This is a genomic window from Bradyrhizobium sp. RDI18 (assembly GCF_043203335.1).
GTDB lineage: Bacteria > Pseudomonadota > Alphaproteobacteria > Rhizobiales > Xanthobacteraceae > Bradyrhizobium > Bradyrhizobium retamae.
The window spans coordinates 964,149-1,019,644 of record NZ_JBICRN010000006.1 but is presented as its reverse complement, the minus strand read 5'-3'; the positions used below and the strand labels follow the sequence as shown (position 1 = coordinate 1,019,644).

The 55,496-nt window shown below is 61.4% G+C and carries 56 protein-coding genes and 2 pseudogenes (1 of these 58 only partly in view); 42 read left to right on the top strand and 16 right to left on the bottom strand.

What is annotated here, in order from left to right; all coding sequences use genetic code 11:
- Positions 1 to 79: 79 nt before the first annotated feature.
- The 14 genes from ACFXS9_RS05950 (at position 80) to ACFXS9_RS05885 (ending at position 8,218) form a co-directional block, all read left to right on the top strand.
- Complete coding sequence (locus ACFXS9_RS05950; protein WP_392686085.1) at positions 80 to 490, top strand: hypothetical protein; 411 nt, start codon at positions 80 to 82, stop codon at positions 488 to 490.
- A gap of 14 nt (positions 491 to 504) precedes the next feature.
- A complete protein-coding gene (locus ACFXS9_RS05945; RefSeq protein WP_392686082.1) occupies positions 505 to 1,371 on the top strand; it encodes a hypothetical protein in 867 nt (288 codons plus the stop codon).
- 282 nt (positions 1,372 to 1,653) lie between these two features.
- The gene (locus ACFXS9_RS05940) at positions 1,654 to 1,917 is read left to right on the top strand and encodes a hypothetical protein (RefSeq protein WP_392686080.1); all 264 of its coding nucleotides are present in this window, start codon (positions 1,654 to 1,656) and stop codon (positions 1,915 to 1,917) included.
- 8 nt (positions 1,918 to 1,925) lie between these two features.
- Complete coding sequence (locus ACFXS9_RS05935; protein ID WP_392686077.1) at positions 1,926 to 2,429, top strand: hypothetical protein; 504 nt, start codon at positions 1,926 to 1,928, stop codon at positions 2,427 to 2,429.
- The gene (locus ACFXS9_RS05930; RefSeq protein WP_392686074.1) at positions 2,401 to 2,601 is read left to right on the top strand and encodes a hypothetical protein; all 201 of its coding nucleotides are present in this window, start codon (positions 2,401 to 2,403) and stop codon (positions 2,599 to 2,601) included. The genes ACFXS9_RS05935 and ACFXS9_RS05930 overlap by 29 nt, the downstream gene beginning before the upstream one ends.
- Positions 2,602 to 2,722: 121 nt before the next feature.
- Positions 2,723 to 3,607, top strand: coding sequence for a tail fiber protein (locus ACFXS9_RS05925; protein WP_392686071.1), 885 nt, complete (start codon positions 2,723 to 2,725; stop codon positions 3,605 to 3,607).
- A 378-nt stretch (positions 3,608 to 3,985) separates the two neighbouring features.
- Complete coding sequence (locus tag ACFXS9_RS05920; protein ID WP_392686069.1) at positions 3,986 to 4,690, top strand: hypothetical protein; 705 nt, start codon at positions 3,986 to 3,988, stop codon at positions 4,688 to 4,690.
- Positions 4,687 to 4,917, top strand: a complete 231-nt coding sequence (locus tag ACFXS9_RS05915) for a hypothetical protein (RefSeq protein ID WP_213284891.1) — start codon at positions 4,687 to 4,689, stop codon at positions 4,915 to 4,917. Before ACFXS9_RS05920 ends, ACFXS9_RS05915 begins: the two co-directional genes overlap by 4 nt.
- A gap of 1 nt (position 4,918) precedes the next feature.
- Positions 4,919 to 5,086, top strand: a complete 168-nt coding sequence (locus tag ACFXS9_RS05910; protein ID WP_392686066.1) for a hypothetical protein — start codon at positions 4,919 to 4,921, stop codon at positions 5,084 to 5,086.
- Entirely contained in the window at positions 5,077 to 5,460 is a 384-nt protein-coding gene (locus ACFXS9_RS05905; RefSeq protein WP_392686063.1) for a hypothetical protein, read from the top strand. Before ACFXS9_RS05910 ends, ACFXS9_RS05905 begins: the two co-directional genes overlap by 10 nt.
- Entirely contained in the window at positions 5,457 to 5,759 is a 303-nt protein-coding gene (locus ACFXS9_RS05900) for a hypothetical protein (RefSeq protein WP_392686061.1), read from the top strand. The genes ACFXS9_RS05905 and ACFXS9_RS05900 overlap by 4 nt, the downstream gene beginning before the upstream one ends.
- Before the next feature lie 47 nt (positions 5,760 to 5,806).
- Positions 5,807 to 6,235 (top strand): GNAT family N-acetyltransferase, encoded by a 429-nt coding sequence (locus ACFXS9_RS05895; protein ID WP_213284888.1) that lies wholly within the window; start codon positions 5,807 to 5,809, stop codon positions 6,233 to 6,235.
- Between the two features lie 191 nt (positions 6,236 to 6,426).
- Positions 6,427 to 7,653 carry an acyl-CoA dehydrogenase family protein gene (locus ACFXS9_RS05890; RefSeq protein ID WP_392686057.1) on the top strand — a complete coding sequence of 409 codons (1,227 nt, stop codon included), beginning with the start codon at positions 6,427 to 6,429 and terminating at the stop codon, positions 7,651 to 7,653.
- A gap of 10 nt (positions 7,654 to 7,663) precedes the next feature.
- Positions 7,664 to 8,218, top strand: coding sequence for a flavin reductase family protein (locus tag ACFXS9_RS05885; RefSeq protein WP_392686054.1), 555 nt, complete (start codon positions 7,664 to 7,666; stop codon positions 8,216 to 8,218).
- A gap of 52 nt (positions 8,219 to 8,270) precedes the next feature.
- Here the strand turns inward: ACFXS9_RS05885 and ACFXS9_RS05880 are convergent, their stop codons facing one another.
- Positions 8,271 to 9,146 carry a polysaccharide deacetylase family protein gene (locus ACFXS9_RS05880; RefSeq protein WP_392686051.1) on the bottom strand — a complete coding sequence of 292 codons (876 nt, stop codon included), beginning with the start codon at positions 9,144 to 9,146 and terminating at the stop codon, positions 8,271 to 8,273.
- 18 nt (positions 9,147 to 9,164) lie between these two features.
- The gene (locus ACFXS9_RS05875; protein WP_392686049.1) at positions 9,165 to 10,271 is read right to left on the bottom strand and encodes an LLM class flavin-dependent oxidoreductase; all 1,107 of its coding nucleotides are present in this window, start codon (positions 10,269 to 10,271) and stop codon (positions 9,165 to 9,167) included.
- 171 nt (positions 10,272 to 10,442) lie between these two features.
- On the opposite strand from ACFXS9_RS05875, the pseudogene ACFXS9_RS05870 reads away from it, so the two are divergent.
- From ACFXS9_RS05870 to ACFXS9_RS05820, 11 genes and pseudogenes are all read left to right on the top strand, one after another.
- Positions 10,443 to 10,903: pseudogene (locus ACFXS9_RS05870) on the top strand (FAD binding domain-containing protein); the annotation flags it as partial.
- 57 nt (positions 10,904 to 10,960) lie between these two features.
- Positions 10,961 to 11,323, top strand: a complete 363-nt coding sequence (locus ACFXS9_RS05865; RefSeq protein WP_392687283.1) for a hypothetical protein — start codon at positions 10,961 to 10,963, stop codon at positions 11,321 to 11,323.
- Positions 11,320 to 11,805 carry a (2Fe-2S)-binding protein gene (locus ACFXS9_RS05860; RefSeq protein ID WP_392686046.1) on the top strand — a complete coding sequence of 162 codons (486 nt, stop codon included), beginning with the start codon at positions 11,320 to 11,322 and terminating at the stop codon, positions 11,803 to 11,805. The genes ACFXS9_RS05865 and ACFXS9_RS05860 overlap by 4 nt, the downstream gene beginning before the upstream one ends.
- Positions 11,802 to 14,195, top strand: a complete 2,394-nt coding sequence (locus ACFXS9_RS05855) for a xanthine dehydrogenase family protein molybdopterin-binding subunit (protein WP_392686043.1) — start codon at positions 11,802 to 11,804, stop codon at positions 14,193 to 14,195. Before ACFXS9_RS05860 ends, ACFXS9_RS05855 begins: the two co-directional genes overlap by 4 nt.
- A 169-nt stretch (positions 14,196 to 14,364) precedes the next feature.
- On the top strand, positions 14,365 to 15,372 hold the full coding sequence (locus tag ACFXS9_RS05850) for an ABC transporter substrate-binding protein (RefSeq protein WP_392686041.1): 1,008 nt from the start codon (positions 14,365 to 14,367) through the stop codon (positions 15,370 to 15,372).
- Between the two features lie 38 nt (positions 15,373 to 15,410).
- A complete protein-coding gene (locus ACFXS9_RS05845; protein WP_392686038.1) occupies positions 15,411 to 16,226 on the top strand; it encodes an ABC transporter permease in 816 nt (271 codons plus the stop codon).
- Between the two features lie 4 nt (positions 16,227 to 16,230).
- Entirely contained in the window at positions 16,231 to 17,016 is a 786-nt protein-coding gene (locus ACFXS9_RS05840) for an ABC transporter permease (protein WP_392686035.1), read from the top strand.
- A complete protein-coding gene (locus tag ACFXS9_RS05835; protein WP_392686032.1) occupies positions 17,013 to 18,074 on the top strand; it encodes an ABC transporter ATP-binding protein in 1,062 nt (353 codons plus the stop codon). The genes ACFXS9_RS05840 and ACFXS9_RS05835 overlap by 4 nt, the downstream gene beginning before the upstream one ends.
- Before the next feature lie 8 nt (positions 18,075 to 18,082).
- Positions 18,083 to 18,922, top strand: a complete 840-nt coding sequence (locus ACFXS9_RS05830) for a phosphodiesterase (protein ID WP_392686029.1) — start codon at positions 18,083 to 18,085, stop codon at positions 18,920 to 18,922.
- Between the two features lie 107 nt (positions 18,923 to 19,029).
- The gene (locus ACFXS9_RS05825; protein ID WP_392686027.1) at positions 19,030 to 20,001 is read left to right on the top strand and encodes a Bug family tripartite tricarboxylate transporter substrate binding protein; all 972 of its coding nucleotides are present in this window, start codon (positions 19,030 to 19,032) and stop codon (positions 19,999 to 20,001) included.
- A gap of 417 nt (positions 20,002 to 20,418) precedes the next feature.
- On the top strand, positions 20,419 to 21,153 hold the full coding sequence (locus tag ACFXS9_RS05820) for a Crp/Fnr family transcriptional regulator (RefSeq protein ID WP_392687281.1): 735 nt from the start codon (positions 20,419 to 20,421) through the stop codon (positions 21,151 to 21,153).
- Between the two features lie 15 nt (positions 21,154 to 21,168).
- On the opposite strand, the gene ACFXS9_RS05815 is transcribed toward ACFXS9_RS05820, so the two are convergent.
- From ACFXS9_RS05815 to ACFXS9_RS05775, 9 genes are all read right to left on the bottom strand, one after another.
- Positions 21,169 to 21,855, bottom strand: a complete 687-nt coding sequence (locus ACFXS9_RS05815) for a cyclase family protein (RefSeq protein ID WP_392686025.1) — start codon at positions 21,853 to 21,855, stop codon at positions 21,169 to 21,171.
- A 32-nt stretch (positions 21,856 to 21,887) separates the two neighbouring features.
- Positions 21,888 to 23,177: a TRAP transporter large permease gene (locus ACFXS9_RS05810; protein ID WP_392686023.1), complete on the bottom strand. Its 1,290-nt coding sequence runs from the start codon at positions 23,175 to 23,177 to the stop codon at positions 21,888 to 21,890.
- 5 nt (positions 23,178 to 23,182) lie between these two features.
- Positions 23,183 to 23,704 (bottom strand): TRAP transporter small permease, encoded by a 522-nt coding sequence (locus ACFXS9_RS05805; protein WP_392686020.1) that lies wholly within the window; start codon positions 23,702 to 23,704, stop codon positions 23,183 to 23,185.
- A gap of 100 nt (positions 23,705 to 23,804) precedes the next feature.
- Positions 23,805 to 24,806: a TRAP transporter substrate-binding protein DctP gene (dctP, locus tag ACFXS9_RS05800; protein WP_392686018.1), complete on the bottom strand. Its 1,002-nt coding sequence runs from the start codon at positions 24,804 to 24,806 to the stop codon at positions 23,805 to 23,807.
- Between the two features lie 47 nt (positions 24,807 to 24,853).
- Positions 24,854 to 25,597: a GntR family transcriptional regulator gene (locus tag ACFXS9_RS05795; RefSeq protein WP_392686015.1), complete on the bottom strand. Its 744-nt coding sequence runs from the start codon at positions 25,595 to 25,597 to the stop codon at positions 24,854 to 24,856.
- A 111-nt stretch (positions 25,598 to 25,708) separates the two neighbouring features.
- A complete protein-coding gene (locus ACFXS9_RS05790; protein ID WP_392686012.1) occupies positions 25,709 to 26,431 on the bottom strand; it encodes a molybdate ABC transporter substrate-binding protein in 723 nt (240 codons plus the stop codon).
- Positions 26,428 to 28,569 carry a molybdopterin cofactor-binding domain-containing protein gene (locus ACFXS9_RS05785; protein ID WP_392686009.1) on the bottom strand — a complete coding sequence of 714 codons (2,142 nt, stop codon included), beginning with the start codon at positions 28,567 to 28,569 and terminating at the stop codon, positions 26,428 to 26,430. The genes ACFXS9_RS05790 and ACFXS9_RS05785 overlap by 4 nt, the downstream gene beginning before the upstream one ends.
- Entirely contained in the window at positions 28,566 to 29,036 is a 471-nt protein-coding gene (locus tag ACFXS9_RS05780; RefSeq protein WP_392686008.1) for a (2Fe-2S)-binding protein, read from the bottom strand. Before ACFXS9_RS05780 ends, ACFXS9_RS05785 begins: the two co-directional genes overlap by 4 nt.
- Before the next feature lie 27 nt (positions 29,037 to 29,063).
- On the bottom strand, positions 29,064 to 30,041 hold the full coding sequence (locus ACFXS9_RS05775) for a Bug family tripartite tricarboxylate transporter substrate binding protein (RefSeq protein WP_392686005.1): 978 nt from the start codon (positions 30,039 to 30,041) through the stop codon (positions 29,064 to 29,066).
- Between the two features lie 193 nt (positions 30,042 to 30,234).
- Here ACFXS9_RS05775 and ACFXS9_RS05770 point away from each other — a divergent pair, with 193 nt between their 5' ends.
- The 6 genes from ACFXS9_RS05770 to ACFXS9_RS05745 all read left to right on the top strand — a co-directional run bounded on the left by ACFXS9_RS05770 (position 30,235) and on the right by ACFXS9_RS05745 (position 36,483).
- Positions 30,235 to 31,299, top strand: a complete 1,065-nt coding sequence (locus ACFXS9_RS05770) for an ABC transporter substrate-binding protein (protein WP_392686003.1) — start codon at positions 30,235 to 30,237, stop codon at positions 31,297 to 31,299.
- 5 nt (positions 31,300 to 31,304) lie between these two features.
- On the top strand, positions 31,305 to 31,628 hold the full coding sequence (locus ACFXS9_RS05765) for an MmgE/PrpD family protein (RefSeq protein WP_392686000.1): 324 nt from the start codon (positions 31,305 to 31,307) through the stop codon (positions 31,626 to 31,628).
- The gene (locus tag ACFXS9_RS05760) at positions 31,610 to 32,677 is read left to right on the top strand and encodes an MmgE/PrpD family protein (RefSeq protein ID WP_392685998.1); all 1,068 of its coding nucleotides are present in this window, start codon (positions 31,610 to 31,612) and stop codon (positions 32,675 to 32,677) included. Before ACFXS9_RS05765 ends, ACFXS9_RS05760 begins: the two co-directional genes overlap by 19 nt.
- Before the next feature lie 6 nt (positions 32,678 to 32,683).
- Positions 32,684 to 33,436: a 3-oxoacyl-ACP reductase family protein gene (locus tag ACFXS9_RS05755; RefSeq protein ID WP_392685996.1), complete on the top strand. Its 753-nt coding sequence runs from the start codon at positions 32,684 to 32,686 to the stop codon at positions 33,434 to 33,436.
- Positions 33,437 to 33,520: 84 nt separating this feature from the next.
- A complete protein-coding gene (locus ACFXS9_RS05750) occupies positions 33,521 to 35,629 on the top strand; it encodes a molybdopterin oxidoreductase family protein (RefSeq protein ID WP_392685993.1) in 2,109 nt (702 codons plus the stop codon).
- A 71-nt stretch (positions 35,630 to 35,700) separates the two neighbouring features.
- The gene (locus tag ACFXS9_RS05745) at positions 35,701 to 36,483 is read left to right on the top strand and encodes an enoyl-CoA hydratase/isomerase family protein (RefSeq protein WP_392685990.1); all 783 of its coding nucleotides are present in this window, start codon (positions 35,701 to 35,703) and stop codon (positions 36,481 to 36,483) included.
- Here ACFXS9_RS05745 and ACFXS9_RS05740 read toward each other — a convergent pair whose 3' ends face one another.
- From ACFXS9_RS05740 to ACFXS9_RS05730, 3 genes are all read right to left on the bottom strand, one after another.
- Positions 36,484 to 36,912 carry a heme-binding protein gene (locus ACFXS9_RS05740; RefSeq protein ID WP_392685987.1) on the bottom strand — a complete coding sequence of 143 codons (429 nt, stop codon included), beginning with the start codon at positions 36,910 to 36,912 and terminating at the stop codon, positions 36,484 to 36,486. It lies immediately after the preceding gene.
- A 28-nt stretch (positions 36,913 to 36,940) separates the two neighbouring features.
- The gene (locus tag ACFXS9_RS05735; protein WP_392685984.1) at positions 36,941 to 39,883 is read right to left on the bottom strand and encodes an FAD-binding and (Fe-S)-binding domain-containing protein; all 2,943 of its coding nucleotides are present in this window, start codon (positions 39,881 to 39,883) and stop codon (positions 36,941 to 36,943) included.
- 80 nt (positions 39,884 to 39,963) lie between these two features.
- Positions 39,964 to 40,728 (bottom strand): GntR family transcriptional regulator, encoded by a 765-nt coding sequence (locus ACFXS9_RS05730; RefSeq protein WP_392685982.1) that lies wholly within the window; start codon positions 40,726 to 40,728, stop codon positions 39,964 to 39,966.
- Positions 40,729 to 40,863: 135 nt separating this feature from the next.
- On the opposite strand from ACFXS9_RS05730, the gene ACFXS9_RS05725 reads away from it, so the two are divergent.
- The 3 genes from ACFXS9_RS05725 (at position 40,864) to ACFXS9_RS05715 (ending at position 44,241) form a co-directional block, all read left to right on the top strand.
- Positions 40,864 to 42,066 carry a pyridoxal-phosphate-dependent aminotransferase family protein gene (locus tag ACFXS9_RS05725; RefSeq protein WP_392685979.1) on the top strand — a complete coding sequence of 401 codons (1,203 nt, stop codon included), beginning with the start codon at positions 40,864 to 40,866 and terminating at the stop codon, positions 42,064 to 42,066.
- 141 nt (positions 42,067 to 42,207) lie between these two features.
- A complete protein-coding gene (locus ACFXS9_RS05720; RefSeq protein ID WP_392685976.1) occupies positions 42,208 to 43,407 on the top strand; it encodes a pyridoxal-phosphate-dependent aminotransferase family protein in 1,200 nt (399 codons plus the stop codon).
- Positions 43,408 to 43,443: 36 nt separating this feature from the next.
- Positions 43,444 to 44,241, top strand: a complete 798-nt coding sequence (locus ACFXS9_RS05715) for an enoyl-CoA hydratase/isomerase family protein (RefSeq protein WP_057844561.1) — start codon at positions 43,444 to 43,446, stop codon at positions 44,239 to 44,241.
- A 26-nt stretch (positions 44,242 to 44,267) separates the two neighbouring features.
- Here the strand turns inward: ACFXS9_RS05715 and ACFXS9_RS05710 are convergent, their stop codons facing one another.
- Positions 44,268 to 44,597 (bottom strand): hypothetical protein, encoded by a 330-nt coding sequence (locus ACFXS9_RS05710; RefSeq protein ID WP_392685974.1) that lies wholly within the window; start codon positions 44,595 to 44,597, stop codon positions 44,268 to 44,270.
- 690 nt (positions 44,598 to 45,287) lie between these two features.
- On the opposite strand from ACFXS9_RS05710, the gene ACFXS9_RS05705 reads away from it, so the two are divergent.
- Complete coding sequence (locus ACFXS9_RS05705; protein ID WP_392685971.1) at positions 45,288 to 46,274, top strand: Bug family tripartite tricarboxylate transporter substrate binding protein; 987 nt, start codon at positions 45,288 to 45,290, stop codon at positions 46,272 to 46,274.
- Positions 46,275 to 46,279: 5 nt separating this feature from the next.
- Here the strand turns inward: ACFXS9_RS05705 and ACFXS9_RS05700 are convergent, their stop codons facing one another.
- Entirely contained in the window at positions 46,280 to 46,930 is a 651-nt protein-coding gene (locus ACFXS9_RS05700; RefSeq protein ID WP_392685968.1) for a class II aldolase/adducin family protein, read from the bottom strand.
- 91 nt (positions 46,931 to 47,021) lie between these two features.
- Here ACFXS9_RS05700 and ACFXS9_RS05695 point away from each other — a divergent pair, with 91 nt between their 5' ends.
- The 7 genes and pseudogenes from ACFXS9_RS05695 to ACFXS9_RS05665 all read left to right on the top strand — a co-directional run.
- Complete coding sequence (locus tag ACFXS9_RS05695) at positions 47,022 to 47,897, top strand: S-methyl-5'-thioadenosine phosphorylase (RefSeq protein WP_392685965.1); 876 nt, start codon at positions 47,022 to 47,024, stop codon at positions 47,895 to 47,897.
- 41 nt (positions 47,898 to 47,938) lie between these two features.
- Complete coding sequence (mtnA, locus tag ACFXS9_RS05690) at positions 47,939 to 49,042, top strand: S-methyl-5-thioribose-1-phosphate isomerase (RefSeq protein ID WP_392685962.1); 1,104 nt, start codon at positions 47,939 to 47,941, stop codon at positions 49,040 to 49,042.
- Positions 49,043 to 49,102: 60 nt separating this feature from the next.
- Positions 49,103 to 49,645 carry a tripartite tricarboxylate transporter TctB family protein gene (locus tag ACFXS9_RS05685; RefSeq protein ID WP_392685960.1) on the top strand — a complete coding sequence of 181 codons (543 nt, stop codon included), beginning with the start codon at positions 49,103 to 49,105 and terminating at the stop codon, positions 49,643 to 49,645.
- Between the two features lie 36 nt (positions 49,646 to 49,681).
- A complete protein-coding gene (locus ACFXS9_RS05680) occupies positions 49,682 to 51,193 on the top strand; it encodes a tripartite tricarboxylate transporter permease (RefSeq protein WP_392685957.1) in 1,512 nt (503 codons plus the stop codon).
- A gap of 988 nt (positions 51,194 to 52,181) precedes the next feature.
- Positions 52,182 to 54,452 carry an Ig-like domain-containing protein gene (locus ACFXS9_RS05675; protein WP_392685955.1) on the top strand — a complete coding sequence of 757 codons (2,271 nt, stop codon included), beginning with the start codon at positions 52,182 to 52,184 and terminating at the stop codon, positions 54,450 to 54,452.
- Positions 54,445 to 55,179, top strand: coding sequence for an Ig-like domain-containing protein (locus ACFXS9_RS05670; RefSeq protein ID WP_392685952.1), 735 nt, complete (start codon positions 54,445 to 54,447; stop codon positions 55,177 to 55,179). Before ACFXS9_RS05675 ends, ACFXS9_RS05670 begins: the two co-directional genes overlap by 8 nt.
- Before the next feature lie 272 nt (positions 55,180 to 55,451).
- A pseudogene (locus ACFXS9_RS05665) lies at positions 55,452 to 55,496 on the top strand (tripartite tricarboxylate transporter permease) (its annotated part continues 228 nt past the right edge of the window); the annotation flags it as partial.

The window sequence follows — 55,496 nt, the reverse complement described above, 5'->3', positions numbered from 1 at the left end:
GTGGCAGCAATTTATCGACCATTATCGGAGCGCACAAATCTCTGGCACACCGACTCCTGTTGAGTAACGAAACTGAAGCATGAAGAAAATATTGCGCCCCAGAAATGTCTTTCTTGGTTTGATCGCACTGCTGCTGGCGCTGTGGATAGGGTTTGTAGCCGAGTTCTCGTATCGCATGAATAGTTGCGGGCCAGGGGATCGCGTCATCCAATCGGAGGTAGATGCCATTGAGGTGGCGAAAAAGAAGATCGTTAAGGATGCTCGCTTCAGTTCAAACAGATTTGGTAGCGCTCCCGACTTCGTGGATGATCTCAGTGAGATGGAAAATTGCTGCAGCGCAGTCAGAACTAGAAACTATTCCTTTGTCGTCGTCTGGGAGGTCAACCTGTTCGCTCGAACAGCCGCCAGGCCAAACCCACGTCATGCGACCGTGATGCTCTCAAACTGCGGCAGCTACATATTCGCTGAGTCAGGCATCTACGCCGATTAGGAGACAAGCAGGCTATGTCCGGAAATGAAGTCAAGCTAACGAATGGGCAGCGGTGGAGGGCGCAACAATTTCTTGATCATTACTTCGAGCCGTCCGGATCGGGAACTCCCGTCCCGGTTGCTGGACCGCCGTCACCTGTTTCGGTGGATATGTCGTGGTACATGAGCGAAGGGCCGGGAAGATTTTATCATCCTGGGATGTTTCCGATTATCGAGATGGTCGCCAACAATCGAAAGCTCGCCCCGGGGCGGTATAACTTGTTGGATTTCGTGCCACGTAGAGACCCAAGGGATCCTTCGCTGACAGCCAGAATATTGAACTACATAACGGGCTCATCTCCAGACTACAAAACGCGCGCGCTGGTGTTCGGAGACGAAAGTGCCAGGATCTCTGGTCACGTCGTCGTTAAGCCAGACCGCACCAAGACGTTCGAGAGAGTTGAAATCAAACCGTGGGATACCAATTTTGATTTCCATAACAATAATGCAGGATCTCACGTTGAACTGCCGCGCAGGATAGCAAGGGAAGTGCACGATCCCGAGAACCAAGGGGTTAGCTACAACATTGAACACCGCGGACACGGGCGGCTCGATGAGCCGGGTCCAGATCGCGGAATTGGGCGCATCTATCATCCTTTTACGGACGCGCAGTTGAGCGCGGCCGTCGAAAGGAATTTGCCTATCCCGGCAGCACGCCGCCGGGATTGTTACCGAGCTTTACCGCCGCTTCGCCACCGGCCATCAACGAACATCTTGAGTATCTGGATCGAGGGAACGGCAAGCAGCCGCAGCCTACCGTGCTGGGTGTTGGTGGTCCCGCCGCCGGCTCCGGGTCGTTTGGGAATCGAAATTCGCTTCCACGCGATGTTGGCAACTGGGTAGCTTCGCTGGCGGGCGTTGATCCTGCGGATCCGACCCGGCTGCGGCAGGGAGCGTCTATCGGCGACGATTCATCGAAACAAAGGCTTCTCCCACCCTGGGTCTTTTTCGGCTCGCCGTAGGCGCGCCGGTCACGTCTATTCCCGTCTGGCTTTCGTGATGTCTGCGAGCGTGGCTGTCGGCCGCGCCGCTTCCGTACGCGCAGCCCTCAGGCCGACGATGCTCTTTCAAATCTTCGAGCCACTGCCTGGAAATGGCGGCTTTTGTTCTAAGGGAAATTTACCGATGCAGGACAACCGCGACTTCGTCGAACGCGCCGAATCCGCCGCCGAAAAGCTCCATGGTGAGCCAATGACAACTGGAGAGATCGCGAGGAACTTCGCGCTCTACGGAGTGCAGAAACGCGCGGAAGTTCTCGAAAGATTTGACAGCGAGCTGGGAGGTGAGATCGACTCCAGTCCGCACAGTCTGCGTCGGCGCGTCCAGTTGATGGCCTTGCGCAAGAAGATGGGTACCGTTCACGAAGCGCTGCGCAAGGCCAGGCGCTAGAACGTCTGATGCGTCCTACCATCAACCCGGTGCTCGCCGCTCTGGCGCGAGCCCGGATGCAGGCTGCGCCGATGTTCGCGAAATGGTGCGAACTGCACGGCCTGTCGCCTTGTCCCGCAGCGCCGGCACATGTCGCACGCTTCGTCGTGGATTGCGCTCCGCTCGGCATCGAGCGGCTTTGGCCTGCGGTCCAGGACATATCGCGGCTGCATGTTTCGGCCGGCTTGGCCGACCCGACGCTCGGGGGCGCGGCAGCGGCGGCTATCAGCGATCTCGCCGGAATCGACCCGCCGCGCTCGTGGCCGAACGACCGCAAGCAGCGCTTCAAATCGCTGCCGTATGACCTGCAGGTCTACGTGGCAGTCCACGAAGCCCAACGCGAAAAGGCGTTACGGCGGGCGCAGAACGAGGCAGCCACCGCGAGGCACAAGCTGGCGGCATACCAGAAGAGCGAGACCCGCACGAATGAGGAAAGCAAATCCAATGAAAACGACAAGCACCCCAACGCTTGAAGAGCGCATCAAACAGATCAGGGCTGAAATTGAGGAAATCATAGACGCGCACGTAGACGCCGTGGCCAAGGAAAGCCCCGGCGTTCCGCCCGGAGTGATCCGCAATCTCGTGACGGCACGGGTGCCCGCGTGCCCCTGCGCGCAATATCTCGAGCTGGACAGCAAGGCTTGACCGGTCATTTGCTGGAAACGGAGGAATTAAGATGACTCTCTATAGATGGTCGCAGACGGCGGCAAACAACGCGACTGCCGATCCTTCGATCAACTGGCAGGAAGGGCAGTCGCCCTCCAGCGTGAACGATTCGGCGCGGGCGATGATGGCGTCGGTCGCCAAACATCGCGATGATACTGCCGGCGCGATTGTCACGGGCGGGACAGCGACGGCGTACACGGTTTCGAGCTATCAGGTTTTCGACACGCTGGCGCGACTCAACGGCCAGATGATCGCGTTCACGCCGCACATTACGAACGGCGACACGGTAACGCTGAACGTTGACGGGCTCGGAGCGAGGCCTCTGCGCAGCGCACCAAATGCCGAGCTAGTTGCCGGAACGCTGGTGCAGGGCACGCCTTACACGGCGCTCTATAGCAACGCGGATGGCGCGTTCTATCTGCGGGGCTACTTTACCAGCCCATTCAACGTGCCGTTCCTGGGGGGAATGGATTATTGGGACACGATAGCGCCCAACAGCGCGTTCATCTTCCCGGCAGGGCAGGCGATTTCGCGGACCGTTTACGCGCGGGCTTTCGCGCGGTGGGGGACTACTTACGGCGTCGGCGACGGCTCGACCACGTTCAATGTTCCGGACAAAACCGGCCGCGTCTCCGCGATGAAAGAGGCTGCGGCGTCGCGGCTGACGGCAACCTATTTCGGCGGGAATTCGGCGAATATGGGCGCGGTGGGAGGATTGGAATCCAACAACGTCATCCTGACGCACAATCATACAGGTACGACTGGAAATGATACTCCGGACCACACGCACTCGGAACAAGCACCTTTGGCATTTGGGGCGAGCGGATCGGGCGTGGGCCTCAACGGCTCGACCCAAAGTGTCCAGACCGGTGGGGCGAGTACGCGACACGTCCACCCGTTTACTACGAACAACGCAGGTTCTGCTTCAGCGCACAACATCGTGCAACCGACGATTATCTGCAACTACATCATAAGGATTTTGTAGATCGGGAACCACCATCGCTGCGCGTCGAAGTCGTGGTTGCGGTTCGCAATGCCGTCGTGAGCCGATTGGATCAAGCAAAAGAAAAGCGTGATCGCAAATAGAGCCCCGAAACCGTCAAGCCACGCCCGAACGTCGGGCCTGATCCAATATCGAACCTTGAGAAAGGCGGAAATCGCGTAACGCATTGCTCGTCAGTATCACAACCCCGCCGGGAACAGCAATCCGGGGAATCACTTTCCGCCGCCCCTCATTGTCGGGCGGCTTTTTCATGGGGAATCGACAATTGGCGGACGGAATTGGCCGCGATCTGGGGGAAACAAGCCAAAGCTCGCGCCCGCCAAACAAGTTCACAACCGACGCGTCGTCAACCTGAGCATCATGACAAATCTGATCCTTCTTACCGAATCGAACGCCAAGCGCTGGGCCGCCGCCAGGCTGACCCGCAATTTCACGACTGTTGCCCGGCGGCTGGTCGCGCCGGCTGCCAAGGCGAGATACCAGGCCGTATCCGCCAGAACCGGCGTTCCTTGGCCGGCTATTGCCGTCATCCACGAGCGCGAGTGCTCACAGGATTGGACCGGATCGCTGGCGCAGGGCGATCCCTGGAACAGGGTTTCGGTCCATGTGCCTGCCGGCCGCGGCCCCTTCAGGTCGTGGGAAGAGGCAGCTATGGATGCACTGGTCAATTGCGCGCCTTACGCGGCGCGCAACACGGACTGGAGCGCCGGGGGCACGCTGACGCTGCTCGAGCGATACAATGGGCTCGGCTACGCGGCGCGAGGGCGGCCTTCGCCCTATGTCTGGTCCGGCACCGATCAATATTCCTGCGGAAAATATGTCCGCGACGGGGTCTATGACCCGAACGTCGTCGATCGCCAGCTCGGCTGCGCCGGCATGCTCAAGGCCATGATGGCGCTTGATCCCACCATCACGTTCACGGGTGCGCCGATTACGCCCGCGGCTTCCGTCAAGCCGATCCCGGCTGAAAAGCCCGCCACGCCATCCATCACCAACCCGTCGCAAGGTTCGATCGGGGCGTTCATCGCCAACATTTTCAACGTGGTTTTCAGGAGGAAAGCATGATCAGCACATGGAACGAGGTCAAGGCATGGTTCAAGGATTCCGTGACGATCCTCTGGGCGCGTATCCAATACGTCGTCGGCATCGTTGGCGCAGGCCTCATCGCGGCCTTCTCGGGATACGACTTCACGCAGCTATCGAGCCTGGACGCCAGGTCGGCGTTCAAGATGCTGGCCTTTGCAGCGCTGGCCGGCGTGATCACCGAAGCCTGCCGCCGCCGGACGCTCTGACATGAAAATCGTGCTCGCCCTGCTGGCTTGGACGGCCGTGCTGGCCGGCGGATGGGTGATCTGGATGGCGAGCCAGCTCTATCAGGTCCGGCCGGGCGTGTTCGGCGCTGAAGGGTTGGCGGTCGTGTTCGCGGTATGGATGACGCTGGAGACGCGCAAATGTGGATGACCATCATCAGTTTCATCGGCGGCCCGGTCGTCAAGGGTCTGATCGAAGGTTACAAAGCGAAGCTTGCTGCCGGTAACACCTCGGAGAAAATCGCGAGTGAGACGGCATCAGCCGAGATCGCCGCACAGGTCTCCGAAACCGACGCCATCATGCGATATCGCATGGCCGAGATCGGGCGCTGGTACGAGCCCGACAAGCTGATGGGATATTTCGTCGCGGTCTATTTCGGAAAACTCTTGATCTGGGACAAGGTCCTCGGCCTTGGCAGGACCGATCCGCTCGCGGGCTTTGCGGCGATCACCTCGAATCTCGTGGTGTCGTTCTATTTCGCCAAGCGAGGTTTCGAGAACGTGGCGCGGATTATCAAGCGATGACAGGGATGCAGGCGGCGGATGTCAGGGCCATCGTCATCGAGACGCTGGCTGAACAGCAAAGGATTTGTCAAGACGACATCGACGCAGTGGTTCTCAAAGCCGTCGCAACGACACTGACTTCGTTTGGGATCGACGAAGACGATCGACGGGAGCTTCGTGCTGATTTTCAGCACCTGCGGCGCTGGCGAAGAAGCGTCGAGCAGGCACAGAGTTATACCTTCAAAGCAGTCGTCACGATGATCGTAACGGGGTTCGTCGGTGCCGTGTGGCTCGGCATCAAGGCGACGCTCGGCAAATGATCGGTTGACTTGCCGCACACGTAGACGAACTCGGATGCAGGTGCGACATGTATCAAATTCGCGAGGTTGACGGGAGCGAGGACGATATTGCGGACACACTTGCAGAACTTCATCAGTTGACGTTTCTTGACACCGCACCCGTTCCGCAATTCGATCAGGGGCACTGGTGGCTTGCGCTCTGCGGAACCAGGCCTGTCGCTTTCGCCGGCGTCATTTCGTCGACGCACGTTTTCAAAGCGGGCTATTTTTGCCGCGTGGGCGTGCTGGGCAAGCATTGCGGACGTCGGCTTCAGTTGCGCCTGATGCGAGCCATGGAGGCGCGCGCGCGTCTGAATGGATGGTGTGCGATCGTATCTGACACTACGGATAATATTTCGTCAGCCAATAACTTCATTCGCGCGGGTTACCGCCTGTTCAGCCCAACGCATCCCTGGGCCTGGCCGAACACGCTTTACTGGCGCAAGGACATGAAATAGCTGCTTGGCATTTCCATGCCTCAAAATGCCTCTACTCGCCCGGTGGCCATCGGCCGCCGGGCTTTTTTGCGTTTTTGAGCAGCCTCTTGCGGCGGAGTAGCCATGTTCCGTCCGCCTTGATCATTGGCCATCAGCCGGTAGACTGGCAAAGCGCGGGCGGCGTAAAGGCAACGAAGCAGGCGAGGAAACACATGGCGGAGTACGGCCGCAAGCCGGATGCAGGTTCACCCGCGGGGCCGGGCTCGGACAGCTATGACGCCATGGTTGCACGTGCCCAGGCCCTGATTCCGGAATTGCGCGATCGCGCGTCAAAGACGGAGGAGCTCCGACGCCTGCCGCCCGAGACCGAACGTGATTTGCATGACGCCGGCTTGTTCCGGGTCGTGCAGCCCAGGCGCGTCGGAGGTGCCGAGCTTGACTATGTGGCTCTGGTCGATTGCTCCGACGCATTGGCGCAGGCGGATGCTTCCGTAGCATGGAACTTCGCCAACCTTGCCAGCCACCACTGGATGCTGGGCATGTTCGACAAGCATGCGCAGGACGCGGTTTGGAGCAGGAATGCCGATGCGTTGATTGCCTCGTCCTTCATCTTTCCAGCCGGGCGCGCGAGAAAGGCGGAAGGGGGATACGTCTTGCGCGGTCATTGGCCGTTCTCCTCGGGTGTGGAATCCTGCGACTGGAACATGCTTGCAGGCGTGGTGTCCTCGGACGATGAGGCCGAGGGTATCGAATACCGGATATTCCTGCTCAACCGGAACGAATACAGGATCAACGACACCTGGAATGCGACGGGCCTGTGCGGTACCGGGTCGAACGATGTATGGGTCGAGGATTGCCTCGTTGCGGAGAACATGACCATCGCAGTCAGCGATCTGACCGGCGGACCGACGCCCGGAAGCGCCGTCAATCCAAACGCGCTCTATGCGCTACCGGTATTCTCGCTGTTTCCTTACGTCTTGTCGGGCGTCGGTTTGGGCAATGCGCAAGCCTGTCTCGATGATTACGTCGAGCTCGCGCGGCATCGGGCCTCGACCTACAATCGGGCCAAACTCAGCGATCTGCAGACGACCCAAATCAAGATCGCGGAAGCGTCCGCCAAGATCGATGCGGCTCGCCTCGTGATGCGTACGAACTGCATCGATGCGATGGCCGAGGCGAGGCGGGGCCATATTCCAGACCTCGCGGTCAAGACGAGGTTGCGGCGGGATGGCGCCTTCGCAGTGAACCTCTGCACCGAAGCGGTCTCGCTGTTGTTCGCGGCAAGTGGCGCACGCAGCCTGTTCACGTCAGGCGCGCTGCAGCGGCAGTTCCGCGACGCTCACGCCGTGAATTCGCACCTCGCATTCAATTTTGATGCGGCAGGAACCAACTATGGACGCGTGGCGCTTGGCCTGCCGTCCGAAAATCTGACGCTCTGAGGCCCGGCGGATGTCTGATGCACCCAAACATCCGGCCGATCCGGCCAATGAACTTGCCAGCGGCAACTCGGCGATTGACCCGCGGGATTTTCGCAATGCGCTCGGCACATTCGCCACTGGCGTCACCATTGTCACGGCAATGACCGCGGACGGGAGGCCGTATGGCGTTACCTGCAACTCCTTTGCATCGGTATCGCTCAATCCGCCGCTGGTGTTGTGGAGTCTCGGGATGTTTTCGCAGGGGCTTACGATCTTCCAGAACGCCAGCCATTTTGCGGTCAACGTTCTCGGAGCTTCCCAGCAGGCGCTGGCGTCGCAGTTCGCAAAGTCGTCGGATGACAAGTTCGCCGGCGTGAACTGGACGCCGGGGCTTGGCAACGCGCCGGTGTTGACCGATTGCGTCGCCAATTTCCAATGCCGCGCGGCCAATCGGTATTACGGCGGCGACCACATCATCTTCCTCGGCGCCGTCGAGGCCTATGCCTATAATCGGCGGGAACCCTTGCTGTTTGCGCGCGGTAGTTTCGGAAGGTTCATTGCTGGAGATGACAGTAAGTCCTCGTGAGCAAGCGCCGAATCTCGTTGGGCCGCCGACAAGCCTGCGGTAGACCGCAAATCTAGATCTCTGCCATCTCCGCGCGATACCAGTCGCCAATCTCGCTGGCTGTCATCAGGGCCACGCCGTCGTGACCCAGAACATAGTCGAGCAACGCCTCCAGATACTTGATACGATGCGGCACGCCCGTGATGTACGGGTGAACTGAGATTGCCATGATCCGCGCGTTCGATGCGCCTTCGAGATATAGACGATCGAACTGATCGGTGCAGCGTTTCAGGAATTGCTCGGAAGAAAGATGCTGAAGTGCGTGGATGACGATGTCGTTGGCTTCGATCGAATAGGGGATCGTCGTGATGGTGCCGTGGGGCGTGGCGATGTCCTGCGGCAGATCGTCGATCACCCAATCCGCGACGTACTCGATGCCGTTGAGGCGCAGCAGATCGAGGGTTTCCTCGGTCTCGGTGAGGCCCGGGCTTTCCCATGATCGCGGCGGCTTGCCTGCAAATTTCGAAATTGTCTCGACCGATCGTTTGATGGCATCCGCCTGATTCTCGACCTTGTGCATCGGCCCCTGCACGAAACCGTGGCCCATGAATTCAAAGCCGGCGTCGAGCGCAGCGGAGGCGACACGCGGGTAGGCGTTGCAGACATTGGCATTGAGCGCCAACGTCACGGGTATTTCGCGATCCGTCAGTGCCTTGAGCTGTCGCCAGAAGCCGGCGCGCATCCCGTATTCATGCCAGGACCAGTTCGGCACGTCGGGCAATAGCGGCTGGCCCATCGGCGGGCTCAGCACGGTGCGAGGCATCGCGTTCTCGATCCGCCACTCCTCGACATTGAGGATGACCCATACCGCGAGTTTCTTGCCGCCGGGAAGGGTGAGCTTCGGCCTGTCGACTTGTGCTTGATAGGGAATGCGATCGCTCAGCGCCACGGCAAGCTCCCCCGCGGATTACTCGGCGGCTTTGGAATCGCCGGATGCGCCGGCATTGATCCTCGGCATGACCTGTTCGGCCATCAGGACCATCGACTGTCGCCCCAGTTCGCGGTCTTTCCAGTCTTTGCCGGCATACAGCAACGTGCCGAAGGGTCCGGTCTCTTCCTGAAAGGCCAGCAGTTGATCCGCCACGCTGTCCGGCGTGCCATGAATGATCAGCTTGTCGCAGATCGACTCCAGCGTCACCTCGTCGTCCGGCTGATCGCGGCGGGTCTTGAACAGTTCGATGCGACCGCTTCGCTTCAGCTTGGTAAGCAACGAGCGATAATAGTAGACATAAGGTCCGTTTGGATCTGTGGCATAAGCCTTTGCGGTAGCTGCGTCCTTGGCTACGAACACGCTCTTGGCAACGCGCCAGTTCGCTGGATCCGCAGGACGGCCAGCGCGTTCGCATCCCTCTACGTATTTCGGCCAATGGCTCTTCACCCAGACCGGCATCAGGAAATTTGCCGAGATTGGTTCCCAACCGCGCGCGGCCGCTTCGGTCACACCCTTTGAGAACGGCGCCACCGCAGTGACCACGATCGGCGGGTGCGGCCGCTGCAGTGGGCGCGCAATGAAGCCCTGGCCGATGTCCTCGATCAGAGTCTTCTGCACCGATATACTCCAGAATTGACCTTGCAGATTATAGGGCGGCTCGCTGGCCCAGATCTGAAGCACCTGATTGATCGCCTCCAGGAACATGGCATTCCTGTCCGCCTCGAGATTGCCGAACACTTCCGCGTCCGACAGCAGACCACCCGGGCTGATACCGAAGATCAGTCGCCCGTCGAGCATGTGATCGAGCATCGCTATCGAGGCTGCAATCGCCGCCGGATGGGCGTTCGGCATGTTGACGGTGCCGGTGCCAAGTTTGATCTTGCTAGTTGCCGCGGCGAGCCATGCAATGAATGCGATGCAGGACGTGATGTTCTCGGCTCTGTCCGTGGTGTGCTCGCCGACATAGCCTTCGGTGAACCCAAGCTCATCAGCAAGCAGGAAAGCCTCTCGATCTTCCTTGAGCGAAAGCCGCCAATCCTTGTCGACAGGATGGATCGGCATCGTAAAGAACCCAAGCCTCATGGTTCGCTCTTCCCTAACGGCAGGCTTTTTATTTGCACAGAACGTGCGTCGTTCGTCGCTCGAAAACAAGCTCAAAGTCGAAATAATCATCTAACAAACTTGACCTTTGGCGGTCTCAGCCGTCTAATCTCGCGAAAATGTCGATAGTTGGCCGGGGAGGTCACGCCAAAAATGAAAGCCTCGGCTTTCGCCTACGCTCGCGCAACCAGCGTCGAAAATGCGCTGGAATTGTTGAGCGTGCATGGCGAAGCTGCCAAGCTATTGTCGGGCGGCCAGAGCCTGGTGCCGGCGATGAATCTGCGCCTGGTCGCGCCGGAACTCATTGTCGATATTGGCGAGCTGACCGAGTTGCGCGGGGTAGCGGTGAAGGGAGAGGTCCTCACCATCGGTGCGCTGACACGTCACGCTGATCTGTTGAAGTCGCGGGAAATAGCAGCCCATGCTCCCTTGCTAAAGGATGCGGTCGCCCATGTCGCCCATCCCGCGATCCGCAATCGCGGCACGATTGGGGGAGCCTTGCGCACGCTGATCCAGCTTCGGAACTGCCGGCCTGCATGCTCACGCTTGGCGCTACCATCATTGCCCGCGGACCGGGCGGCGAGCGGCGGATTGCGGCAAACGAGTTCTTCGTCGGGATCTACGAAACCGCGCTTACTCCGCAGGAACTGCTGGTTGCCGTCGAGCTGCCGGTGACTCCAAAGAACTCGACGCATTTCTTTCATGAGTTCGCCCGTCGGCATGGCGATTACGCCATTGTTGGCCTCGCAGCGCAGGCTTCCATCAAGGATGGGCGCTTTGCCGATCTTCGGCTTGGCTTCTTTGCCGTCGGCGATCGCCCGTTGCTGGCCAAGTCTGCCAGCAAGCTGGTCGATGTCGCCATCACGCCTGCGGTGTTGTCTGAGGCAGCTTCTGCATTGGACGATGAACTCGATCCGCTGGAGGATCACCAAGCGACACCCGCCATGCGTCGGCATCTGGCGAAGGTTCTGTTGACGCGCTGCGTGTCGTTACTGCTTGCCCGTCCTGATCTCCGTGCGGGAGCGTCAGCGTGACGGCTACGGTTGCGATTGCGTTGAGTGTCAATGGCGAGCTCGTCGAAGCGAATGTATTGCCGCGCCTGAATCTGGCAGATTTTCTTCGCGAGCATCTCAAGCTGACCGGCACGCATGTCGGATGCGAACATGGCGTGTGTGGGGCCTGCACGGTCCGCGTCAACGGCGACATCGTCCGCTCCTGCCTGATGCTCGCGGTTCAGACGCGCAATGCAGCGATCGAGACGATCGAGGGACTGTCCGATAGCGGCGAAATTGCCGATTTGCAGTCAGCATTCCGGGAGCGTAACGCACTTCAGTGCGGCTTCTGCACGCCGGGAATGCTGATGGCGGCGCAGGATCTGCTGAAGCAATCGCCGTGTCCGGATCGAGAGCGGATACGCGAGCATCTTTCCGGCAATTATTGTCGCTGTACCGGTTACCAGGCCATCGTCGACGCCATCGAGAGCACAGCGTGGGCGCGCACGGGACGCCGGCCATGACATCGGAGCGGGAAAATCCGCAAACACTTTCTGCGCTGGACCGCCCGAATTCCTATATCGGCAAGACAGTGTCGCGGCCGAACCTCGATCGGCTGATGCAGGGACGCGGGCTCTATGTCAGCGACATCGAGCTGCCGCGTATGGCGCATGCCGTGTTCCTACGCTCGCCGCACGCGCACGCGAGGATCGTTGGCATCGAGACTTCAGCGGCCAAGCAGATGCCCGGAGTTATCGCCGTCGTTTCAGGCAGGGAGCTATCGACCGTCATCACGCCGTGGGTTGGCGTGCTTTCGCATCTGAAGGGACTCAAATCCGCCCCGCAAAGTGCGATCGCCATCGACCGAGTGTGCTGGCAGGGTGAAGCGGTCGCTGCCGTGGTAGCGGCCAGCCGCGCACAGGCCGAGGACGCCGCAGAGCATGTCTTGGTTAAATATGAGGATCTGCACGCCGTAACGGATATGCGTACCGCGCTCGATCCGGCAACGCCTGTGATCCACGCCTCCCTCGGGGACAATCTGGCGTTTGAGCGCATTCACGACGCGGGCGCCGTCGACCAGGCCTTTGCCGAGTCCGACGAGGTGGTCGAAGCAGAGTTCGTTTTCGGACGGCACACCGGCGTGACGCTGGAGCCGCGCGCGGTGGTGGCAGACTGGAACGCCGCGGAAGCCAGGCTGACCATCTATCAAGGCACGCAGGCGCCGCATATGGTGCAGAATATCGCGGCGCTCCATCTTGGCTTGAAGGAATCGCAGGTCCGCGTCGTCTGCAAGGACGTCGGCGGCTCCTTCGGTATCAAGGTCCATATCTATGCCGACGAGATGGCGACCTACGCACTATCCAAACTCCTGCGGCGTCCGGTCAAGTTCGTCGCCGACCGGGTCGAGAGCTTCAACACCGATATTCATGCCCGCGACCATCGCTGCAAGGGAAAGATCGGCGTCAAGCGCGATGGTACGATCATGGCATTCGAGATCGACGATCTTACGGGCATCGGGCCTTATTCGATGTACCCGCGCACCAGCGCGATCGAGGCCAATCAGGTCGTCAATCTGGTCGGCGGGCCCTATGTGACCGGAAATTACCGGGCCCACGCCCGCGTCGTATTCCAGAACAAGAACGTGATGTGCCAGTACCGTGCCGTTGGCCATCCGATCGCCTGTTCGGTGACGGAGGGCCTGGTCGATCTGGCGGCGATGAAGATTGCCATGGATCCGGTTGAAATCCGTCGGCGCAATCTGATTGCCGACGACGCCTACCCCTGCGCCTCGCCATCAGGTCTGCGCTTCGAGCAGCTGTCGCACCATGCGGCGCTCGCCAAGCTCGTCCAAATGATGGACTACGATGCGTTGCGCGCTGAGCAGGCTGCCTTGCGAGTGAAGAACATCCATCGTGGCATCGGCATCGCTAGCTTCATCGAGGTTACCAACCCGAGCGCGGCATTTTATGGCGTAGGCGGTGCGAAGATATCCTCGCAGGACGGTGTCGCGGTGCGGCTTGATGCGCAGGGGTCAGTGATCTGCCAAACGAGTATCACCGAGCAAGGACAGGGATCGGAATCGCTTACCGCGCAGATCGTTGGAAGCGTGCTTGGCGTCTCGATGGATCGCGTCCGCGTGATCCTGGGCGATACGGATAACACGCCGTATGGCGGGGGCACTTGGGCCTCGCGTGGTGCCGGCATTGGCGGCGAGGCCGCACTGCAGGCCACCAAGGTTCTGCGGAAAAACATACTCGACGTCGCATCCGCCATCCTCCAGTCTATGCCGGGCGAACTCGACATCGTCAACAACGCGGTAGTGAATGTCGTCGATGGCGCGCCGCGGATCGATCTGAGCGAGCTCGCGCGAATTGTCTATTTCCGCCCCGACACGCTGCCGCCGGGTATTCAGCCCGAATTGATGGCGACCAGGCACTTTGTGCCGCGCGAATATCCCTTCGCCTTCACCAATGGCGTTCAGGCCTCATGGCTGGAGCTTGATCCCGATACGGGTTTTGTGAAGCTGCTGAAGCACTGGGTGGTCGAGGATTGCGGCACGATCATCAACCCGCAACTGGTTGATGAGCAGATCAGAGGCGGCGTGGTGCAGGGGCTTGGCGCCGCGCTATTCGAGAAATGCGTATATGACGAACGTGGCCAACTCACCAACGCAAATATGGCCGACTATCTGGTTCCGATGTCCGGTGAAATGCCGGACATCGACGTCGGACATGTGGTTACACCGACCCTCGAATCGGAATTGGGCGCGAAGGGCGCAGGGGAAGCCGGCACGGCAGGTGCGGCGGCCGCCGTGACCAATGCGGTCAATGACGCGCTCAGGCCGTTTGGGACAATCATCACGGAAATCCCCCTGACGCCTCAAGTTATTCTGACCGCCTTGGGACGCATCTAATGCGACCGCGATAAGTTTGAACAGGAGGGGCAGGACGGACGTTGATGGCGCGCCGGGCGGTGCTGCGGCCTTCCCCGCAACGCGCTGTCGCAAAACCTTCATACGCGGCTATACGTCACACCGATTGGTGATTAGATCGTCGATTGCTGCCCTAACCTGGAGTGCCCCCATGAAGACCGCCCGTTTTGTTCTTGCCTTGCTGGCGCTGTTGCTAATCGCGCCCTGGCAATCCGCCAAAGCGGCCGACGTCATCTGCTACAATTGCCCGCCGGAATGGGCGGACTGGGCTTCCATGCTCAAGGCCCTCAAAGCCGACCTCAACTACGATATCCCGCATGACAACAAGAATTCCGGCCAAGCGCTTGCTCAGATACTTGCCGAGAAGAATAACCCGGTGGGCGATATCGGCTATTTTGGTGTCACCTTTGGTATGAAGGCCAAGACGCAGGATGCGCTTGAGCCTTACAAGCCGGCGAAATGGGACCAGGTCCCCGCCGGCCCGAAGGATGCCGACGGTTACTGGATCACGCTTCATTCCGGCACGCTTGGCCTGTTCGTGAACAAGGACGCGCTTGGCGGCAAGCCGGTGCCGGCCTGCTGGAAGGATCTCCTGAAGCCCGACTATAAAGGGATGGTCGGTTATCTCGATCCGTCGTCGGCCGCCGTCGGGTATGTCGGTGCGGTCGCGATCAATCTGGCGCTCGGTGGCTCCGAAGCGAACTTCGATCCCGCGATCAACTTCTTCAAGGACCTGCGGAAGAACGACCCGATCGTCCCCAAGCAGACTTCCTATGCCCGCGTCGTTTCTGGCGAGATGCCGATCCTGTTCGATTATGATTTCAACGCCTATCGCGCGAAATACTCCGAGAAGGGCAATTTTGAATTCGTGATCCCCTGCGAGGGGTCGGTGGTGTTTCCCTATGTCGCCGGCCTCGTCAAGAACGCGCCCAACAAGGACAAGGCCAGGAAGGTGCTGGACTATCTTTTGTCGGACAAGGGACAGGCGATCTGGACCAACGCCTACCTTCGGCCGGCGCGGCCGATCGATCTGCCCGAGGCGGTGAAGAAGAAATTCCTGCCTGACAGCGAATATGCGCGTGCGAAGAACGTCGACTGGGGCCAGATGGAAAACATGCAAAAAGGCTTTGTCGATCGCTATCTCGCCGAGGTTCGCTGAGGCAATATGGCGCCTCTCGCCGGGGCACCGCTTTTCTGATGTCGCATAGGTCTTTTGTCTGGTCATGCCTGCTGCCGCTTGCTGTAGTGACGGCGGCATTTTTCCTGTTGCCGATGGCGCGGCTTGTTGTAACGGGAGCAGCAGGACCGCAGGGGCTCGCGGGGTATCTCGCGATCCTGACCGAGCCGCGTTACCGTGCGACCCTCCTCAACACGGTCTTGCTAGCCACCGCGACCACCATTGTGACCCTGATCGTGGCGACGGTCACCGGGATGTTCCTGCAGCGGCATCGTTTCCCCGGCCGCGCCATTCTGATTGCGATGCTGACCTTTCCTCTGGCGTTTCCTGGTGTGGTGGTCGGCTTCATGATCATTCTTCTCGCCGGTCGACAGGGCCTGATCGGCGATTTCTCGAACCGCGTGTTTGGCGAGAAGCTTGTCTTTGCCTATTCGATCTACGGGTTGTTTCTTGGATATCTGTATTTCTCCATCCCGCGCGTCATCCTCACCATCATGGCCGCGGTGCAGAAGCTTGATACAGGCCTGGAAGAAGCCGCGCGCTCGCTTGGCGCGAGCCCTTGGGCAGTGCAGCGTGATGTCGTCCTGCCGGCCCTGGCGCCGGCCTTCGCCGCCTCCGGCGCAATTGCGTTTGCGACCGCGATGGGGGCGTTCGGAACGGCGTTTACGCTGGCGACGAACATCGATGTGCTGCCGATGCTGATCTATACCGAATTCACGCTGGCTGCGAATTTCTCGATCTCGGCCGCGCTATCGGTCGGGCTCGGCATCATTACCTGGCTTATTCTTGCGCTCGCCCGCTCCTTCAGCGGAAGTGCCGTTGCGGCGGCCGGATGAGACCATGCGTGATCGCCTGATCTTCATCGGCCAGTTCATCTTCACCCTGCTGGTAGCCGGCTTCCTGGTGGTGCCCGCGATTCTGTCGATCTCGGCCGGCGTCACCGTGAATTACTTCCGCGGCATCCAATCCGGCGTAACCTTGCAATGGGTTGTGCAGGTATGGGAGCTTTATGCGGGCACCATCCTGCTTTCATTCGTGGTTGCATTTGCAACTCTTGCAGTGACGCTCGTCGCAGGCGTTCCAGCCGCCTATGCCCTGCATGTGCGGGGAGGCCGGCTGTCGCGGATCGTCGAGGAGATCATCACCCTGCCGTTGGCGATCCCTGGCCTGGCCATCGCACTGGCATTGCTCTTGACCTATGGAGGTTTCGGCGACTTTCGCCGCTCCTGGCTGTTCATTCTCGCAGGCCATGTCATCTTCACGATGCCCTTCATGGTGCGATCGGTGATGGCTGTGTTCGCGACCGTCGACATTAAAACGCTGGATGAGGGTGCGGCTTCGCTCGGCGCATCGCCGTGGCGGCGGTTCCGCGACGTGATCGTCCCCAATGCTCTGCCCGGTATATTGGCGGTCAGCCTGATGGTCGTGACGCTGTCGCTCGGTGAATTCAACCTGACCTGGATGCTGCACACGCCATTGACCAAGACATTGCCGATCGGGCTCGCCGACAGCTATGCCTCGATGCGGCTGGAAGTGGCCTCGGCCTATACGCTGATCTTCTTCGTGATGATCATTCCGCTGCTGGTCGCCATGCAATTGTTTGCCGAGAAGGAACAGAAGAGATGAGTGCGCAGGCCGGACACGGCGCCTCGGCGCGCATCGAGGCCTGCGGCAAGACCTTCGCCGACGGAACGCGCGCGCTTGAGCCTGCAACTCTCGAGATCGCCCGTGGTGAAACGCTGGTGCTGCTCGGTCCCTCCGGCTGCGGCAAGACCACCATGCTGCGCATTATCGCCGGCCTCGAACTGCCCGATGCTGGCGGCAGGGTGCTGTTCAACGGCAAAGACATGACGGCGGTGCCGATCGAACGGCGCAACGTCGGCATGGTATTTCAGTCCTATGCGCTTTTCCCCAATATGACCGTATCCGATAATATCGGTTATGGATTGAAGATCCGCGGCGTATCGAAAAAGGAGCGGGCGGCTCGCGTTGCCGAACTGGTGGCGCTGACCAATATCTCCGGGCTGGAGAACCGCCGGATCGACCAGCTTTCAGGAGGCCAGCGGCAGCGGGTGGCGCTGGCGCGCGCGGTAGCGATCCGGCCGGGCATCCTGTTGCTCGACGAACCGCTGACGGCGCTCGATGCCGCCCTGCGTGACCGGCTGCGCGGCGAGCTGAACCGCCTGCTGCGTGCGCTCGGCATCACCACGATTTACGTGACACACGATCAGTCCGAGGCCATGGAGCTCGGCGACCGTGTCGTGGTCATGCAGAAGGGAAAGATTGCCCAGATCGGCACGCCGCGCGAGATCTACTTCACGCCGAACAGTCGCTTTGTCGCCGAATTCATCGGCGCGGCGAATATCGTCGAGGCGGCCATCGAGAATGGTCACTTGGTCTTGCCGGGCGGATGTCAGCCGATTGACGGCGATGCAAATATGCCGGCCGCAGTGGCGATGATTCGCCCCGAGACCATACGCGTGATGGCGGCTGAAAGCGCGCCGCTTTCAGGTATAATCGACAGCGTCAGCTTCATTGGTGACAGGCAACGGCTGGTGGTCAGCGGCGTGTCTAACAGGTCGCTCACCGTCGATGCGCCGAATACGGTCCGGGCCAAGTCCGGCGAACGGATCGGATTATCGATTTCGCCGGACGCAGTCCGTCTGTTGCCGCCCGAAAGCTGAGAAAGTCGATGTCGCCAATGCCGGTCCATATTGCCCAGATTTCTGATCTGCACATCAAGCCGCCGGGAGCGCTTGCCTATGGCAAGGTGGATACTGCAAAGGCGCTCGAACGTTGCATTGCCGCCCTGAACGAATTCAGGCCTGCGCCCGATTTTGTAGTGGTCTCCGGCGATCTGGCGGACACGCCGACGGCCGAGGAGTATCAATATCTCAATCGGCTGCTGGCGCCGCTCAAGCTTCCGTTCGCCGGCATTCCCGGCAATCACGATTCGCGCGAATTGATGCGTGCCGCGTTTCCTTCCGCGTCCTATGCCTTCGTATCAGGGCCGCTCAATCAGAGGATCGAGGTTGCCGGGCTCGATCTGCTGTTGCTGGATTCAAGCGTACATCGGAAGCCGCATGGCGAACTCGATGAACCCACCTTACAATGGCTTGACGGGATGCTGGCTTCGTCGCTCGACCGGCCCGCGCTGCTGTTTCTGCACCATCCGCCGTTCAAGGCCGGCATTTGGCACATGGACCGTCAGAATCTCCTCAATGCAAGCGAACTCGCGCCCATCGTGCGTCGTCATCCCCGCGTGCAATTGATCGCAACTGGACATGTGCACCGCGCGGCACTGGCCACGTTTGCGGGCGTGCCGACCACGATCTGTCCCGCCCCCAACCATGCCGTCGATCTCGATCTGGCCGAACTGCGCGAACCTTCGTTCAAGGTGGAGCCGCCGGCCTTCCATCTCCATAGCTGGTTTCCGAGTGAGGGATTCGGCACGGTCGTTACCCATCAAGTCCCGATAGGCACGTTCGACGGCCCACATCCGTTTTTTGGGCCAGATGGGAAGCTGCTGTAGCCGTGCGGCATTTCCCGGCCGGACCGATTGCATAAGCCGAACATCGGGCGCAATCTTTCCCAAATAGCGGCCGCATTCCTAAGGTTTGTGCCGCTCATATTGGGGGAATGATGCGGCCGCTTCATCTGGTGATTCCAGCGCTTGCCTTGCTCCTAAGCCATCACGCGATAGCGCAGGGGAGCTATCCGGACCGGCCTATCAAGATGATCGTGCCGCTGGCCGCGGCAAGTGCGGTCGACGTCGCGGCGCGGATCGTCACCCAGAAGATGGCCGACAATATGGGCCAGCAAATCTTGATCCTGAACCAGCCGGGCGCTTCAGGCCTGATCGGGGCGGAGGCCGTCGCCCGCGCCGAACCGGATGGCTACACGATTGGCGGGTTCAACGACAGCATCATGACGATGGTGCCGAACCTGCAGTCCAAGATGCGCTGGGACATCCTGAAGGACTTCGAGCCGGTGTCGCTGGTCGCGACGGTGGAGTGGGGGCTGGTTGCCAACAATCAGGCCAGCTTCAAGAACGCAGCAGATCTGATTGCGGCCGCGAAGGCGACGCCCGGCAAGATCGACTATGGTTCGGGCGGGCCGGGCAGTCCGCAGCATCTGGCGATGGCGATGTTCGCGTCGGCCGCCGGCATATCGCTCACGCATGTGCCTTACAAGGGCGCCACCCAGGCCGCAACCGACATCGCCGCCGGCCAGATCCCCGTCGGCTTCCAGGGCCTGGGCACGGTCGCAACGCTCGTGCGCGGCGGCCGACTCAAGCTGATCGGGGTAACCACCGAGAGGAGATTGTCGCAATTTCCCGATGTGCCGACCGTCTCGGAATCCGGTCTGCCCGGCTTCTTCTTCAATTCATGGTTCGCAATTCTTGCTCCCGCCCGTACCCCGAAGCATATTGTTGCTCGCCTGAACGCCGAGGTGCTGAAGGCGGTTGGCGATCCTGACGTGCACCGCAAGCTTGAAGAGCTGGGTTTCGCCGTGCGCGGCAGTTCAGCGGAAGAGCTCCGCGCCATGACGCACGATCAGCTCGCGAAGTATGAGCGCGTGATCAGGGAAACGGGAATCGCCAAGGAATAGTTGCCGACCGATGCGCCACAGCGCCAGGGTCGGCAGCTTAGTTCGTAATCAACAGCAGGCGTAATGGCGGCCGTTGCCACCGACATAGTAGTCGGCCCATAGCACAGGGACCTGGCGCAACATCGAGCGCGCCGCAGGAGACGCGAAGGCCAAGGTCCTCATGAGAAAGGCCAGCACAACCTCTGAGGTTGTGCTGGCCTTATCTTTGCCTACGCGTAAGTGGGATAGTTCTATTTAAGCCAGCGCCTTTTCGCGCTATCTTGTAGCAAGTTCCACGGTTATTGGAGCGGTAACGCTGGGCACCGTTTTCGCCTTCCGGCCGCCAAATCGATGCGTTTTGGCGCTTTCCGGTTGAAAAGCCGGCCCACGTTGATTACGGAAGGGCTGCAATCCCGTGTTCCCTGGAGTTTGACTGTCGTGCCTCAACGAAGGACGGGTGAAGCTCACGAATTTTCGAACGGCAAACTGTCGGTGCTGCGCAAGCACCCGTTTTTTGCCGACCTCGAGCCCACGGCGTTCGAGCAACTCTGCCGCTATGCCAAACATTCCACGTTGAAGCGGGGAGCCACGCTGTTCTCGAAGGGGGACCCCGGCAACAGCCTGTACGCGGTGATTTCGGGTACGGTGAAGATGAGTATTTCCTCGCCCGATGGCCGCAGCGCGATCCTGAACATCATCGAGCCTGGAGAAATCTTCGGCGAAATCGCACTGCTCGACGGCGGGGCTCGCTCGGCTGACGCCATCGCAAACTCCAATTGCGAGCTATTCGTGATCGATAGGCGGGAGTTCATCCCCTTCGTGAAGGAGCAGCCGGGGCTGGCGATGAAGTTCATCGAATTGCTCTGCGGGCGGTTGCGGTGGACCAGCGATCAGGTCGAGCAGATTATCCTGCAGAATTTGCCCGCGCGACTGGCGAGCGCGCTGCTGCGCCTGTCCGAAAAACACAAACCTGCACAGCAGGGTCGAACCATCGCGATCACCCAGCAGGAGATCAGCGAGATGGTTGGCATGACCCGGGAGAGCATCAACAAGCAGTTGCGCGCCTGGGCGGCCCGCGACTGGGTACGCCTCGAGCATGGCGCCATTGTTGTGTTGAATGCCGAGATGCTTCGTGATCTGGCCGACGCCGGATCCGGAAGCGAAGGCGAATAGGCCTCTCGTTTTCCTTCACAGGTCGAACACCGCAACCGCGCGGATCGGCGACGCTGTCCCGCCGCGCCACTTCATCGGCAGGCCGATAAACGTGAACTGGCCGCATCCCAACAGCGCTTCGAGATTGCACAGGCTCTCGATGTGGGTGATGTCGAGGTCGAGGCAGGCCTTGTGGACGAGGGCATTAACCTTGCCCTCCGGCCCCGGCCGCATCGAATCGATGCCGAAATGCACGACGCCCTGCTGCGCCAGCCATTCGGTGGCGGCGACGTTCACGCCGGAATTGTCAGTCGAATATTCCTTGCGGGGGAATGTCCGTTCGTGGTGACCGGTGCAGAGCAGGACGGTGCCGCCCCTCGGCACCGGCACGCCGGCCTTCGCCACCGCCGCCTCGAGATCGGCAGGCGTAATTTCGGCGCGCGGCGCAATGTGGCGCAGGTCGACGCAGATACCCGGCACGATACACTTCTCCAGCGGATATTCATCGATTGATACGCCGCTCTTGCCGAAATGTCGGGGCGCGTCGATGTGGGTGCCGGCGTGGTCCACCATGGAGATAAACATCGACGCCAGCCCGTGCACATTGCCCGATTCGGTGAAGGATTCTTCGTGGGTTTTCCAGACGCCATGAATGACGGGAGGATGGCCGGGATAGCTCGGCGTGCGGTGATAGAGCTCTCGGCTGAGGTCGACGATCTTCACGCGGAGCCTCCGTGACGCGAACTGCGTCTGTTCTAGAACCCGAACGCCCTCGGCAGCGCCAGCGACAGCCAGGGCACATAGGTCACGATCATCAGCACCGTAAACATCACGTAGTAGAACGGCCAGATGCCGCGCATCACCTCGTCGACCGAAACCTTGCCGATGGCACACCCGACGAACAGCGTCGTCCCTACCGGCGGCGTCAGCAGGCCGATGCCGAGATTGAGCAGCATGACGATTCCGAAATGTACGGGATCGATGCCGAAGCTCTTCACTACCGGCAGCAGGATCGGAGTGCAGATCAGCAGCAGGGGCGCGAGATCGAGCGCCGTCCCCAGAACCAGCAGCATGATGTTCAACCACATCAGCAGCACGTATTTGTTGCTCGATATGGCGACGAAGAATTCGGTCATCTTGGCCGGCATCTGCATCAGCGCGGCGACATAGCCGAAGCATGAGGCGGTTGCTACCAGCGTCAGCACCATGGCCACGGTTTGCAGCGTCTTGTAGACCAATAGCGGCAGCTCGGACCATTTGTAGTCCCGGTAGATGAACATGGTGACGAAGAACGCCCAGACGCAGGCAACCGCGCCTGCCTCGATCGGTGTGAAGACGCCGGTGAGGATGCCACCCAGCACGATGGCCAACGTTACGATCCCCCACATGGCGTCGCCGAGCATCTTGGCGGCTTGGCGGATCGGTACGGGCTCACCCTTCGGGTGTTTGTCGCGATAAGCGTAGAACAGACAGAGCACCATCAGCGAGAAGCCGAGCAGTAGGCCCGGGAGCACGCCGGCCAGGAACAGGCTGGTGATCGACACCACGCCGCCGGTCGCCAGCGAATAAATCACCGAATTGTGGCTCGGCGGGACGATAATGGCTTGCAGCGAGGCGCTGATCGTCACGTTGGTTGCGAAGACTCGCGGATAGCCTTTGTCGGCCATCTGGGGAATCATCACCGAGCCGATCGCGGAGGTGTCGGCGACCGACGATCCCGAGATGCCGCTCATGATCGTGGTCGCAAGGATATTGACCTGCGAGAGGCCGCCTCGAATTCGCGTGAATCCGACGAGCACGGCTGCAAAGTCGACCAGCCGCCTGGCCATGCCGCCCTCGGCCATGATGGCGCCGGCCAGCACGAAGAAGGGGATGGTCAGCATCGAGACCTTTCCGACGCCGCTGGCAAATTGCTGCATGACCGCGCCGACCGGCAAATCGATCCAGAGCGCACCGACGAGCGAAGACAGTGCCAGCGCGTAGGCGATCGGCATGCCGATCGCGAAGAACAAGCACATGCTGAGAAGCAGAACCGCAATATCCATGGCAATTACTCGACCGGTACGTGGGCGTCAGCGCCGTCGCGCGGCGGCGGGCCAATTGTCAGGCGTTCGATGACGAACAGGAGCATCATGGCGCCGCTGACCACGATCGGAAGATAGGTGATTCCGACCGAGAGCCATGGAAACTCATCCACCGAATTGTCCCAGGTGGTCCGGACCAGCCGCAGTCCCCAAATGACCATGAAGATTGCGATCACGCCCATCAATATTTCGCTGAGGAACAGTGAGGCGCGCCGCAGCAGTGGCGGCAGCAGATCGGTACCGACAGTCATGTTCATGTGGATGCGCTGGCGATAGCAGTTCGCCGAGCCGATGAAGGTGATGCCGACGGTGAGCAGCACGGCCATCGGCTCGGGCCATGACGAGGCGCTGTTGAGGACATATCGGGTATAGACGGCCCATGGGATGACAGCCGAGACCAGCACGAGCGCCACGCACGCGATCGCGGCGCCGGTCCAGTAAACCGTATCGTTCACACGTCGGAAAATTCCGGCCGCAGAATTGGACATTTTGACCTCGGAGAGTAGCGGCGCTTCAAATCGCTTGTAGTAGCTCGCAGAAGTGGCCGGAGCGGACGTCGCCCGGCCACCCGCCGTTCGCGAGCCGTACCTATTGGACCGCTTCGATACGTTTGACCATCGCGGCGTACTTCGCGCCGTACTTGTCCCAGACCGGCTTGACCGCATCCTGGAACGGTTTCTTGTCGATATCGGTGATGATCTCGGTGCCGGCCGCTTTCATTTTTTCGATGGCGGCATTCTCCGCTTCATACCAGAGCACGCGCTGCTCTTGCTGAGCTTCCTTCGCAAACTTCTTGATCAGCGCCTGATCTTCGGGCGAAAGCTTCTGCCAGGAGATGCGCGAGAACACCAGAAGCTCCGGAATGATCAGGTGCTCGGTCATCGTGAAGTACTTGGCCACCTGATAATGGTTCTGCGCTATGAACGAAGGCGGATTGTTCTCCGCGCCGTCTACGACGCCTGTCTGCATCGAGCTGAAAACCTGATCGAAGCCCAGCGCGACGCCGTTGCCGCCCAGCGCATTCATGGTGTCGACGAACAGTGGGTTGCCCATCATGCGGACCTTGAGGCCCTTGAGGTCGGCCATGGTCCGGATCGGCCGCTTGTTGTTATAGACGTTGCGCGAGCCGGCGTTCATCCAGCACAGAGCGATCAGGCCGGTCTTTTCGTTCGCGGAAATTTTCGCCAGCAATTCGTCGCCGATCTCGCCATCGATCACTTTCTCCATGTGCTTGGAGTTACGGAAGACGAACGGCATGTTAAAGACGTTGACGTCGTCCACGACAGGGCCTACGGCGCCGACCGAAATACGGGCGAACTGCAGCGCGCCGAGTTGGGCCTGCTCGATCATTTCCTTTTCGCCACCGAGCTGCATCGACGGGAACATCTGGACTGTCAGCCGGCCATTGGTGGCGGCTTCCAGCTTCTTGCCCATCCGGACCACGGCTTCGACCGTCGGATAGCCCAGCGGATGAACGTCCGATGCTTTCAGCACCATTTTCGTTTGCGCGAATGCCGATGAAAGCGGCGTCGCGGTCGCCATGGTAGCCCCGAGACCTGCGCTCAACTTGATGAAGTCGCGTCGTTTCATGTTGTTCCTCCTGATGTTTGTTTATCGTTTTATGGACTTTTCGAACTCTAAGGTCGCTCGTCGAAGTACTCCGGATTGATAAGTTGAGTAGCCGAGATGTTCTCGAGAAGGCTTTCGAGGTGGATCTCCATTGCCCGCCTTGCGCCCTCCGCGTCATGCGCCTCGATCGCGGTCAGGATGGCCTGGTGTTCGACGATGACCTTTGCGATCCTCCCGCGCTGGGGCAGGGTTAGCCGACGATAGCGATCGACGTGAACCTTCACCTGCTGGATATACTTCCAGATTCCTGGATAGCCGGCGACATCGGCGACTGTAGCATGAAACGTTTCATCGGCCTGATGAAACGTCTCGCTGTCTCCGGCCGCGCTGGCCTCGCGCTGTCGCTCCAGGATCGACCGCAGCGCCAGTTTCTGGCTCGACGTCGCACGTTCCGCCGCGAGCCGGGCGGTCGTCTCCTCCAGCGCCTTGCGGATGATGATGGCCTCGGGGAGCGCTGCGACCGGAATGCGCGAAACGAAGATGCCGGACTGGGGATAGATCTCCAGCAGGCCTTCATCCGATAATTTGAGGATCGCCTCGCGAACGGGCGTGCGGCTCACCCCGTAGGAGAGCGCGATCTGCGCCTCCGAGACCGCTTCGCCGGGCCGCCGCTGCAGCGACACCAGTTCGCCTCGAAGATCGGAATAGATCCTGGATGCTGCCGTCGCCGCGCGCGGTCTGCCGCTGCGGCGCGTGCCGGCAGCAATTCGGCGAACCTTTGGATCGGTCTTTTTCGAGGTGCGGGCGGACATGGCTGCTTTCTCGATTGATATATTAGTATATGAATTGGCTTTGACAAACCAAAAATCGCGCCGCGCACCTATTTCGCGTTGAGGTGTGATCTGCAGAGGCTCATCTGGAGGTCAGAGCAGTGGCGGCCTAATGGGCCCGCTGATGAAGCCCGCACGTTTCCGCAGTTCACGTTGTCCGTCGCCAATCAACAAGTCGATCAGGTGCTGGGCCTGTTGCGGGTGGGCGGCGGCAGTGGTGATGCCTGCCGTGTACATCGTTGCAAGTTCGCAACCCTCCGGCAGCGAGCCGCACAAGGTTACGCCTTCGGTGCTGATGATCTCGGTCGATTGCGTGCATCCGATCGGGCGCCGTGCCTTGGACGCCGCCAGTTCGCGCATCGCCGTAGCGCCATTCGGGAAAATCCTGAGTCGGGCGGCGAGCTCATCGGCGACGGCGAGCTGCCGAAGGACATTTGCAACATGAATTCCGGCCGTCGAGGCTTTGGTATCCGGTACGAAGATCGCATCGGAGGCGAGCAAAACCTCGCGCAAGCTGGCGGCATCCTTGGCTACGGCCGGGGAATCGCCGGCGCGGACGGCGAGCGCGGTTTCGACTAGACCGACATCGGCTATCGACGTGACAACAACCAGCTTTTCATGCGCCAGTTTAGCGAGGAGTGCTGCGGTCAGGATGACGATGTCAGCCGGTGTGCCCTTGCGCAATTTGTCGGCCATGACGCCGACCGCGCCGAACTCGCCCGCGATATCGAATCCGGTGTCAGCCTTGAAGGTTGGCGCCAGGCTTCCGACCAGGCCCTGTGCGGCGCCGCCGCTCAGGAGGTTCAAGCTGCTCATAAGCTCAATTCCATCGCGGCGATGATTCTGTCGCGCGTGATGGGCAAATCACGCACGCGCACGCCGAGTGCGTCGAACACGGCGTTGGCAATGGCCGCTGTAACCGGGCCGTGGGCGGCCTCGCCGGCACCGACCGGATCCATATCGGGCCGCTGGATGACCTCCACCTCGACATCGGGCACTTCGCTGAAGCGCAGGATCGGATATTCCGTCCAGCTCGTGCTGGTGATGCGTTCTCGGTCAAAGCGCACGCGCTCTTTCAACACCCAGCTCGTAGCTTGAATGGCGCCGCCTTCGATCTGGTTGATGACGCCATCCGGATTGATCGCTTCGCCGACATCGACCGCCAGCGTCAGCTTCCTGACATTGATTTCCTCGGCGCCCTCGATCTCGGCGATCGCAGCGCAATAGGCGCCGGTGTTTTTGTAGCGGCCAAAGCCTATGCCGTGCCCAATGCCGGGCTGCTTCTCGGGCTTCCACCCCGCGCGCGCGGCCGCGGCGCGGATGACGTCCTTGGCCCGCTCATCCCGCAAGTGGCGCAGCCGGAATGCGACCGGGTCCTCGCCGCACTCGGCTGCGATTTCATCGAGGATGGATTCAATCGCAAACACATTGCCCTGCCCACCAAGCGTCCGGAGTGCGGAGGTGCGTATCGGCATGATTGTCAGGCGGTGGCTTTCGATGTGCCAGGATGGAAAATCATAGAGCGGGACCGAATTGCGATCGCCACCGCCGCCGTTGGCCTGCGGCGGATTGGTCGAGACCATGCGTGGAAACGGGTTCTCTAGTTCGAACGCTGCCAGTAAGGCGGGCTGAGCCGCGCGCCCCGGCCGCGCCGCATGCCCGTTGCTCCAGATGGAATGTCGCCAGTCGATAATTTCACCCTGCGCATCAAGATCGGCCTCGATCTCGATCGCCATCGCTGCGCCAAACGGCGCATCCGACATTTCGCCCTGGCGCGACCATTGGACCCGGACCGGCCGGCCGCCGGCGGATTTGGCGAGCAGTACGGCATCGAGCGCGACGTCGTCGGCGGCGTTGTGGCCGTAGCAGCCCGCGCCTTCCAGATGCTCAACGGTAATATTTTGGACGGGCAGCTTGAGAACCAGCGCCAGATCGGCACGCAAGAGATAAACGCCCTGGCTGTGCGTCCAGACATGAACGCGATCACCGTCCCACTGCGCGATCGCACAGGAGGGGGCGATCGACGCGTGAGCAATATAAGGGCGGGTATAGTGCCGCCGGATGGTCCGCGTCACCGTGCCGGGTGATGCGGCAGTTTTCTTCCCGATTACGGTGGATTCGGACGGTTGCGCCTTGAGGAAGCTTGCGAGATCGTTTTCGTCTGGCAGCAGCTCGCCATCGGACCAGGTCGCGCCCTTGCGCAACGCATTGAGGGCTGCCTCCGCGCCATGCTCGGTTTCGCTGACGACGCCTGCAAAGCTGCCGTCGCGCACGATGGCAACGAGACCGGCAACCGCACGGGCGCCATCCTCGTTCAACTCCCTGAGTTTCGCTCGGGCATGCTCCGGACGCAGCACGCGTCCGTGCAGCATTCCGGCCAACGCAAGGTCGTGGATGAAGCGCGGCCGGCCAAGAACCTTGTCCGGAATGTCGATCCGTTGGACCGAATGCCCGGCCAGCGTCCGGCTCGTTGCGATCTTGGGCGTTACGCCGGGTGTGGCGTTGCGATCGAGCGAGATCTCGTCGGCAAGTTCCCAATAGCTGGTCCTGACATTGCCGGGGCCCGAAATGATGCCATCCTCGATATGGAGGGTGTCGATGCCGACGCCCAACCGTTCGGCTGCCTGCTGAAGAAAGATTTGGCGAACCTCGGCGCAGGCATGACGCAGCGCACGGCCCGATTGCTGGATGGAAAGGCTCCCCGATGTGACGCCCTCGTTGGGGCTGACGGCGGTCGACGCGCGGATCATCTGCACGCGAGACAGATCGATATCGAGTTCGTCGGCGGCGATCTGCGCCAGCGCCGTCACGATGCCTTGCCCGATCTCCACCTTGCCCGGCGAGACCGTCACCTCTCCGCTGCTCGAGAACCTCAGCCACGACGATAATTTCGGGTTCGCCGCAAGGCTTACCGGCAAGGTGGGTGCGGAGGGAGCGGGCGCTGGCTGGTTCATCCTGCCGCCATTTCTTCGGCCGCGCGCAGCACCGCCCGTACCATGCGATTATGCGAGCCGCAGCGGCAGAGATTGCGGTCGAGCGCTTCCTTTACCTCCCGGCTGGTCGGCGACGGATTTCGCTTTAGCAGCGCCGCCGCGCTCATCAGGATTCCGGAAACGCAATAGCCGCATTGCAGCGCCTGCTCAGCGATGAAGGCACGCTGCAGCGGATGCGGCCGCTCGCTCGTTCCCAGCCCTTCGATTGTCGTGACATCCTTGTCCGCCACCGACCAGAGCGGCGTATCGCAGGCCGATATCGCGCGATCGCCGACGATGACGTTGCAGGCGCCGCATTCGCCGGCGCCGCAGCCAAAATGCGGTCCGGTCATACCGAGCTGTCCGCGCAGAATATCCAGCAGTGAGCGGTCGGGATCGGCGTCAATTTGCAGCTCGACGCCATTGAGGCGAAATCGAACGCTTGGCATCGAGGGCAGGCCTTCTCTGGTGGCATCTTACTGCGGCGGCTTGTCGAACTTCTTGACCACCTCCGCCCATTTCACGATATCGTCGCGGAGGAATCTGTCGAATTCGGCTGCAGTCATGGAGATAGGGACGACGCCCTGCTGCACCCATAATTTTATGATGTCAGGTCGCTTCACAATGTCGTTCACGGCCGCATTGAGTTTGTCGATGATCGGCTTTGGCGTGCCTGCGGGCGCCATCAAGCCGAGCCAGATGGTGGCCTCGTAGCCGGGAATGCCGGCTTCGATCACCGTCGGCGCATTGGGAAGGACAGTCGATCGCGTCTTGCCGGTCGTCGCCAGCGCGCGGACCTGGTTTTCCGCGACGTTCGGGGCCATCGCCGGAACTGCGTCGATCATCATCTGAACTTGGCCGCCAATCACGCCGCTGCGCGCCTCGCCGCTGTTACGGTAAGGCACGTGCACGAGGTCAATGCCGGCCATGGCTTTGAACAACTCGCCTGCCATATGGTACGGCGTGCCCTGGCCGGAGGAAGCGTAGTTCAGTTTACCGGGCTGCGATTTGGCGAGCGCGATGAATTCCTGCAGCGTCTTCGCCTGCACGGAAGGGTGAACCACGAGGACGAGGTCTGAATAGTTGACCGGTGCGATTGGCGCGAGGTCGCGCATCAGTTCGTATTTGCGTTGCGGCACCAGTGATTCATTCGCCGTTTGGGTGTTCGACATCATCAGCAGCGTGTAGCCGTCCGGCGGCGACTTGACGACGTCCTGCGTGCCGATCACGCCGCCGGCGCCGGTGCGGTTCTCGATCACGAAGGCCTGCCCAAAGCTTTCCTGCAGGATGCTGCCGATCTGCCGGGCGGTAACGTCGGCAGGCCCTCCGGCGCCGAAGGGCACAATCACCTTCACCGGCCGCGACGGATAATCCTGCGATTGCGCTGGCGCGCTTGGGGACGATATTGCGAGCAGAGTTGCAGCCAGCGCCAATGTAATCCTTGGGCTCGTCATCTCTCCATCCCCTGAATTCAGTGTTTGTTGCTTGCCGCAAGTCTAGCTGCAACGCGAATGGGCTGTCGACGAAAGAGTCGCTGCGTGCCTTCGGAATAAAGGGTAATGTCCGGGGTACCGACCCAGCAAGCACGAAGCCATCGGGAGAAGGCCCCGCAGAATGGGCCTGACAAGAACGCAAGTGGAAACGCCAATGAGGAATTCGATTTCGCGGCGCAAACTGCTCGCCGGCACTGGCGCGGTTCTCGCAAATGCAGCATTTTCCACGCGCGTCATGGCCGCTGCGCCGCCGCCGGAAGCGGTCACACCCACGCTGATCGAGGCGGCGAAGAAGGAAGGCAAGGTCATCTATTACACCTCGACCGACTTGCCGGTCGCGGAGAAGCTGGCCAAGGCGTTCGAGGCGAAATATCCTGATATTGCGGTACGTGTCGAGCGCACCGGCGCGGAGCGCTTGTTCCAGCGTATCGGCCAGGAATATTCCAGCAACATCCACGCCGTCGACATCGTAAACTCATCCGACGCCGCGCATTTCATCGTCTGGAAGCGTGACGGCATTCTGGCGCCTTACGTGCCGGAAGACGTCGCAAAATTTTATCCGGCCGAGCACAAGGATCCGGACGGCCAGTTTGCGAGCTTCCGCGTCTGGCTCAGCATCATTGCCTACAACACAAATCTGGTGAAAGCGGAGGACGCGCCGAAGAGCTTTGCCGATCTGCTCGATCCCAAATGGAAGGGCAAGATCGTCAAGGCGCACCCGGGCTATAGCGGCACCATCATGACCGCGACCCACCAGATGCAGCGCGATCTCGGCTGGAGCTTTTTCGAGAAGCTCGCCAGGCAGAACATCATGCAGGTGCAGTCGTCGGCCGATCCGCCGAAAAAACTCGATCTCGGCGAGCGCGCGGTGATGGCCGACGGCAACGAATACAACATCTTCCAGATGAAGGAGTCGGGCCGTCCAGTCGAACCGGTCTACGCCACGGAAGGGTCGCCGCTGATTATCGGGCCGAACGGGGTCTTCAAGGACGCCCCCAATCCCAACGCGGCAAGACTGTTCCAGTCGTTCAGTCTCAGCCGGGAGGCCCAGCAATTGATCATCGATGTCGGTGGCCTGCGCTCGGTGCATTCTCAAACCGTGGAGAAGGCAGGGCGCAAGTCACTCAAGGACGTCAAGACCATGAAGGACGACGCCGCGGCAGTCGAGAAGGAAAGCGAGGCCATCAAGGCGCGCTATACCAAAATCTTCCGCATTTGACCGGGATGCCCTCCGGACTACCCAGGACTTCGGTCGCCGAAACGCTTGCCGAAAGGATCGCCGCACTGAAGCCCGGCGCGTTACCGGCTGAAACCGTCCGCAAATGCGAGGACCTGCTGATCGACGTGGTTGGCCTGTGCGTCACCGCGCGCAACGAGGACTACGTCGGAAGCGCGCTGACCGGTTGCGACGATGACGGCTCCTGCACGGCGATCGGGCACAAGCGCACGCTGAGCGCGGCCGGTGCCGCCTTTGTCAACGGCACTGCCGCGCATGGCGAGGACTTCGACGACACTTTTGAGGGGGTCCGGTGCATGCCGGCGCCGTGATTGTCCCGGCGGTGCTCGCCGCCTGTGAGCGGCATAACCCGGATGGGCGCATGGCGCTGATCGGGATTGCAGTGGGCACCGAAGTGCTGTGCCGGCTGAGTCTCGTGGTGCCCAAAGCGGTTCACGAGGCGGGCTTTCATCCGACTGCGGTCTTCGGCGCGATGGGCGCTGCCGCCGGCGTCGGCGCAGCGCTCGGCCTCAACGCCAGGCAGATCGTCGATGCGCTCGGTATTGCCGGCAGCATGGCCGGCGGCATCATCGAATACCTCGCCGAAGGCGCCTGGACCAAGCGGCTGCACGCCGGATGGGCGGCGCAATCCGGCATCCGCGCGGCGCTGTTGGCGCGGGGAGGGTTCGTCGGGCCGCGTACGGTATTCGAGGGTGTGCACGGCTTGTTTCATGCCTTCGCACACACCACCGATGGCGACTATGGCGCGCTGACCGGCGATTTCGGTACGCGCTGGGTCACGGACACACTGGCGTTCAAGCCCTATCCATGCGGAACGATGGCGCAGCCCTATATCGATTGCGCGCGCCGATTGGCCGCACGTGGCGTAACGCCTGAAGATGTCGCCGAGGTCGTCTGTGAGGTGGCGGAGGGCACGGTGCACCGGCTGTGGGAGCCGCTGGCCGACAAGCAGCGTCCGCGCAACGGCTATGCGGCAAAATTCGCCGTGCCCTATCTGCTGGCCACTGGCTTCGTGCATGGCGGGGTCGGGCTTGCCGCGTTCACCGAAAGCGCGGTCCGCGATCCGCAAGTGCTGGCGCTCGCCGCCAAGGTGAAATTTGTGATCGACCCGGACAATCCCTATCCGAATAATTACACCGGCCACATCCGCGCCACGCTCCGCGACGGCAGCGTGGTGGAAGAGCGGCAGCAGCATCTGCGCGGCGGTGCGCAGGAGCCGTTGACGCGGCAGGACGTGACCGACAAGTTCCTGCTCAACGCCGAGCATGGCGGCTGGAGCGCCGCGCAAAGCGACGCGGCGTTGAAGCTGGTGGCGGGGCTGTATGATGGCCACATCGATCTTTCCTCATTGCGGGGGTAGCGGCTCATGACCAACGAGCTTACCAGCAAAGTCGCCATCGTCACCGGCGCAGGCCGCAATATCGGCCGCGCGATCGCGCTGACGCTGGCGGAAGGCGGCGCGTTCGTGGTGGTGAACGCGCGCAGCAACCGCGCCGAAGCGGAGGCAGTCGCGCAGGAGATCGAGGCCACCGGCAGCAAGGCACTGGTTCATATCGGCGACGTCGCTGATGCTAACTCAGTGCAGGCCATGGCGGATGCCGCTGTGCAGCAATTCGGCCGTATCGATATCCTCATCAACAGCGCCGCGCTGCGGCGCGAAAAGCCGTTCGCCGAGATGGACTATGCGGCGTGGCGCGAAATCCTCGACGTGACACTCGATGGCGCGTTCCACTGCGTGAAAGCCTGCCTGCCGGCGCTGCGAAAGTCCGGCGCGGGGACCATCGTCAATATCGGTGGCCTCAGCGCGCACACGGGGGCAAAAAATCGCGCGCATGTGGTGACGGCGAAGGCCGGCATCATCGGCTTGACCCGCGCGCTGGCGCACGACCTCGCTGAAGATGGCATCACCGTGAACTGCGTGGTTCCCGGCCTGATCGGTACGCCGCGGCCGAAGGAGAGACCGGAGCCGGCGCATCACTTGATCCATCAGACCATCAGCGGCAATCGGGGACTGCCGGAAGGCGTCGCCGCAACCGTGCGTTTCCTGTGCGGGCCCGGCGCGCGCTACATCAACGGGCAGGCGATCCATACCAATGGCGGCGCCTATTTGGGCGCCTGATGCATGGCTAAAAGCCGTTTTTGCAGACGTACTGCCGGACAAACCCTCTCGGCGACCGCGGTGTTTGATGTTACCTAGAAACGCATGAACCAGCATGCCAAGGTCGATATCCGCCACTCCACCTGTCCGCACGATTGCCCGTCGGCCTGTGCGCTCGATATCGAAGTGATCGACGGGCGCTCGATCGGCCGGGTCCGCGGCTCCAAGCAGCAGACCTATACGGCGGGCGTGGTCTGCGCCAAGGTGGCGCGCTACGCCGAGCGCATTCATCATCCCGACCGGCTGCTCTACCCGATGCGCCGCACCGGACCGAAAGGCTCCGGTCAGTTTGCGCGGATTTCCTGGGATGAGGCGCTGGACGAAGTCGCGGCGCGGTTCGATCAGGCCGAGCGTGAATTCGGTGCTGAATCGGTCTGGCCCTATTACTATGCCGGTACCATGGGGCTCGTCATGCGCGACGGCATCAATCGCCTGGCGCATGTAAAGAAGTATTCGCGTTTCTACTCGACGATCTGCGCCAACATCGCGCGTGTCGGTTTCGCCATCGGCACCGGCAAAATCGCCGGCGTCGATCCGCGCGAGATGGGCGTCTCCGATCTCGTCGTGATCTGGGGTACCAATCCGGTGAACACCCAGGTCAACGTGATGACGCATGCCTCACGTGCCCGCAAGGAGCGCGGCGCCAAAATCGCGGCGGTCGACGTCTACAACAACGACACCATGAAGCAGGCCGATATCAAGATATTGCTTCGGCCGGGGACCGACGGCGCGTTCGCCTGCGGCGTCATGCACGTGCTGTTCCGCGAAGGGTACGCGGATCGCGCCTATATGGATCGTTATACCGACTGCCCCGACGAACTCGAGGCGCATCTGGCGACGCGCACGCCGGAATGGGCTTCGAACATCTCGGGCGTACCGGTCGAGGAGATCGAGGCGTTTGCGCGCCTGGTCGGCCAGACCAAGCGTGCGTTCTTCCGCCTCGGCTATGGCTTCACCCGCAGCCGCAACGGTGCCACGCAGATGCATGCGGCGCTGTGCATACCGGCGGTGACCGGTGCCTGGCAGTATGAAGGCGGCGGCGCATTCTTCAACAATGCGTCGATCTGGCAGTTCAACGAATCGATCATCGAGGGCCACGACGCGATCGATCAGACGACCCGCTGGCTCGACCAATCAAAAATCGGACGCATCCTGACCGGCGATGCCGACGCCTTGAAAGGCGGCGGTCCCGTCAAGGCAATGCTGATTCAGAACACCAATCCCGCGACGGTCGCCCCCGAACAGGCGCTGGTGCGCCGGGGCTTTGCGCGCGAGGACCTGTTCGTCGCGGTTCATGAGCAGTTCATGACCGAGACGGCGGTCATGGCCGACATCGTGCTTCCCGCCACCATGTTCATGGAACATGATGACCTCTATTACGGCGGCGGCCACCAGCATATTTCGGTGGGCGCGAAGCTGATCGATCCGCCCGGCGAGTGCCGTTCCAACCATGAGGTGCTGCAAGGCCTCGGCCGCCGCCTCAATGCCGTGCATGCCGGATTTGAGATGACGCCGCGCGAACTGATCGATGCGACGCTGAGGAAGAGCGGTCACGGCGATATCGAGACGCTGGAGGCTGATCTGTGGCGCGATATCCAGCCGGATTTTCGAACCTCGCATTATCTCGACGGTTTTGCGCACGCGGACAAGAAGTTCCACTTCAAGGCCGATTGGGCGAATCCTCCGTCCGGTAAGCCTGGCCTCGGTCCGTGGGAGCAGATGCCGTCGCTGCCGGACCACTGGACGGTCATCGAGGAGGCGGATGAGGCGCATCCGTTCCGGCTCGCCACCAGTCCGTCGCGCAGCTTCCTCAATACCAGCTTCAACGAAACGCCGTCGTCGATCGCGCGCGAGGGCAGTCCGACCGTCATGATCCATCCCGAGGACGCGACGTCACTTGGGATTGCTGACGGCGATGCCGTCACGCTCGGCAACACGCGCGGCGAAACGACGTTGACCGCGCGGCTATTCGACGGCCTGCGCCGTGGCGTGCTGGTCGCGGAATCCATTCATCCCAACAAGGCTCATATCGGTGGTCACGGCGTCAACATGCTGACCGGAGCCGAAGCCGTCGCGCCGGTTGGCGGCGCGGCGTTTCACGACAATAAGGTCTGGGTGAAAAAGGCGACCTCAGCCAGTGGGCGCAAGAGTTAGATCGCTCTTGCAGTCCATCGTCATCCTGCCGCAAATGCTTGCCAGCATTTGACGAAAAGGCGAGCGGGACAATGACCGACCACAAAAGCGTAATCTGCGAAAAGCGCGGGCAGGCGTTCTGGATCACCATCAACCGCCCGGACAAGCGCAACGCCATCAATGCCGATGTGGTCGCTGGCATCGCCCGCGGCTATCGCGACGCGCATGACGACAAGGACGTGCGCGTCATCGTGCTGACGGGGACAGGCGACAAGGCGTTTTGCGCCGGCGCCGATCTGCAGAACAGCGGTGCCGCCTTCGCGATGGATTATTCGCGACCGAATGTCGACTACGCCGATCTGCTGCGGCTGTCGCAAAACGCCACCAAGCCGGCGATTGCGCGGGTGGGGGGCGTCTGCATGGCCGGCGGTATGGGGTTGTTGTGCATGACCGACATGGCGGTCGCCGCCGATCACGTCATCTTCGGTTTGCCCGAGGTGAAGGTGGGTGTGTTCCCGATGCAGGTGCTGAGCCTGCTGCAGTCGATCGCGCCGAAGCGGCTGGTCAGCGAGTGGTCACTGACCGGTGAGCCGTTTGATGCGCACGCGGCACAGGCTGCCGGGCTCTTGAACTACGTGGTGCCGGCGGCCGAGCTCGACGCCAAGGTCGACTGGCTGGTCAGCCGCATCGTCGACAAGTCGCCGACGGCGATCCGCCGCGGCAAATATGCGATGCGCGCCATCGCCTCGATGTCGTTCGACGAAAGCATCGCCTATACCGAAAGCCAGATCGCGCTGTTGGCGATGACGGAGGACGCCAAGGAAGGCCTCAAGGCGTTCAGTGAGAAGCGCAAGCCGTCCTGGCCGGGCCGGTAATCAGCCCACACTCGCCTTCAGTCCGGCAGCCTCGATGCCGGCGACGGCGCAGATTTCGTCATTGTCGGAGGTGTCGCCGCTGACGCCGACGGCGCCGAGCAGGCCGCCGTCACCCTGGATCAGCACGCCGCCCGGCACTGGCACGAGGCGACCTTGCGCCAGCTCGTTCACTGCGCTGACAAAGTAGGCCTGTTCTTGCGCGCGCTGGAACAACGCCCGCGATCCCATGCCCATCGCGAGTGCGCCATAGGCCTTGCCGTGCGCAATCTCGGCCCGCATCAGGCTGGTGCCGTCCTGCGCCGCCGTGGCCTTCACGCAGCCGCGGGGGTCCAGAATGGTGATGACCAGCGGCTTCAGCTTCTTCTCGACGCCTTTGGCAAGCGCGGCATCGAGAATCTTGCGGGCGACGTCGAGAGTGAGTTCAGCCATAAATGAATTCCTTTGCGACTAGGCAGGATTAACGGTTGGATTGCGCGCTGTCGAGGCTCATCGCAAGTACGCGGGCGACGTGAAGCGGTGCACGGTTCGTGCCATCCTTGATCTGATGGCGGCATGAGGTGCCGTCGGCAACGATCAGCGTGGCGGTATCGGCGCGGCGCACCGCCGGTAACAGCGACAGTTCAGCCATCTCCATCGAGGCCTGATAGGTGTCGGCGCCGTAGCCGAAGGCGCCAGCCATGCCGCAGCAACTGGACTCGATAGTCTCGACGCCGAGGTCGGGAATGAGACGCAGCACTTTTTCGACCGGCTTGAACGCGCCGAATGATTTTTGGTGGCAGTGGCCATGCACCAACGCTTTCGCCGGCATGGCGCCAAGCGGCAGCTTGAGCCGGCCGACCTCTGCCTCGCGAACCAGAAATTCCTCGAACAGCAATGCGTGCGTGCTGATGCTCTTGGCGGCATCGTCCGAGCGTAGCGACAGCAGTTCGTCGCGCAGCGTCAGCAGGCAGCTCGGCTCCAGCCCGACGATCGGCACGCCGCGCGCGGCGAACGGCGCATAGGTCGCGACCAGCCGGTTCAACTCGCTGCGGGCCTGTTCGACCAGGCCGGCCGAGAGGAATGTCCGCCCGCAACACAGCGGGCGGTCGCCCTCCGTGGGCCTTGGAACGTGCACGCAGTATCCGCCCTCAACCAGCACACGCAAGGCGGCATCGAGATTCTCGCGCTCATAGATGCGATTGAAGGTGTCGGCGAACAGCACGACCTCGCGGCCATCTGCCGGACCGAAGACCTCGGCATCCGGCTTGAATACGTCGCGGCGGAACGCGGGCAGGGCGCGCTTCGCGCTGATGCCGGCAAGCTTCTCGAACAGGGCACGCAACAGCGGACTGCTGTTGCGCCAGTTGGCCAGCGGGGCAAAGCGGGAGGCGAGATCGGCATAACGCGGCAGATAGCCGACCAGCCGGTCGCGCAGGGAAAGACCATGTTTTGCCGCGCGTGCAGCCAGCACCTCGATCTTCATCTTGGCCATGTCGACGCCGGTCGGGCATTCATGACGGCAGGCCTTGCAGGACACGCAGAGTTTCAGCGTCTCCATCATTTCATCCGAAGCCAGCGCGTCAGGACCCAACTGTCCCGAGATCGCCAGCCGCAGCGTATTGGCGCGGCCTCGCGTAACGTCCTTCTCGTTGCGGGTCGCGCGATAGGACGGGCACATCACACCGCCCTCGAGCTTCCGGCAGGCGCCGTTGTTGTTGCACATCTCGACTGCGCCCTGAAAGCCGCCGCCGGCGCCGGGATAAGCCGACCAGTCGAGCGCGGTTTTCAGTTCGGCGACGCGATAGTCCGGCCGATAACGGAACAGCGAACGGTCGTCCATCTTCGGCGGATCGACGATCTTGCCGGGATTGAGCAAATTGTCCGGGTCGAAGCGCTGCTTGACCTCCCTGAAATCGGCAACAATGCGCGAGCCGAACATCGCTTCGTGAAATTCGGAGCGAACCAGTCCGTCGCCGTGCTCGCCGGAGTGCGAGCCCTTGTACTCGCGCACCATCTCGAATGTCTCTTCGGCGATGGCGCGCATCGCCTTGACGTCCTTCTCAAGCTTCAAATTGAGGACAGGCCGCACATGCAGGCAGCCTTCAGAGGCATGCGCATACATGGTGCCGCGGGTGCCGTGCTTGGTGAAGATGGCGTTGAGCCGCTCGGTGTAGTCGGCGAGGTGCGGCAGTGGCACGGCGCAATCCTCGACGAAGGAGACCGGCTTGCCCTCCTGCTTCATCGACATCATCACGTTTAGGCCGGCGGCGCGGAAATCGGCGATGCCGGTCTGCAAGCCTGGCTCCGTGATCTCGACCACGCCGCCCCATTTGCGTTGTGGCCTGTCCCAGCCGAAGCCGAGATCGGCCATCAATTCGCCGAGTTGCTTCAGCCGATGCAAATTCTCGGCCTGATCTTCCTCGGCGAATTCGACGACCAGCACCGCATCGGGATCGCCGCGCACGGCCGTGGCGATGATCGGTTGGAACATCGCGATCTCGCGGCCGAGCGCAATCATGGTGCGATCAACCAGTTCCACCGCAATCGGCCGCAGCTTCACCAGATGCTGGGCTGCATCCATCGCCTCGTAGAAGCTGCCGAAATGGCAGACGCCGAGCACCTTGTTGCGGATGACAGGCCACAGCTTGAGCTCGACCTGCGTCGTGAAGGCAAGCGTGCCCTCGGAGCCGACCAACAGGTGCGCCATGTTGTTCGGCGCATTGCGCGGCACCAGCGCATCGAGATTGTAGCCGCCGACGCGGCGCTGCACCTTTGGAAACCGCTCGGATATCTCGGCGGCTTCGCGCTCGCCGAGATCGAGCATGTCGCGGAACAGCGCAAGCCCGCTCTGGGGCGAATTCACCCGCGCGAGATCCCGCGGCACCTCGCCGAAATGCAAAAGCGTGCCGTCGGCCAGCGCCGCATCCATCGACAGCGTGTTGTCGCGCATGGTGCCGTAACGCAGCGAACGGCCGCCGCAGGAATTGTTGCCGGCCATCCCGCCGATGGTGGCGCGCGAGGCGGTCGAGACGTCGACCGGAAACCAGAGCCCGTGCTTCTTGAGCTGGCGGTTGAGATCATCGAGCACGATGCCGGGCTCGACCACGCAGGTACGGCTCTCCACATCGAGCGAGAGGATGCGGTTCAGGTGTTTGGAGAAGTCGACGACGATCCCGTCGTTGACCGTCTGGCCGCATTGCGACGTCCCGCCGCCGCGCGGGGTGACAATTCGGCCCTCATCCCTCGCGATGGCAAGCGCCCGCAGCGCCTCGTCCATGGTCCGGGGCACCACCACGCCGAGCGGCAGGATCTGGTAGAATGAGGCGTCAGTCGCGTAGCGGCCGCGGTTGAACGCGTCGAACAGGACATCGCCCGCCATGTTTGACCGCAAGCGTCGCTCGAGTGTTGAGGCGTTCTTCATCCCAAATCCAAAGTGATCCAAAGGGGCTGCCCCTTCGACACGGTTATGCACTTTTTCGTCGGATGAACTAGCTTATGAATTCATAATCGGCAAGGCCAGCCCCCGGCGGCCGTGGTTGCGGTGGCCTCCCGTGCTTCAGCCAAGTGCTCGATAGCGGCGGTCCGCTTGTTGCGCAAATGCTCGAACAGGATGTCGCTCAGCTCGCTCCCGGCCCGGCGACGCAGTGCATCCAGGATCGCTTCGTGCTCGCGCATGGCCTCTGCCCAGCGCTGCCGCTTGCGGGCGAAGTTGGCGGAGTAGCGGACACGGCGAATCCGGCCGGCGAAGTTGGCGTAGGCCGTGCGCAGGGTCTCGTTGCGCGCGGCGGTGACGATGCTCTCGTGGATGCGCTGGTTGATCTGAAAATAGCCGTGCATGTCGCGGTGCAGGTAATGGCCGTACATCTTGTAGTGCAACCGCTCGATTTCCGCGATTTCCTCGTCGGTGATGGCTTCGCAGGCAAGGCGCCCGGCCAGGCTTTCCAGGCCGGCCATCACGTCGAAAAGCTCCTCCAGGTCGCGCTGGCTGAGCTGGCGTATCCGCGCGCCGCGGTTGGGCAGAAGCTCGATCAGGCCCTCTGCGGCCAGAACTTTCAGCGCCTCGCGCAGCGGCGTCCTTGAAATGCCGAGCATTTCACAAAGCTGCCGCTCCGGAACCCGCGCGCCTTCCGGAATGTTGCCCTCAACGACATAGTCGCGAAGGCGCAACAAAATTTCCCCGTGCAGCGACACTTCCGGCCGGTCTGTGCCGTTGCCGGGCGCGGTTTGGGCGATCGGCGCCCCAGCTTCGGGAATCGTGGATTTCATTTGCATAACAGTAGTTTACGAAATTTACGGCGTCGATGCTCTAGATCGAATTCCAAACTAGCATTGAAAAGATAAAAAATGAATGCAAAATGAGGCCGAGCATTTATCAGGAGATGGGCCCGGTGGGAGGTTTTCATGCAGCAAGGACGGCATTTTCTTCAGATTCCGGGGCCGAGTCCGGTTCCGGACCGCGTTCTTCGCGCGATGGATATGCCCGTGATCGACCACCGCAGCGCCCAGTTCGCCGAACTCGGGCGGGCCGTGCTCGGCGGCAGCCAAAAGATTTTCCAGACTTCGGGCCCGGTGGTGATCTTCCCGTCGTCGGGGACAGGGGCCTGGGAAGCCGCCATCGTCAACACGCTGTCGCCTGGCGACAAGGTTCTGATGGTGGAGACCGGCCATTTCGCGACCCTGTGGCGCCAGATGGCGGGACGCTGGGGAATTGACGTCGACTTCTTGCCCGGCGACTGGCGCCGTGGCGCAGACCCGGCGGTCATCGAGGAACGGCTGGCGCGCGACACATCGCATGCGCTCAAGGCCGTGATGGTCGTCCACAACGAAACGTCGACCGGTGCGACCAGCCGGATCGGCGAAATCCGCGCCGCGATGGACCGGGTCGGTCATCCGGCCTTGCTGATGGTCGACACCATCTCTTCGCTGGGATCGGTCGAGTACCGGCACGACGAATGGAAGGTCGACGTCAGCGTTAGCTGCTCGCAGAAAGGGTTCATGTTGCCGCCCGGTTTGGGCTTCAACGCAATCTCGGACAAAGCCCGCGCTGCAGCCAAGACCAACAAAATGCCGCGGTCGTATTGGGATTGGGAGGAAATGCTGAAGCCGAATGCGAATGGCTTCTTTCCCTATACCCCGGCGACCAACCTGCTTTACGGCCTGCGCGAGGCCATTGCGATGTTGCTTGAGGAGGGGCTCGACGAGGTCTTCGCGCGCCATCAGCGGCTCGCCGCTGCTACGCGTGCTGCCGTCAATCACTGGGGACTGGAGGTGCTTTGCCAGGAGCCAAAGGACTTTTCCCCGGTGCTCACCGCCGTGCTGATGCCGCCGGGGCATGACGCGGATCAGTTCCGCAAGGTGGTGCTCGACAACTTCAACATGTCGCTCGGCTCCGGACTGTCGAAGGTGGCCGGCAAGGTATTCCGCATTGGTCATCTCGGCGAATGCAACGAACTGACCTTGCTCGCTGCGCTGACGGGCGTGGAGATGGGATTGTCGGTCGCCGGCATTCCGTACCGGGCCGGCGGTGTCGATGCCGCGATGAAGTATCTGGAGCAGCGCCCGCAAGGCAATTCCCCGGCGCATCTCAAGGTCGTCGGCAGCTAGCCGGCAGCTCGCGCCTGCCGGCGACACCACTCCAGCCCTGCTCCTTGCGCATTGACGTGCTGCGTCCGGCGGGCGACAAGCCCGCCGAATGGTGATATTCGAGCGGCTCGAAACGCCAAGGCAATACCGGGAAGGACGCCCATGACTGTGCATACTGGAAGGCATTTTCTGCAGATTCCGGGACCGACCAACGTGCCGGACCGGGTGCTGCGCGCCATGGACATGCCGACCATGGACCACCGGGGTCCCGAGTTCGCCGAGGTTGGTCATGCCGTGCTGGCGGCCATGCAGCGGGTGTTTCGCACCAAGCAGCCGGTAATCATCTATCCGTCGTCCGGCACGGGCGCATGGGAGGCGGCACTCGTCAATACGCTGCAGCCGGGCGACAAGGTGCTGATGGCGGAGACCGGGCAGTTTGCCGTGCTGTGGCACGGTATTGCCGACAAGTTCAAGCTCGAGGTGGACTTCATTCCTGGCGACTGGCGCCATGGCGCCGACCTCGAACAGATCGAGGCGCGGCTGTCGGCTGACAAGGCGCACAAGATCAAGGCCGTATGCGTGGTCCACAACGAGACTTCGACCGGCTGCGTCACCCATCCGCAGCACGTCCGCAAGATTCTCGACCGCGTCAACCATCCCGCGCTCTTGATGGTCGACACCATCTCTGGTCTGGGATCGCTGGAATATGAGCACGACGCCTGGGGCATCGACGTATCGGTGGCCGGATCGCAAAAGGGGCTGATGCTGCCGCCGGGTCTCGGCTTCAACGCCATCTCGGAAAAGGCGCTCGCGGTGGCGAAGGCCAATCCCGCGATGCGCTCTTATTGGGACTGGCAGGAAGTCATCGCGATCAACAAGGCGGGCACCTGGCCCTACACGCCGGCAACGAACCTGCTGTTCGGGTTGCGCGAAGCGGTCAAGATGCTCGAGGAGGAGGGCCTCGAGAACGTCTTCGCCCGCCACAAGCGCCACAGCGCCGCGACGCGCGCGGCCATCAAGGTATGGGGGCTGGAAACGCAATGTCAGGAGCAGGGCGCACATTCGCCCGCGCTGACCGGCGTCGTCATGCCGGAAGGCCATGACGCCGACAACTTCCGCAAGGTCGTGCTGGAAAACTTCGACATGTCGCTCGGCACCGGCCTGAACAAGATCAAGGGCAAGGTGTTCCGGATCGGCCATATCGGACACTTCAACGACCTGATGCTGATGGGCACGCTGTCGGGTGTCGAGATGGGTCTCGATCTCGCCAAGGTGCCCCATCGCGGCGGTGGCGTGCTGGCGGCGATGGAAGTGCTCAAGGGACGCGACGTCGTGGCGATGCCGAAGGCCGCCGTCGCCTGAGCCTGTTTGACCGAAACAAAGATAGAGAGAGCTGCGATGAACGCTCCGGTAGCTTCGACCGAAGACCTGATCTATTCCGTGGAAGACGGCATCGCCCGGCTGACGTTCAACCGTCCGCAGGCACGCAACGCGCTGACCTTTGCCATGTACGAGCAGATGGCGGCGATCTGCGAGACCATCAACAATGATCGCTCGATCAAGGCGATGATCTTGACCGGCGCCGGCGACAAGGCGTTCGCATCGGGTACCGACATTTCGCAGTTCCGCGCCTTCAAGACCGCACAGGACGCGCTCGACTATGAGGCGCGGATCGATCGCGTGCTCGGTGCGCTGGAGGCCTGCCGGGTGCCGACGATCGCGGCGATTGCCGGCGCCTGCACTGGCGGCGGGGCCGGGATTGCGGCGTGCTGCGACATCCGCATCGGTACCGAAACAACGCGGATGGGCTTTCCGATCGCGCGTACGCTCGGCAATTGCCTGTCGATGTCCAATATCTCCAGGCTCGTTTCGCTGGTCGGCCCCGCGCGGACCAAGGACCTGATCTTCAAGGCGCGACTGGTGGAAGCGCCGGAAGCGTTGGCGCTCGGGCTGCTCAATGAGGTGGTGCCCGATGTCGCAACGTTGCAGCGCCGCGCCGACGAGACTGCGAAACTCGTTGCGAGCCATGCGCCGATCACGCTCGAAGTGACCAAGGAAGCAGTGCGCCGCATCCGGCGGACATTGACGCGTGACGAGGGCGAGGACCTGATCCTGCGCGCCTATATGAGCGAGGACTTCCGCGAGGGAATGGACGCGTTCCTCAACAAGCGCTCGCCGAACTGGAAGGGCAAATAGGGTACCCAAGCGTTCGGAACCGCCCATTATGGCCTGGCGGCCTTTTTGGCCAATTCCATACCGAGGTCGAGCGCCGCGATACCTATTCTGTCTGAGGGCGTGGTGAGGCAACGCTGATCCATCCACGCGATGATCGCATCGAAGTCGCCGCCACCCACCATGTCCCGCTCGCCGCTGATGTTAAGGCCGCTGATAAATCCAACCAGCCAGGATTCAAAGCTTCCTTTGACGACCGCATTCTTCTTGCGGTTGGTCCAAGCCGTGCAGGTTTGAGAGCCCGCACCAATTATGGAGGAGCCGGCGTCCGCGGTGGTGGCAAGACAAGCCAGGAGAAAACCAATCGCGAACGCTTTCATGCTTTTTTTCGCCGACCATCATTCGTCGGATCGTAGCTTAGCAGGGCGGCTACTTCTTGAGGCAAAGACCGACGGCCGGACCGGTGCCGCACTTGGAGCCATCGGGGCTCCGCCGGACGGACAGAACACCGACACTAGGTTTTCATTTGTATCGCAGCCGACCTCGCCGCTGGCCTGAACGGATCTGATGGAAGTGCCAGCCGGTCCGGGATCGCCTTTCGGACCGGGCACACCCTGCGGTCCCTGTGGCCCTTGGGGACCCTGTTGCCCTTGAGGGCCGGGCACGCCTTGCAAGCCCTGTACGCCCTGCGGCCCGGCCGGTCCCTGTGGGCCGGTATCCCCTTTCGGTCCCGGATCCCGTCCGCACCCCGCCAGGGTCAGCGCCGCACCCATGAGGGCAGCCATCAAAATCCTACGCATTCAGTCTCTCCTCCCGATGTTTTTTGTAGCGTGCATTAAACGGGCCCATTCGCCGCCGCACAACGGAAAAGCGGCGAGATTGAATTCGGCTGTTCGTAGTAGCCGCGGCCCTCCTGCTGGAAGGATTTGCACCTGATGCGAAAGTCATGATGCGAAAGTCATGGGCGGCACATTGCGGTGCAGCTTGAACTCTGATCGGTTCGCTCGCAAGATGTGGCAACCAGACAGATCTGATTTTCCAGGTCTTGCAAATACATAGGGAAGAAACCCGTGGGACAGATCCTCAAAGCCGCGGCCGCCTTGACGGCCCTGATCGCAACCACCCCTGCGTTTGCCGCTTGGGAGCCGACCAAGCCGGTTGAAATCGTGGTCGCAGCCGGCGCAGGCGGCGCCTCCGACCAGATGGCGCGGATGATGCAGGCGGCGGTCCAAAAGAACAACCTGATGAAGCAGCCGATGGTTGTGTCACTCAAGGGCGGGGCGTCCGGCGCCGAGGCGCTGATGTACATGAAATCCAGCGAAGGCGATCCCAACAAGGTGCTGGTCGCCTATTCCCTGATCTATATGCTGCCGCTGTCGGCCAAGATCCCGTTCAACTGGCGTGACCTGACGCCGGTGTCGGTGGTCGCGCTCGACCAGTTCGTGCTGTGGGATAATGCCGACGGCCCCAAGACGGTGAAGGATTTTATCGCGGCCGCCAAGGCGGCGAGCTCGCCGTTCAAGATGGGCGGCACCGGCTCCAAGCGCGAGGACCATGTATTGACGGTTTTCATGGAGCAGAAGACCGGCGCGAAGTTCTCCTATCTGCCCTACAAGTCCGGCGGCGAGGCGGCGACCCAGCTCGTCGGCAAGCACACCGAAGCCAATGTCAATAACCCGTCTGAAAACCTCGAAGTCTGGCGCGCCGGACAGGTCCGCGCGCTGTGCGTGTTCGACAAGGAGCGCATTTCCTACAAAACCAAGGTCACGGAGACGCAATCCTGGAACGACGTCCCGACCTGCAAGGAGGAAGGGCTCGACGTGCAGTACCTGATGCTGCGCGCGATGTTCCTGCCCGGCAAGGTGACGCCGGAGCAGCAGGCGTTCTATGTCGACCTTTTCCAGAAGGTGACGCAGACGGCGGAATACAAGGACTACATGGAGAAGCAGGCGCTCAAGCCGATCTTCCTCACCGGCAAGGACATGCTGAAATTCCTCGAAGAGGACGACAAGCTGAATGCCTCGCTGATGAAGGAAGCGGGCTTCGTCGCGAAGTAACGCGCTTACTCCTCCGCGTGGCCGTATCCGGCCATGCGGAGGCGGACTTTTTCGATTTCGGCACTTGACAGCAATGGCGGCGTGCCGATCTGCAGGCAGCCGTGATATTGCCGCGCCAGCGTTTCGACCTCGACCGCAAGCCACATCGCCTTCGACAGCGACGGCCCGATCGCGATCATACCGTGATGTTCGAGCAGGCAGGCCAGCCGTCCCTCCAGCGCGCGGACGGCGTGTTCGGAGAGCTCCTGGGTGCCGAAAGTCGCATACGGCGCGCAGCGGATGGTGTCGCCACCAGCGACGGCCACCATGTAGTGCACCGGCGGAATCTCCATGCCCATGATCGCCAGCATGGTCGAGTAGGGCGGATGGGCGTGGACGATCGCCTGCACCTCCGGGCGGGCCTTGAGGATGTCGCGGTGAAACCGCCACTCGCTCGAAGGGCGCTGGGCGGGATCGTGGTTGCCGTCGAGGTGCATGTAGACGATCTGCTCGGGCTTCATCGCCTCGTAGGGCGTGCTGGTCGGGGTGATCAGCATGCCATCGCCATGGCGCAGGCTGATATTGCCCGACGTCCCCTGGTTGATGCCGAGCGCATTCATGCGCAGGCAGGCATCGATGATGGATTGACGTTTTTCCCGGTCGTTCCTGGTCGGCATTTTGAGGCCTCTTGCAACCGTGCGACAATGCTTGATTATTGCGGCGCAGTATAGTCGAACATCTTCCGTGTAATCGTAAGTGGGAGAAGTCATGACGCGTGCCGTGCTTGGCATTATCGGCGGATCCGGCATCTACGACCTGCCGGGGCTGGAGGATGTCCGCGAGGAAACCATCAACAGCCCGTGGGGCGAGCCGTCTGCGCCGCTGATGCGCGGCATCATCGCCGGGCTGCCGGTCGCGTTCCTGCCGCGCCATGGCAAGGGGCATGTGCTCGCGCCCTCCGACATCAACTACCGCGCCAATATCGACGTGCTGAAACGGGCAGGGGTCACCGACCTGGTTTCGCTGTCGGCCTGCGGCTCCTTCAAGGAGGAACTGCCGCCCGGCACGTTTGTGCTGGTCGATCAGTTCGTCGACCGCACCTACCGCCGTGAAAGCTCGTTCTTCGGCAAGGGTTGCGTCGCCCATGTCTCGATGGCCCATCCGGTGTCGCCGCGGCTGCATGTGCATCTGGCGGCAGCGGCCGAGGCCGAGGGGATCGCGGCGGTGCGGGGCGGCACCTATGTCTGCATGGAAGGGCCGCAGTTCTCCAGTCTCGCGGAGAGCCAGACTTACAAGGCGCAGGGTCATTCGGTGATTGGCATGACCAACATGCCCGAGGCAAAACTCGCCCGCGAGGCCGAGATCTGTTACGCCAGCGTGGCGATGGTCACCGATTACGATTGCTGGCATCCTCATCATGAGGCGGTCACCGTGCAAGATATCATTCGCGTGCTGAACTCGAATGCCGGCAAGGCCAAGGCGCTGGTTGCGCGGCTCGCCCGGGATTTTCCGCGCGAGCATGAGCCGTGCCCGATCGGCTCGGACAAGGCGCTGGACACCGCCCTGATCACGGCGCCGGAAGCGCGCGATGCAGAATTGCTCGCTAAGCTCGATGCGGTGGCTGGGAGGGTGCTACGGTCGTGAGGATGTCTTCCAGCGGGCGCACGACGCGAAGGGCGTAGGACATGAAGGTCGATGGCCGGCATTTTCGCAGCATTTGGCTTGAGGACGACGGCTGGACGGTCGGTGCGATCGACCAGCGGCGATTGCCGCATGAATTCGTGGTGGCGCGTATCGCGAGCGCCGCGGATGCGACCGAGGCGATCCGCTCGATGCTGGTGCGCGGCGCGCCGCTGATCGGCGCGACTGCGGCTTACGGCATGGCGCTCGCCATGCGCACGGATGCTTCCGATGCGGCGCTCGATCGTGCCTATGCCAGGCTGCTGGCGGCACGGCCGACGGCAATCAACCTGAAATGGGCGCTCGACGAGATGGCGCGCTTGCTTCGGCCGCTGCCGGCGTCGGAACGCATCACGGCGGCCTACCAGCGCGCCGTCGAAATCGCCGATGAGGACGTCGCGATCAACCAGGGGATCGGCCGGCATGGCCTGGCGCTGATCGAGCAGATCGCGGCAACGAAGCAGCCGGGCGAGCCGATCAACATCCTGACCCATTGCAATGCCGGCTGGCTCGCGACGGTGGACTGGGGAACGGCCACGGCGCCGATCTACCTCGCCCATGATAGCGGCCTGAAGGTCCATGTCTGGGTCGACGAGACCCGGCCGCGTAACCAGGGCGCTTCGCTGACTGCCTGGGAACTCGGGCACCACGGCGTGCCGCATACGGTGATCGCCGACAACACCGGCGGCCATCTGATGCAGCATCACATGGTCGATCTCGCGATCGTCGGGACCGACCGGGTGACGGCCAGTGGCGATGTCTGCAACAAGATCGGCACCTATCTGAAGGCGCTCGCCGCGCATGACAACGGCGTGCCATTCTATGTTGCACTGCCGTCGCCCACCATCGACTTCAGCATCGACGATGGCATCAGGCAGATCCCGATCGAGCAGCGCAGCACCGAGGAGGTGGCGACCATGACCGGCCGCACCACCGACGGGCGCGTCGAGACCGTGCGCGTGGTTCCCGACGGCTCGCCGGTTGCCAATTACGCCTTCGACGTCACGCCGGCGCGGCTGGTGACGGGCTTGATCACCGAACGCGGCCTGCTGCGGCCCGATCGTGCTGCACTTGCGAGCGCATTCCCGGAGCGCAGCGCCGGACATTGACGCCGGCGACGTCGGCACGTATCCCCGTTTAGGACTGTCGTACCGGGGGTCACCGTCTCCATGTCCAATACCGACATCGAAATCGTCGTCGAGGATCCGACCGCGCCGGAGGCGGACTCGCCTCAGATGGTGAGCGTTCGGGCGGTCGACGTGGTCGTCTGCCTTCTGCTTCTCGCGCTTGCGCTGACGCTCGGGTACGATAACTGGCGAACGGGCGCGGGCTGGGAATCCACCGGTCCGCAGCCCGGCTATTTTCCGTTCTACCTGTCGATCATCCTCGGTGGCGCCAGCCTCTACGGCCTGGTTGCGGCGTTCCTGTCGCGCCGGGAAGCCTCCGAATCCTTCGTGACGCAAGCGCAGCTTCGCCGCGTGATGGCGGTGTTCGTGCCGACGGTTCTGTTCTGCCTCGCCACGCAATTCCTCGGGCTCTATGTCGCAAGCTTCCTTTTGATCTCCTGCTTCATGCGGCTGGTCGGCAAGATCGCATTGTGGAAGTCGCTGCTCACCGCCTTCGTGTTCACCGCTGCGATGTTCGTGACCTTCGACGTCGCCTTCGACGTCATCATGCCAAAGGGCCCGCTCGAAGCGGCGCTCGGCCGCTAACCGGTCGGTGGGACACACGCCATGGAAGCCCCGTAAATGGAAGCTTTGGGCCTCTTGATGCACGGCTTCGCCGTGCTGCTGACCTGGAAGACGCTTCTCCTGATGATGACCGGGCTGGTGCTCGGCATCTTTGTCGGCGTGCTGCCTGGCCTCGGCGGTCCGAACGGCGTGGCGATCCTGCTGCCGCTGACGTTTACGATGGACCCGACATCGGCGATCGTGATGCTGTCCTGCATCTACTGGGGGGCGCTTTTCGGCGGCGCCATCACCTCGATCCTGTTCAACATCCCCGGTGAGGCCTGGTCGGTCGCGACCACCTTCGACGGCTACCCGATGGCGCAGCAGGGCAGGGCGGCGGAAGCGCTCACCGCAGCCTTCACTTCGTCGTTCATCGGCTCGCTGGTCGCGGTGATGCTGATCACGTTCCTGGCGCCGATGATCTCGTCGTTCGCGCTGAGATCTGGGCCACCCGAATTCTTCGCGGTTTATCTGCTCACCTTCTGCTCCTTTGTCGGGCTCGGCCGCGAGGCCAAGCACAAGACCGTCATTTCGATGTCGCTCGGTCTCTTGCTCGCGGGCATCGGCATGGACACCGTGTCCGGCCAGTTGCGCATGACCTTCGATTCGGCGGAGCTGCTGCGCGGCGTCAACTTCCTGGTCGCGGTGATCGGCCTGTTCGGCATCAGCGAGATCCTGCTGACGATGGAGGAGCGCCTGGCGCTGCGCGGCCACGCCGCCGGCATCTCCTTGCGCGTGGTGCTGTCGGTCTGGAAGGACCTGCCGAAATACTGGGTGACGCTGTTCCGCTCGTCCTTCATCGGTTGCTGGCTCGGCATTACGCCAGGCGGCGCGATTGCCGCGTCCTTCATGGGCTACAACCTCGCCAAGCGCTTTTCCAAGGACCGGGACAGCTTTGGCAAGGGCCGCATCGAGGGCGTGTTCGCGCCGGAGACCGCGGCGCACGCCTCCGGCACGGCGGCGCTGCTGCCGATGCTCGCGCTCGGCATCCCGGGCTCGGGCACCGCGGCGATCCTGCTCGGCGGCTTGATGGTGTGGGGGCTCAATCCCGGGCCGCTGCTGTTCGTCGAGCACAAGGATTTCGTCTGGGGCCTGATTGCGTCGATGTATCTCGGCAACGTCGTCGGCCTCGTGCTGGTGCTGACGACGGTGCCGATCTTCGCATCCGTCCTGCGCGTGCCGTTCGCCGCCGTTGCACCGATGATCGTGGTGTCCTGCGCGATCGGTGCCTACGCGATCCAGAACGCGATCTTCGACATCTGGCTGATGCTGGGCTTCGGCGTCGTCGGCTACGTCTTCAAGAAGATCGGCATTCCGCTCGCTCCGTTCACGCTGGCGCTGGTGCTCGGCAACCGCGCCGAGGATGCGTTCCGCCTGTCGATGATCGGCGCCGGCGGCGATTTGAAGGTGTTCTGGTCGAACGGCCTGGTCGGCTCGATCACGACACTGGCGATCGTGTTGCTGTTCTGGCCCGTCATCGACAAGGCGTTCGGCAGCGTCACGCGCATGGTGCGGCCGGCGAAGGCGTAGCCGTTTTTGTAACAGTCGCAGAACACGACCTTTCGAATTTCTCGGCAAGGTTTGGCCGAGGTTCGCACAGTGCTTCTTACTCTAAACAGCAGGGGGAGCAGGAAACGTGCAGAGTTGTTGCCGAGGGGCAGAGGACGATGTTGGCGGCATCACCAGAACCTCACTTGACGGCAAATATTCCAATAACAGGTTGAGCAACAAGCGCGCGATTCCAGGATTGCTTATTAGATCTCTCGAAGGCTCAACTCGTTGAGGTTGCGTAGCAATTACAACTATATCGCGCGATTTAAATCACTCGCGCCATCGGGAATATATTATTTAAAATAAGAAAGATGTTGAAAGCGATATTTAATGTGGTGCGGTTATCGTGCGGCTCGTTGCTGGAAGCCGATCTGCAGATTTCCGTCGAGTGTAGCCTGATTGCAACAACGTAAAAAATACGGCGGGATCAGCCATTTAGTGGAGCACGTCGAGGTATGCTCCTCTAACTTGGGCAATGGCCTTAGCCAAGCCCCGATATGGTCTAAAAAAGCCTCTGCCAATCGGCCAAGACGAATTCCTTGGCGCTGCGCAAGCAAAGTCGCACTTGGGTATCGTCTCCCGGAGTTTACGGAGGAAGGGCTTCTTGAAGCTTCCCTCTACCCTGCATGCGGGGACCGAAGAAATATAGATGTCGCGTTTCAGTTGCCACCGCAATGTTCGGTACGTGCCAGGATCAAATTACATCGAACCTACCGGGAGAAAACTAGATGGTAGCCATCCCTCTAACTGGAACCCCGTTGTTAAGCGGAGCTACGAGTTCGAGTTCGGTCACGCTTAGAGATGGCGGGACGCTGTCCTACAAGAGCATTACGGATACTGGCTCCACGGCGTCCGTTGTCGGCCTTGGCTCGTCAGCCTCGGCCATTACCAGCCTAAATCACGTAGCCATGCATCTGTCGCGCGCCGTGAGTCAACATCCTACCGCCGTGCAAAAGGGGAGATTCACATGACTGGTATCGTTGATCCTGCCCGTTTCGGCATGCCGGACGCGACGACTGCTGGCGTAAAGGCTGGCGTGACGCTCACCCCCTACACGGGGCCGATGAACATCACGAGGGACGGCACCATTATCGAGAACATGGTCATTAACGGCCAACTTACCATCGACGCTGCGAACGTAACGATCCGTAACTGCATCATCCAGAGTAATGGTTGGTGGGGCATCGAGGGCGAGGACGCGCCCAACCTTCGGGTTGAGTACTGCGATATCATCGGAGGCAACTTAACCAACTCGGGCATTCTCGGCTCCGGAACGTTTGTCGGCAACGACATTCGGCATGTCTCGATTGGCATCCAATTAACGGACGGCGCGAGCACCGTCAGCGGCAACTATATCCACGACTTGTTTTACGGCAGCGCCGATCCGCACTACGACGGCGTCACCCTCCTGGGCCGCCAAAACCATGTGGTGGTCGAGCACAATACGATTTCCGTACCCAGTAACGGCGGCACGGCCGCCGTCTTTATCAAGAACGACTTTGGCCCCATCAACGATGTCATCGTCAGAGACAACCTGATGCTCGGTGACCCGTCGTTCACGATGTACACGGATGCCTCAACATCGAACGGTGCCATCACCAATGTTCTGATCGAGAACAACTACCTCGACCGGGGGTACTACGGCTATATCTCGGTCACGAACTCGAGCCCGACCATTCGCAACAATGTCCAATGGAACAACAACACCGACCCGACGCCTTACCCAACCTCGGCGCCGCCCCCGCCTTCGACGCCCACCGCGCCTTCCGCACCGACGATCGCGTCGTTCTCGAACGACACCGGCGTGGCCGGCGATGGCATCACCAGCGACAATACGCTCCAGCTCAAGGGCACGGCGGCCGCCAATAGCACCATCAAGATCTACGACGGCTCGACCCAGATCGGTACCGCGACCGCCAGTTCGACGGGAAGCTGGGATTACATCACCTCGGTCCTGAGCAACGCGAAACATGTGCTGACCGCGACTGCGACCAATTCAAGCGGCCAGACCAGTGCCGCGTCTGCTGCGGTGACCATGACGGTGGATACGGTAGCGCCGACTGCCCCGGTCCTGAGCAGCAACTCCATCGTCAATGCCAACCAGGTCAAGCTGTCCGGGACCGCCGAGGCCAACAGCAAGGTCACGATCTACGATGGGAACACGGTGGTCGGAACGGGAACGACGAACTCGAGCGGGGCTTGGAGCGTCACGACGAATGGATTGTCGACCGGCACCCACGCGCTCACGGCGAAGGCTGCAGACGTGGCCGGCAATATGAGCGGCGCGTCGCAGTCAATCACAAGCGTTATTAGTGCAACATCGCCAAGTCCTACGACACCCGTGGCAGTCGAGACGAATGGTAATACGAGCCTGACCATCATTGGAAGCAACTATGCTTTCAACCCGGTCGGTGGTGGTACAGGGCCCCTGCTGAAGAACGGTTCAGTGGTTACCGCAGGGCAATACGGCTCTTGGACATTCGTCGGAGCTGAGAAGACGGCCAACGGGTACCAGGTCGCCCTGCATTTGCCCAACTCGGATCAATACACGGTCTGGAACACCGACATTAACGGCAATGTCGTTTCAAATGCAACCGGAGGGTTTGTGTCGGGGGCCAGCAATGCGCTGCGATCGCTGGAGCCGAGCTTCCAGCAGGATCTGAATGGCGATGGGACCATCGGCATTGCCAACACGGTGATCGAGACGAATGGTAATACGGGCCTGACCATGGCTGGAAGCAACTATGCTTTCAACCCGGTCGGTGGTGGCACCGGGCCCCTGCTGAAGAACGGTTCAGTGGTCACTGCAGGGCAATACGGATCCTGGACGTTCATCGGAGCTGAGAAGACAGCCAACGGGTACCAGGTTGCCCTGCATCTGCCCAACTCGGATCAATACACGGTCTGGAACACCGACATCAACGGCAATGTCGTTTCAAATGCAACCGGAGGGTTTGTATCTGGGACCAGCAATGCGCTGCGATTGCTGGAACCGAGCTTCCAGCAGGACCTGAATCGCGACGGAACCATCGGTGCTGCCCACGCGGTGATCGAGACGAATGGTAATACGAGCCTGACCATGGTTGGAAGTAACTATGCACTGAACCCGGCCGGTGGCGGCACCGGGCCCCTGCTGAAGTACGGTTCAGTGATCACGGCAGGGCAATACGGCGCATGGACATTCATCGGAGCGGAAAAAGACAGCCGGCGGGTACCAAGTTGCCCTGCATTTGGCTAACTCGGATCAATACACGGTCTGGAACACCGACATTAACGGCAATGTCGTTTCAAATGCAACCGGAGGGTTTGTGTCTGGGACGAGCAATGCGCTGCGATCGCTGGAGCCGAGCTTCCATCAGGACCTGAATGGGGATGGTGCGATTGGCGCTTCCAGTGCGGGTGCGCCGATTTCGTCTGTCGCTTTGAGCACCATGTACAAGAACTGGAGCGATATCGTCACGATCAAAGGCGTCGCCGATGCCAACAGTCAGATCAAGCTGTACGACGGCAACACGTCGATTGGAAAAGTTACTGCGGCAGCCGATGGTACCTGGTCGTTCCAGACATCGTCGGCCGTGTCCGATACGGTTCACACCTATACTGCCAAGCAGATCGATAGTACCGGCCAGGTCGTTGGTACTTCGGGCAGCGCGATTCTTGGCTCGACAGCCAGCAATACGCTGAAGAGCACCTCGGGTAATGACATCTTGGTTGGCGGCGGTCAGTCCGATACTTTCGTGTTTGCCGCAAATTTCGGCCGCGATGTCATTAAGGATTTCGCGGCGAGCGGAACTGTGCAAGACACGATCCAGTTCAGCAAGACAGTATTCGACAGTTTTGCGAGCGTTCTCTCGCACGCGAGCCAAGTTGGTCAGGATATCGTCATTTCCACCGGAAGCGATACACTCACGCTGAAGAACACCAAACTGGGTGCGCTCAATAGTCACGACTTCCACTTCGCGTGAGCTGGGGGAAAAGGGAGTTGGTATCAAATCACTTCCGTAAGGGCATGGGGCAGGTGCCATAACTGATTTCCGACGGTCGGGGGAAATCCCCACCGAGAAATTGAACAGATCGAGGTCTCGAGTTGGTGTGTTTATCGCCGTCTTAGGAACTCCGGCGGAACCTGCGCGATCGTGGTTGCGCATTTCAGACCTGAACGGGTGGGCGGAGCGTTCTATCGAAGCCATTCGGCGGCGCTGTTTTTTTATGAGCTTCGTCCAGCCAACGACAGCAACAGAACGCGATCTTCGATATCTGGCTGCAGGGCTTTGGCGTCGTC

What these genes read in the sequence shown, in the direction of transcription:
- ACFXS9_RS05750 (WP_392685993.1), top strand. Translation starts at nt 33,521, where the DNA reads ATGAACCAGCATGCCAAGGTCGATATCCGCCACTCCACCTGTCCGCAC.
- ACFXS9_RS05935 (WP_392686077.1), top strand. Translation starts at nt 1,926, where the DNA reads ATGCGTCCTACCATCAACCCGGTGCTCGCCGCTCTGGCGCGAGCCCGG.
- ACFXS9_RS05920 (WP_392686069.1), top strand. Translation starts at nt 3,986, where the DNA reads ATGACAAATCTGATCCTTCTTACCGAATCGAACGCCAAGCGCTGGGCC.
- ACFXS9_RS05845 (WP_392686038.1), top strand. Translation starts at nt 15,411, where the DNA reads ATGTCGCATAGGTCTTTTGTCTGGTCATGCCTGCTGCCGCTTGCTGTA.
- ACFXS9_RS05805 (WP_392686020.1), bottom strand. Translation starts at nt 23,704, where the DNA reads ATGTCCAATTCTGCGGCCGGAATTTTCCGACGTGTGAACGATACGGTT.
- ACFXS9_RS05840 (WP_392686035.1), top strand. Translation starts at nt 16,231, where the DNA reads ATGCGTGATCGCCTGATCTTCATCGGCCAGTTCATCTTCACCCTGCTG.
- ACFXS9_RS05685 (WP_392685960.1), top strand. Translation starts at nt 49,103, where the DNA reads ATGTCCAATACCGACATCGAAATCGTCGTCGAGGATCCGACCGCGCCG.
- dctP (WP_392686018.1), bottom strand. Translation starts at nt 24,806, where the DNA reads ATGAAACGACGCGACTTCATCAAGTTGAGCGCAGGTCTCGGGGCTACC.
- ACFXS9_RS05695 (WP_392685965.1), top strand. Translation starts at nt 47,022, where the DNA reads ATGACGCGTGCCGTGCTTGGCATTATCGGCGGATCCGGCATCTACGAC.
- ACFXS9_RS05755 (WP_392685996.1), top strand. Translation starts at nt 32,684, where the DNA reads ATGACCAACGAGCTTACCAGCAAAGTCGCCATCGTCACCGGCGCAGGC.
- ACFXS9_RS05835 (WP_392686032.1), top strand. Translation starts at nt 17,013, where the DNA reads ATGAGTGCGCAGGCCGGACACGGCGCCTCGGCGCGCATCGAGGCCTGC.
- ACFXS9_RS05885 (WP_392686054.1), top strand. Translation starts at nt 7,664, where the DNA reads ATGTCTGATGCACCCAAACATCCGGCCGATCCGGCCAATGAACTTGCC.
- mtnA (WP_392685962.1), top strand. Translation starts at nt 47,939, where the DNA reads ATGAAGGTCGATGGCCGGCATTTTCGCAGCATTTGGCTTGAGGACGAC.
- ACFXS9_RS05770 (WP_392686003.1), top strand. Translation starts at nt 30,235, where the DNA reads ATGAGGAATTCGATTTCGCGGCGCAAACTGCTCGCCGGCACTGGCGCG.
- ACFXS9_RS05795 (WP_392686015.1), bottom strand. Translation starts at nt 25,597, where the DNA reads ATGTCCGCCCGCACCTCGAAAAAGACCGATCCAAAGGTTCGCCGAATT.
- ACFXS9_RS05710 (WP_392685974.1), bottom strand. Translation starts at nt 44,597, where the DNA reads ATGAAAGCGTTCGCGATTGGTTTTCTCCTGGCTTGTCTTGCCACCACC.
- ACFXS9_RS05850 (WP_392686041.1), top strand. Translation starts at nt 14,365, where the DNA reads ATGAAGACCGCCCGTTTTGTTCTTGCCTTGCTGGCGCTGTTGCTAATC.
- ACFXS9_RS05825 (WP_392686027.1), top strand. Translation starts at nt 19,030, where the DNA reads ATGATGCGGCCGCTTCATCTGGTGATTCCAGCGCTTGCCTTGCTCCTA.
- ACFXS9_RS05855 (WP_392686043.1), top strand. Translation starts at nt 11,802, where the DNA reads ATGACATCGGAGCGGGAAAATCCGCAAACACTTTCTGCGCTGGACCGC.
- ACFXS9_RS05790 (WP_392686012.1), bottom strand. Translation starts at nt 26,431, where the DNA reads ATGAGCAGCTTGAACCTCCTGAGCGGCGGCGCCGCACAGGGCCTGGTC.
- ACFXS9_RS05810 (WP_392686023.1), bottom strand. Translation starts at nt 23,177, where the DNA reads ATGGATATTGCGGTTCTGCTTCTCAGCATGTGCTTGTTCTTCGCGATC.
- ACFXS9_RS05775 (WP_392686005.1), bottom strand. Translation starts at nt 30,041, where the DNA reads ATGACGAGCCCAAGGATTACATTGGCGCTGGCTGCAACTCTGCTCGCA.
- ACFXS9_RS05915 (WP_213284891.1), top strand. Translation starts at nt 4,687, where the DNA reads ATGATCAGCACATGGAACGAGGTCAAGGCATGGTTCAAGGATTCCGTG.
- ACFXS9_RS05720 (WP_392685976.1), top strand. Translation starts at nt 42,208, where the DNA reads ATGACTGTGCATACTGGAAGGCATTTTCTGCAGATTCCGGGACCGACC.
- ACFXS9_RS05725 (WP_392685979.1), top strand. Translation starts at nt 40,864, where the DNA reads ATGCAGCAAGGACGGCATTTTCTTCAGATTCCGGGGCCGAGTCCGGTT.
- ACFXS9_RS05780 (WP_392686008.1), bottom strand. Translation starts at nt 29,036, where the DNA reads ATGCCAAGCGTTCGATTTCGCCTCAATGGCGTCGAGCTGCAAATTGAC.
- ACFXS9_RS05950 (WP_392686085.1), top strand. Translation starts at nt 80, where the DNA reads ATGAAGAAAATATTGCGCCCCAGAAATGTCTTTCTTGGTTTGATCGCA.
- ACFXS9_RS05830 (WP_392686029.1), top strand. Translation starts at nt 18,083, where the DNA reads ATGTCGCCAATGCCGGTCCATATTGCCCAGATTTCTGATCTGCACATC.
- ACFXS9_RS05675 (WP_392685955.1), top strand. Translation starts at nt 52,182, where the DNA reads ATGACTGGTATCGTTGATCCTGCCCGTTTCGGCATGCCGGACGCGACG.
- ACFXS9_RS05735 (WP_392685984.1), bottom strand. Translation starts at nt 39,883, where the DNA reads ATGAAGAACGCCTCAACACTCGAGCGACGCTTGCGGTCAAACATGGCG.
- ACFXS9_RS05910 (WP_392686066.1), top strand. Translation starts at nt 4,919, where the DNA reads ATGAAAATCGTGCTCGCCCTGCTGGCTTGGACGGCCGTGCTGGCCGGC.
- ACFXS9_RS05890 (WP_392686057.1), top strand. Translation starts at nt 6,427, where the DNA reads ATGGCGGAGTACGGCCGCAAGCCGGATGCAGGTTCACCCGCGGGGCCG.
- ACFXS9_RS05940 (WP_392686080.1), top strand. Translation starts at nt 1,654, where the DNA reads ATGCAGGACAACCGCGACTTCGTCGAACGCGCCGAATCCGCCGCCGAA.
- ACFXS9_RS05715 (WP_057844561.1), top strand. Translation starts at nt 43,444, where the DNA reads ATGAACGCTCCGGTAGCTTCGACCGAAGACCTGATCTATTCCGTGGAA.
- ACFXS9_RS05740 (WP_392685987.1), bottom strand. Translation starts at nt 36,912, where the DNA reads ATGGCTGAACTCACTCTCGACGTCGCCCGCAAGATTCTCGATGCCGCG.
- ACFXS9_RS05680 (WP_392685957.1), top strand. Translation starts at nt 49,682, where the DNA reads ATGGAAGCTTTGGGCCTCTTGATGCACGGCTTCGCCGTGCTGCTGACC.
- ACFXS9_RS05900 (WP_392686061.1), top strand. Translation starts at nt 5,457, where the DNA reads ATGACAGGGATGCAGGCGGCGGATGTCAGGGCCATCGTCATCGAGACG.
- ACFXS9_RS05895 (WP_213284888.1), top strand. Translation starts at nt 5,807, where the DNA reads ATGTATCAAATTCGCGAGGTTGACGGGAGCGAGGACGATATTGCGGAC.
- ACFXS9_RS05745 (WP_392685990.1), top strand. Translation starts at nt 35,701, where the DNA reads ATGACCGACCACAAAAGCGTAATCTGCGAAAAGCGCGGGCAGGCGTTC.
- ACFXS9_RS05765 (WP_392686000.1), top strand. Translation starts at nt 31,305, where the DNA reads ATGCCCTCCGGACTACCCAGGACTTCGGTCGCCGAAACGCTTGCCGAA.
- ACFXS9_RS05905 (WP_392686063.1), top strand. Translation starts at nt 5,077, where the DNA reads ATGTGGATGACCATCATCAGTTTCATCGGCGGCCCGGTCGTCAAGGGT.
- ACFXS9_RS05945 (WP_392686082.1), top strand. Translation starts at nt 505, where the DNA reads ATGTCCGGAAATGAAGTCAAGCTAACGAATGGGCAGCGGTGGAGGGCG.
- ACFXS9_RS05875 (WP_392686049.1), bottom strand. Translation starts at nt 10,271, where the DNA reads ATGAGGCTTGGGTTCTTTACGATGCCGATCCATCCTGTCGACAAGGAT.
- ACFXS9_RS05930 (WP_392686074.1), top strand. Translation starts at nt 2,401, where the DNA reads ATGAAAACGACAAGCACCCCAACGCTTGAAGAGCGCATCAAACAGATC.
- ACFXS9_RS05730 (WP_392685982.1), bottom strand. Translation starts at nt 40,728, where the DNA reads ATGAAATCCACGATTCCCGAAGCTGGGGCGCCGATCGCCCAAACCGCG.
- ACFXS9_RS05700 (WP_392685968.1), bottom strand. Translation starts at nt 46,930, where the DNA reads ATGCCGACCAGGAACGACCGGGAAAAACGTCAATCCATCATCGATGCC.
- ACFXS9_RS05785 (WP_392686009.1), bottom strand. Translation starts at nt 28,569, where the DNA reads ATGAACCAGCCAGCGCCCGCTCCCTCCGCACCCACCTTGCCGGTAAGC.